This is a genomic window from Pseudarthrobacter sp. NPDC092439, assembly GCF_044754945.1.
In the GTDB taxonomy this organism is placed as follows: Bacteria; Actinomycetota; Actinomycetes; order Actinomycetales; family Micrococcaceae; genus Arthrobacter.
Genome location: NZ_JBIVQB010000007.1, coordinates 1 through 57,368, shown reverse-complemented (window position 1 = coordinate 57,368; position 57,368 = coordinate 1). Strand labels below are relative to the sequence as shown.

At 67.5% G+C, this 57,368-nt stretch carries 51 protein-coding genes, 1 tRNA gene and 2 riboswitches (1 of these 54 running past the window's edge); of the genes, 18 read left to right on the top strand and 34 right to left on the bottom strand.

The genetic code is table 11. The features are described 5' to 3' along the window. Both ACIQCM_RS13985 and ACIQCM_RS13980 read right to left on the bottom strand, forming a co-directional pair. A protein-coding gene (locus ACIQCM_RS13985) for an ABC transporter ATP-binding protein (protein WP_400608175.1) crosses the window boundary here: on the bottom strand, positions 1-262 show its beginning. 1,652 nt of this gene lie to the left of the window's left edge; only the first 262 of its 1,914 coding nucleotides appear in the window; the start codon lies at positions 260-262; the stop codon falls past the left edge of the window. Continuing rightward, positions 259-1,902, bottom strand: coding sequence for an ABC-F family ATP-binding cassette domain-containing protein (locus tag ACIQCM_RS13980; RefSeq protein WP_400608177.1), 1,644 nt, complete (start codon positions 1,900-1,902; stop codon positions 259-261). The genes ACIQCM_RS13985 and ACIQCM_RS13980 overlap by 4 nt, the downstream gene beginning before the upstream one ends. A gap of 243 nt (positions 1,903-2,145) precedes the next feature. On the opposite strand from ACIQCM_RS13980, the gene ACIQCM_RS13975 reads away from it, so the two are divergent. Further along, positions 2,146-2,895 (top strand): hypothetical protein, encoded by a 750-nt coding sequence (locus tag ACIQCM_RS13975; RefSeq protein ID WP_400608179.1) that lies wholly within the window; start codon positions 2,146-2,148, stop codon positions 2,893-2,895. Then, positions 2,892-3,626 (top strand): hypothetical protein, encoded by a 735-nt coding sequence (locus tag ACIQCM_RS13970; protein ID WP_400608181.1) that lies wholly within the window; start codon positions 2,892-2,894, stop codon positions 3,624-3,626. Before ACIQCM_RS13975 ends, ACIQCM_RS13970 begins: the two co-directional genes overlap by 4 nt. Before the next feature lie 227 nt (positions 3,627-3,853). On the opposite strand, the gene ACIQCM_RS13965 is transcribed toward ACIQCM_RS13970, so the two are convergent. The 10 genes from ACIQCM_RS13965 to ACIQCM_RS13920 form a co-directional block, all read right to left on the bottom strand. After that, positions 3,854-6,970, bottom strand: a complete 3,117-nt coding sequence (locus tag ACIQCM_RS13965) for an alpha-mannosidase (protein ID WP_400608183.1) — start codon at positions 6,968-6,970, stop codon at positions 3,854-3,856. Positions 6,971-7,087: 117 nt separating this feature from the next. Next, complete coding sequence (gene fdhD / locus ACIQCM_RS13960; protein ID WP_400608184.1) at positions 7,088-7,966, bottom strand: formate dehydrogenase accessory sulfurtransferase FdhD; 879 nt, start codon at positions 7,964-7,966, stop codon at positions 7,088-7,090. A gap of 63 nt (positions 7,967-8,029) precedes the next feature. After that, complete coding sequence (locus ACIQCM_RS13955) at positions 8,030-9,400, bottom strand: molybdopterin molybdotransferase MoeA (RefSeq protein ID WP_400608186.1); 1,371 nt, start codon at positions 9,398-9,400, stop codon at positions 8,030-8,032. Further along, entirely contained in the window at positions 9,397-9,690 is a 294-nt protein-coding gene (locus tag ACIQCM_RS13950; RefSeq protein WP_400608188.1) for a DUF6457 domain-containing protein, read from the bottom strand. The genes ACIQCM_RS13955 and ACIQCM_RS13950 overlap by 4 nt, the downstream gene beginning before the upstream one ends. Then, positions 9,687-10,343 (bottom strand): molybdenum cofactor guanylyltransferase, encoded by a 657-nt coding sequence (locus ACIQCM_RS13945; RefSeq protein ID WP_400608190.1) that lies wholly within the window; start codon positions 10,341-10,343, stop codon positions 9,687-9,689. Before ACIQCM_RS13945 ends, ACIQCM_RS13950 begins: the two co-directional genes overlap by 4 nt. Positions 10,344-10,386: 43 nt before the next feature. Continuing rightward, positions 10,387-10,887 (bottom strand): HNH endonuclease, encoded by a 501-nt coding sequence (locus ACIQCM_RS13940; RefSeq protein ID WP_400608192.1) that lies wholly within the window; start codon positions 10,885-10,887, stop codon positions 10,387-10,389. Between the two features lie 248 nt (positions 10,888-11,135). Beyond that, positions 11,136-11,897, bottom strand: a complete 762-nt coding sequence (locus ACIQCM_RS13935; RefSeq protein ID WP_400608194.1) for an NlpC/P60 family protein — start codon at positions 11,895-11,897, stop codon at positions 11,136-11,138. Between the two features lie 152 nt (positions 11,898-12,049). Then, a complete protein-coding gene (locus ACIQCM_RS13930; RefSeq protein ID WP_400608289.1) occupies positions 12,050-12,673 on the bottom strand; it encodes a C40 family peptidase in 624 nt (207 codons plus the stop codon). 104 nt (positions 12,674-12,777) lie between these two features. Further along, positions 12,778-12,976, bottom strand: a riboswitch (cyclic di-AMP (ydaO/yuaA leader). 114 nt (positions 12,977-13,090) lie between these two features. Continuing rightward, on the bottom strand, positions 13,091-13,912 hold the full coding sequence (locus ACIQCM_RS13925; RefSeq protein WP_400608291.1) for a M23 family metallopeptidase: 822 nt from the start codon (positions 13,910-13,912) through the stop codon (positions 13,091-13,093). Between the two features lie 12 nt (positions 13,913-13,924). Continuing rightward, positions 13,925-14,163: riboswitch (cyclic di-AMP (ydaO/yuaA leader) on the bottom strand. A 119-nt stretch (positions 14,164-14,282) separates the two neighbouring features. Then, complete coding sequence (locus ACIQCM_RS13920; RefSeq protein WP_400608196.1) at positions 14,283-14,996, bottom strand: metal-dependent transcriptional regulator; 714 nt, start codon at positions 14,994-14,996, stop codon at positions 14,283-14,285. 273 nt (positions 14,997-15,269) lie between these two features. On the opposite strand from ACIQCM_RS13920, the gene serC reads away from it, so the two are divergent. Further along, on the top strand, positions 15,270-16,400 hold the full coding sequence (gene serC, locus ACIQCM_RS13915; RefSeq protein ID WP_400608198.1) for a phosphoserine transaminase: 1,131 nt from the start codon (positions 15,270-15,272) through the stop codon (positions 16,398-16,400). 114 nt (positions 16,401-16,514) lie between these two features. On the opposite strand, the gene ACIQCM_RS13910 is transcribed toward serC, so the two are convergent. Next, on the bottom strand, positions 16,515-17,048 hold the full coding sequence (locus ACIQCM_RS13910) for a DUF3027 domain-containing protein (RefSeq protein WP_400608200.1): 534 nt from the start codon (positions 17,046-17,048) through the stop codon (positions 16,515-16,517). A gap of 6 nt (positions 17,049-17,054) precedes the next feature. Next, entirely contained in the window at positions 17,055-17,438 is a 384-nt protein-coding gene (locus tag ACIQCM_RS13905; RefSeq protein WP_377214973.1) for a cold-shock protein, read from the bottom strand. A 207-nt stretch (positions 17,439-17,645) separates the two neighbouring features. Between ACIQCM_RS13905 and ACIQCM_RS13900 the strand changes: the two genes are divergently transcribed. The 6 genes from ACIQCM_RS13900 to ACIQCM_RS13875 all read left to right on the top strand — a co-directional run bounded on the left by ACIQCM_RS13900 (position 17,646) and on the right by ACIQCM_RS13875 (position 24,657). After that, positions 17,646-17,879, top strand: coding sequence for a hypothetical protein (locus ACIQCM_RS13900; protein ID WP_400608202.1), 234 nt, complete (start codon positions 17,646-17,648; stop codon positions 17,877-17,879). Positions 17,880-17,889: 10 nt separating this feature from the next. Beyond that, a complete protein-coding gene (locus ACIQCM_RS13895; protein WP_400608204.1) occupies positions 17,890-20,388 on the top strand; it encodes a helicase-associated domain-containing protein in 2,499 nt (832 codons plus the stop codon). A gap of 13 nt (positions 20,389-20,401) precedes the next feature. Continuing rightward, the gene (locus ACIQCM_RS13890; protein ID WP_400608206.1) at positions 20,402-22,048 is read left to right on the top strand and encodes a DNA repair helicase XPB; all 1,647 of its coding nucleotides are present in this window, start codon (positions 20,402-20,404) and stop codon (positions 22,046-22,048) included. A 53-nt stretch (positions 22,049-22,101) separates the two neighbouring features. Continuing rightward, positions 22,102-22,812, top strand: coding sequence for a response regulator transcription factor (locus ACIQCM_RS13885; protein WP_400608208.1), 711 nt, complete (start codon positions 22,102-22,104; stop codon positions 22,810-22,812). Positions 22,813-22,814: 2 nt separating this feature from the next. Then, on the top strand, positions 22,815-24,257 hold the full coding sequence (locus ACIQCM_RS13880; protein WP_400608210.1) for a sensor histidine kinase: 1,443 nt from the start codon (positions 22,815-22,817) through the stop codon (positions 24,255-24,257). A gap of 112 nt (positions 24,258-24,369) precedes the next feature. Continuing rightward, on the top strand, positions 24,370-24,657 hold the full coding sequence (locus tag ACIQCM_RS13875; protein ID WP_400608212.1) for a WXG100 family type VII secretion target: 288 nt from the start codon (positions 24,370-24,372) through the stop codon (positions 24,655-24,657). Positions 24,658-24,670: 13 nt separating this feature from the next. Here ACIQCM_RS13875 and ACIQCM_RS13870 read toward each other — a convergent pair whose 3' ends face one another. From ACIQCM_RS13870 to ACIQCM_RS13845, 6 genes are all read right to left on the bottom strand, one after another. Next, positions 24,671-25,663 carry an RNase H family protein gene (locus ACIQCM_RS13870; protein WP_400608214.1) on the bottom strand — a complete coding sequence of 331 codons (993 nt, stop codon included), beginning with the start codon at positions 25,661-25,663 and terminating at the stop codon, positions 24,671-24,673. Between the two features lie 131 nt (positions 25,664-25,794). After that, complete coding sequence (gene groL / locus ACIQCM_RS13865) at positions 25,795-27,423, bottom strand: chaperonin GroEL (protein ID WP_400608216.1); 1,629 nt, start codon at positions 27,421-27,423, stop codon at positions 25,795-25,797. A 281-nt stretch (positions 27,424-27,704) separates the two neighbouring features. Next, positions 27,705-28,940 carry an ABC transporter substrate-binding protein gene (locus ACIQCM_RS13860; RefSeq protein WP_400608218.1) on the bottom strand — a complete coding sequence of 412 codons (1,236 nt, stop codon included), beginning with the start codon at positions 28,938-28,940 and terminating at the stop codon, positions 27,705-27,707. Continuing rightward, a complete protein-coding gene (locus tag ACIQCM_RS13855; RefSeq protein ID WP_400608220.1) occupies positions 28,937-29,152 on the bottom strand; it encodes a cold-shock protein in 216 nt (71 codons plus the stop codon). Before ACIQCM_RS13855 ends, ACIQCM_RS13860 begins: the two co-directional genes overlap by 4 nt. 98 nt (positions 29,153-29,250) lie before the next feature. Beyond that, positions 29,251-29,880, bottom strand: a complete 630-nt coding sequence (locus ACIQCM_RS13850; RefSeq protein ID WP_400608222.1) for a LytR C-terminal domain-containing protein — start codon at positions 29,878-29,880, stop codon at positions 29,251-29,253. A 47-nt stretch (positions 29,881-29,927) separates the two neighbouring features. Next, positions 29,928-30,257, bottom strand: a complete 330-nt coding sequence (locus ACIQCM_RS13845) for a DUF3263 domain-containing protein (protein ID WP_400608224.1) — start codon at positions 30,255-30,257, stop codon at positions 29,928-29,930. 155 nt (positions 30,258-30,412) lie between these two features. Here ACIQCM_RS13845 and ACIQCM_RS13840 point away from each other — a divergent pair, with 155 nt between their 5' ends. Together ACIQCM_RS13840 and ACIQCM_RS13835 are read left to right on the top strand one after the other, a co-directional pair. Beyond that, complete coding sequence (locus ACIQCM_RS13840) at positions 30,413-31,183, top strand: uracil-DNA glycosylase (RefSeq protein ID WP_400608226.1); 771 nt, start codon at positions 30,413-30,415, stop codon at positions 31,181-31,183. A 27-nt stretch (positions 31,184-31,210) separates the two neighbouring features. Continuing rightward, on the top strand, positions 31,211-32,050 hold the full coding sequence (locus tag ACIQCM_RS13835) for a siderophore-interacting protein (protein WP_400608228.1): 840 nt from the start codon (positions 31,211-31,213) through the stop codon (positions 32,048-32,050). Positions 32,051-32,066: 16 nt separating this feature from the next. On the opposite strand, the gene ACIQCM_RS13830 is transcribed toward ACIQCM_RS13835, so the two are convergent. The 9 genes from ACIQCM_RS13830 to ACIQCM_RS13790 form a co-directional block, all read right to left on the bottom strand. Beyond that, positions 32,067-33,632, bottom strand: a complete 1,566-nt coding sequence (locus tag ACIQCM_RS13830) for a threonine/serine exporter ThrE family protein (protein WP_400608230.1) — start codon at positions 33,630-33,632, stop codon at positions 32,067-32,069. Positions 33,633-33,682: 50 nt separating this feature from the next. Beyond that, positions 33,683-34,996: a peptidoglycan bridge formation glycyltransferase FemA/FemB family protein gene (locus ACIQCM_RS13825; protein ID WP_400608232.1), complete on the bottom strand. Its 1,314-nt coding sequence runs from the start codon at positions 34,994-34,996 to the stop codon at positions 33,683-33,685. 90 nt (positions 34,997-35,086) lie between these two features. Then, a complete protein-coding gene (locus ACIQCM_RS13820) occupies positions 35,087-36,157 on the bottom strand; it encodes a lipid II:glycine glycyltransferase FemX (protein ID WP_400608234.1) in 1,071 nt (356 codons plus the stop codon). A gap of 176 nt (positions 36,158-36,333) precedes the next feature. After that, positions 36,334-36,813, bottom strand: a complete 480-nt coding sequence (locus tag ACIQCM_RS13815; RefSeq protein WP_400608235.1) for a Dps family protein — start codon at positions 36,811-36,813, stop codon at positions 36,334-36,336. 186 nt (positions 36,814-36,999) lie between these two features. Next, positions 37,000-37,548 carry a hypothetical protein gene (locus ACIQCM_RS13810; protein WP_400608237.1) on the bottom strand — a complete coding sequence of 183 codons (549 nt, stop codon included), beginning with the start codon at positions 37,546-37,548 and terminating at the stop codon, positions 37,000-37,002. Positions 37,549-37,778: 230 nt separating this feature from the next. Further along, positions 37,779-38,081: a DUF4193 domain-containing protein gene (locus ACIQCM_RS13805; RefSeq protein WP_400608238.1), complete on the bottom strand. Its 303-nt coding sequence runs from the start codon at positions 38,079-38,081 to the stop codon at positions 37,779-37,781. Positions 38,082-38,202: 121 nt separating this feature from the next. Beyond that, complete coding sequence (locus ACIQCM_RS13800) at positions 38,203-39,471, bottom strand: MFS transporter (protein WP_400608240.1); 1,269 nt, start codon at positions 39,469-39,471, stop codon at positions 38,203-38,205. Positions 39,472-39,478: 7 nt separating this feature from the next. Further along, complete coding sequence (locus ACIQCM_RS13795) at positions 39,479-41,581, bottom strand: elongation factor G-like protein EF-G2 (RefSeq protein ID WP_400608242.1); 2,103 nt, start codon at positions 41,579-41,581, stop codon at positions 39,479-39,481. Positions 41,582-41,712: 131 nt separating this feature from the next. Next, positions 41,713-43,512, bottom strand: a complete 1,800-nt coding sequence (locus ACIQCM_RS13790) for an L-lactate permease (protein WP_400608244.1) — start codon at positions 43,510-43,512, stop codon at positions 41,713-41,715. 221 nt (positions 43,513-43,733) lie between these two features. Between ACIQCM_RS13790 and ACIQCM_RS13785 the strand changes: the two genes are divergently transcribed. Together ACIQCM_RS13785 and ACIQCM_RS13780 are read left to right on the top strand one after the other, a co-directional pair. Continuing rightward, positions 43,734-45,914, top strand: coding sequence for a malate synthase G (locus tag ACIQCM_RS13785; RefSeq protein WP_400608246.1), 2,181 nt, complete (start codon positions 43,734-43,736; stop codon positions 45,912-45,914). Beyond that, positions 45,911-46,339 (top strand): heme-binding protein, encoded by a 429-nt coding sequence (locus tag ACIQCM_RS13780; RefSeq protein ID WP_400608248.1) that lies wholly within the window; start codon positions 45,911-45,913, stop codon positions 46,337-46,339. Before ACIQCM_RS13785 ends, ACIQCM_RS13780 begins: the two co-directional genes overlap by 4 nt. A gap of 7 nt (positions 46,340-46,346) precedes the next feature. Here the strand turns inward: ACIQCM_RS13780 and ACIQCM_RS13775 are convergent, their stop codons facing one another. Beyond that, positions 46,347-47,102: an IclR family transcriptional regulator gene (locus tag ACIQCM_RS13775; protein ID WP_400608250.1), complete on the bottom strand. Its 756-nt coding sequence runs from the start codon at positions 47,100-47,102 to the stop codon at positions 46,347-46,349. 235 nt (positions 47,103-47,337) lie between these two features. Here ACIQCM_RS13775 and ACIQCM_RS13770 point away from each other — a divergent pair, with 235 nt between their 5' ends. Further along, complete coding sequence (locus ACIQCM_RS13770) at positions 47,338-48,708, top strand: FAD-binding oxidoreductase (protein ID WP_400608252.1); 1,371 nt, start codon at positions 47,338-47,340, stop codon at positions 48,706-48,708. A gap of 21 nt (positions 48,709-48,729) precedes the next feature. Here ACIQCM_RS13770 and ACIQCM_RS13765 read toward each other — a convergent pair. After that, a tRNA-Thr gene (locus ACIQCM_RS13765) sits at positions 48,730-48,806 on the bottom strand. 135 nt (positions 48,807-48,941) lie between these two features. After that, positions 48,942-49,832, bottom strand: a complete 891-nt coding sequence (locus ACIQCM_RS13760) for a DsbA family protein (protein WP_400608254.1) — start codon at positions 49,830-49,832, stop codon at positions 48,942-48,944. A 179-nt stretch (positions 49,833-50,011) separates the two neighbouring features. Here ACIQCM_RS13760 and ACIQCM_RS13755 point away from each other — a divergent pair, with 179 nt between their 5' ends. From ACIQCM_RS13755 to ACIQCM_RS13740, 4 genes are all read left to right on the top strand, one after another. Continuing rightward, positions 50,012-51,514, top strand: a complete 1,503-nt coding sequence (locus tag ACIQCM_RS13755; protein WP_400608256.1) for a trehalose-6-phosphate synthase — start codon at positions 50,012-50,014, stop codon at positions 51,512-51,514. After that, the gene (otsB, locus tag ACIQCM_RS13750; protein ID WP_400608258.1) at positions 51,504-52,334 is read left to right on the top strand and encodes a trehalose-phosphatase; all 831 of its coding nucleotides are present in this window, start codon (positions 51,504-51,506) and stop codon (positions 52,332-52,334) included. Before ACIQCM_RS13755 ends, otsB begins: the two co-directional genes overlap by 11 nt. Positions 52,335-52,559: 225 nt before the next feature. Further along, positions 52,560-53,642, top strand: coding sequence for an ABC transporter ATP-binding protein (locus tag ACIQCM_RS13745; protein WP_400608261.1), 1,083 nt, complete (start codon positions 52,560-52,562; stop codon positions 53,640-53,642). A gap of 179 nt (positions 53,643-53,821) precedes the next feature. After that, a complete protein-coding gene (locus tag ACIQCM_RS13740) occupies positions 53,822-55,240 on the top strand; it encodes a DUF4032 domain-containing protein (RefSeq protein ID WP_400608263.1) in 1,419 nt (472 codons plus the stop codon). 32 nt (positions 55,241-55,272) lie between these two features. Here ACIQCM_RS13740 and ACIQCM_RS13735 read toward each other — a convergent pair whose 3' ends face one another. After that, complete coding sequence (locus ACIQCM_RS13735; protein WP_400608265.1) at positions 55,273-56,691, bottom strand: FAD-binding oxidoreductase; 1,419 nt, start codon at positions 56,689-56,691, stop codon at positions 55,273-55,275. Continuing rightward, a complete protein-coding gene (locus ACIQCM_RS13730; protein WP_400608267.1) occupies positions 56,646-57,134 on the bottom strand; it encodes a hypothetical protein in 489 nt (162 codons plus the stop codon). Before ACIQCM_RS13730 ends, ACIQCM_RS13735 begins: the two co-directional genes overlap by 46 nt. Positions 57,135-57,368 lie beyond the last annotated feature (234 nt).

Here is a 57,368-nt window from a genome sequence, read left to right as displayed (position 1 = left end):
CGATCAGCACGGCCAGTCGGACCACTTCGCCGGCCGGGGCATTGGCCACGATCGCGTCCACCACCTGACCGGCGAGGACCGGGGTGGCCACGGCCAGAAACGCCATGACCACGGACAGCACCACGAAGGCGGTCAGCTTGCCGCGGTGCGGCCGGGCGAAGCCGAGGACTCGCTTGAGGGTTTCTTTCGAGAATGGCCGGGAGCCGCTCTTGGCCCGGGTGATGTTGTACAGGGAGTGCCAGGCGACGCGGTCCATGCTCATTGCTGCTGCTCCGTTACTTGTCCGTTGTCCACTGCCCAACGTACATCCAGGCGGACGTTCTCCAGCAGGCGCCGGTCGTGCGTCACCAGCAGGAGCGCACCGTCGTAGCTTTCCAGCGCCTCCTCGAGCTGTTCAATGGCCGGCAGGTCGAGGTGGTTGGTGGGTTCGTCCAGGACCAGCAGGTTAACCCCGCGGGCCTGGAGCAGGGCCAGTGCCGCCCGGGTCCGCTCGCCCGGCGAGAGCGAGTCCACCCGGCGTTCCGTGTGGGCTGCCTTGAGCCCGAATTTGGCCAGCAGCGTGCGGACTTCAGCGGGTGCCAGGTCCACCAGGACATTCCCGACGGCGTCGGCCAGCCTTTCGTCTCCGGCCAGCAGGCTGCGCGCCTGGTCAATCTCCCCGACGGCCACCGACGCGCCCATTGCTGCGCTGCCGGAATCGGGCGCGGTCAAACCCAGAAGCAGCCGGAGCAGGGTGGACTTGCCGGCCCCGTTGGGACCGGTGATGCCGACCCGTTCACCGGCGTTGAGCTGCAGGTTGACCGGGCCCAACGTGAAACCGCCCTGCCGCACCACGGCATCGCGGAGGGTTGCCACGACCGAGCTGGACCGGGCCGCCTTGCCAATGGAGAACTGCAGCTGCCATTCCTTCCGCGGCTCTTCCACCGCGTCCAGCCGGGCGATCCGGGACTCCATCTGCCGGACCTTCTGGGCCTGCTTTTCGGAGGACTCCGTGCTGGCGGCCCGGCGGATCTTGTCATTGTCCGGGTTCTTCTTCATGGCGTTACGGACGCCCTGGGAACTCCATTCCCGCTGTGTCCTGGCTCGCGCGACCAGGTCCGCCTTGGTGGCCGCGAACTCCTCATACTTTTCGCGTGCGTGCCGGCGCGCCACGGCGCGTTCTTCCAGGAAGGCGTCGTAGCCGCCGTCGTAAATTCCCACGGCGTCCTGGGCAAGGTCGAGCTCCACCACGGTGGTGACGCAGCGGGCCAGGAACTCGCGGTCGTGGCTGACCAGCACCACGCCACCGCGGAGTCCCTTGACGAAGTCCTCCAGCTTGGCCAGCCCGGCAAGGTCAAGGTCGTTGGTGGGCTCGTCGAGCAGCACCACGTCAAACCGGCTGAGCAGGAGGGCCGCGAGCGCCACCCGCGCGGCCTGCCCGCCCGAAAGCCCCGTCATTTCGGCGTCGGCGCCGGTGTCCAGTCCAAGTTCCGCCAGGACGGCGGGGATCCGTTCCTCCAGGTCGGCGGCGCCGGACGCCATCCAGCGGTCGAACGCGCGGGAGTACGCATCGTCCGCGCCGGGAGCGCCGCTGCCCAAAGCTTCGGCGGTGGTTTCCATCTCCAGCGTGGCCTGCGCGCAGCCGGTGCGCCGGGCAATGTAGCCGGCCACGGTTTCGCCGGCGGCGCGTTCGTGTTCCTGCGGCAGCCAGCCCACAAAGGCGTCCGTGGGCGCCAGGCTCACGGTGCCGCCCTGCGGCTGGTCCACGCCGGCCAGGATCCGCAGCAACGTCGACTTGCCGGCGCCGTTGGCCCCGACGACGCCCACGACGTCGCCCGGGGCGACTGTGAGCGAGAGGCTGGAAAAGAGCTGCCGGTGGTCGTGGCCGCCGGCAATGTCCTTGGCAACGAGGGTTGCGGTCATGGGTCGGTTCTTTCGCTGGTTTGTCCGGCCGGGTCCGTGGAACAGCGCCGGGCGGGGGTACCCGCAGCGGGGATCGGACGTCCGGGCCGCAGGACGTGAAAGAGCCCGCCGGTCCGGACTTGGGGGGTGTACGGACCAACGGGCTCAGCAATCAAGAATAGCCGAAACACCCGTGGGGGTAAAATCGTTGAAGCCGCGCCGCGGTAAAATCTTCGCATCCGCCAGTCGTCCAGAAAGCCTTCAATGCCCGTACCCGCCAAGGCGTTCCAGCGCTGGATGCAAGGCATCGCACCCGATGCCAGCACGGCGGACATCTGCCGGGTTTCCGGGATCAAACGGACCACCCTCGCCCAGCAGCTGGTGCGCGGCAAGGTGGGCGAGGCAACCGTGGTGGCCATCAGCCGCGCCTACGGCGTGAATCCCGTGGCAGCGCTGGCCGGGTTTGACGCCTATCGCAGCCTGGCCGGGCCGTGGCAGGCGCCAACGCACGGTGAGCTGGTTAGCCTGGTCTCCACCCCCGACCTCCTCCGCGCGGTCCTCGCCCGCACCGCAGAGGACTCGGCGGAAGCAGCGGGGCCGCACGGCCCGGGCGGGCCGCCGTCGCTCACGCCCGCCCCGCACTCCACCTCGGTGCGGAACTGGGTGGATGCCATTGACGACGGCGAGTTGCGGCATAGGGTCTCCGCGGCAACAGGAGTTGCTCCGCAGAACTTTTCCGCGCAGCTCACCGCCAACCGGCTGGCGCCGGAACTGGCCGTCGCCACCTCGCTGGCAGCGGGGGTGGGCCCTGCCGGCGGGCTGGTGGCCACCGGACTGGTCACGGAGGCCGAGGCGGGCTGGCCGCCGGATGCCCGGCAGGCCGCCCTGGATGCAATGTCCGACGGCGACCTGACCGCCCTCGCCGGGGAGAGGCTGCAGGCCCTCGGCAAGGTCCTGCGCCGGCAGGAACATGACACCGCGCAAACAGAGCAGATTTGGGAGAACCTCGGATGATCGAAGTCATTCAGTGGGCAACACTGGCCACGTGCGGCCTGATTGCCGCCGCCCGCGTGCCGAGTGCGCTCCGCGGGGAGAACCGTTCGCTGTTCTACATCTTCTTCCTCATGACCCTGGCCACGCTGCTGAGCATTCATGATCCGTATGTGGCCATCGACCAGGCGCTGGGCGGCATGAACTACAGCAACCTGATGCTGCGGTTCATCATCTTTGCGGCCATCTACTTCGTGGGGATCCGGGTCACCAGGGGTTTCGGGGCCCAGGATGCCTACCGGCTGATCACCGGGCGCGTGGGCACGATGGTTCTCCTGGCGGTATCGCTGGTGCTGGTGGCCGTGTTCCTGCTGATGGACACCGCGGGCTCCTCCGCAGGGATGGTGGCGCAGGCCCACAAGGATCCGCGCAACGCGGCCCTGGTCGAGTACTACGGCGCTGCCGGCCGGGCCTACCCTGCCTACGTGTCCCTGGTGCTGCTGCCTGCCATGGTGCGCGCCGTCCGAAGCCGCCTGCCCGTCCTGGTGCGGATCGCCGCGTTCCTGCTGGGCAGCGGTGGTGTGGCCATCGCACTGACGCTGTTGTTCCCGGTGGTGCCGCCGGAGTTCGGGCCGCTCAAGTACGTGGTCAATTACACGGCGGTGCTTTGCTACGTGGTGGGGCTGGCCCTGATCTGGGTGGCAAGGATCAGGAATACCCGCAGGACAGCGGCCAGGACATCTACCGAAAAGTAACCCGAGACGCTTTCACAAAATCATTAGAATGTGATTCAATCATGAATGTGTGAAGGCGGGGCAAGTGGCGTCTTGCGAACGGGGAGAAATTCTTGGACGCCGGGGTGGCCCCGCGTGCTTTCGCACTATTGGGGGGATGAGTGGTGGCGGCCGTTGGGGACCGCCCCCACTCAGCCTTTTAACGCCGCTGCCGGGTCTCTGTGGAGACCGGGCTTGACCGGCCCCGGTCATCGGGCGAAACGGAGAGTTACCAGCTGGAACGGCCGCACCGACAGTTCCGCCGCCACACCTCCGCCACTGCCGCTCCCGGCAGCACCGGCATCTTCGAGCGCTTCCACGCCGGGTACCGGGGCCTCCCGCTCCAGCAGGTCCACCGCCCGGACGCCGCGGGCCGGAAAGTTGGCCGTGACCGTTACCCGGGCGCGCCCGCCCAAGGACTCGTAGAGCCGGACGATGACGTCGCCGGATCCGTCTTCTGCCAGCTTGACTGCTTCCACCACCAGCGCCGGGCTGGATACCGTGACGAGCGGTTCCACCGGAGCGGCGCCCCGGACCAGCCGCGGCGCCAGGTTGGTCCGGTAGCCTTCCTGGACCGCATCGGCGATCCCGGCCCCCGGACGGATCGTGACAGTGAGTTCGTGCTGTCCGCGGTCGGCTCCCGGGTCCGGGAACTTGGGCGCACGCAACAGTGAGAGGCGCACGGTGGTGGTGGTGCCGCCGTCGTACTCCCTGATGGTCCGGGTGACGTCGTGGCCGTAGGTGGAGGCGTTCGAGATGGCCACGCCATAACCCGGCTCTCCCACATGGATCCAGCGGTGGGCACAGATTTCGAACTTCGCCGCCTCCCACGAGGTATTCGTGTGCGTTGGCCGGAGCACGTGGCCGAACTGCGTTTCCGCTGCGGAGCGGTCCGCCCGGACGTCCAGCGGAAAGCCGAGTTTCAGCAGCTTTTCGCGTTCCTGCCAGTCCACCGCCGTGGTGATGGTGAGGGACGGGCTGCCCGGTGCTAGCGTGATCCGCTGGGTGATGGCGGAAGCCCCCACAGTGCGGAGCACCACCACCGAGGCCCCATCCTCCGCGGAACCGGATTCCGGCACACCAGCAGACCCTGCCGGACCACCAGGCTCCGCCGGACCAACAGACTCTGCGGCCACCAGCGCGGTGACGTTGCGCCGGTAGAACTCGTCGATGTCCCAGGCGTCCCATTCGTTGGGAGTGTCCCGGTGCAGTTCCAGGAGGTTGCCGCGTGCCCCCGGCGCGATTGCTTCACGGCCGCTGGCATAGTCCGTCAGGGACACCAGCAGCCCGTCCGCATCGATCACCGCCCGGATCACGCCATTGTCCAGGACATAGCCGCCCTGCTGCGGGCCGCTGGCGGCGGTGACGGTGGCCGGCGCGGGCGCGGCGGCAGGCTCGGCGGCAGCCAGCGCGGGGACGCCGTCCCGGGCATGCGGGGCCGCATTCAGCAGGAAGGCCGTGTCGCCGGCACCCAGCACGGCGCGGGCCGCCTGGCCGATCAGGGCCTCGAGGTCCGCTGCAATGGCCTCGTGGTTGCGTTCGGCGTCGCGGTGCACCCAGGCGATGGAACTGCCCGGGAGGATGTCGTGGAACTGGTGCAGCAGGACCAGCCGCCAGAGCCGCTTCAGCTCGGCTGCCGGGTAGGGGAACCCGGACCGGACGGCAGCGGTGGCACACCAGAGTTCGGCCTCGCGCAGCAGGTGCTCACCGCGGCGGTTGCCCTGTTTGGTGCGGGCCTGGCTGGTGTAGGTGCCGCGGTGCAGCTCCAGGTACATCTCGCCTACCCAGACGGGAAGGGCCCGGTAGTCCTCCTCCGCCTGGCGGAAGAAGCTCTCGGCCGACCCGATGCGGACCTTCGGGGAGCCTTCAAGGTCAGCGGTGCGCCGCGCGGCGGCGAGCATTTCGCGCGTGGGTCCGCCTCCGCCGTCGCCATACCCGAACGGCACCAGCGAGACGCTGCCGTGGCCGTGGTCCCGGTAATTGCGCTCGGCGTGCGCCAGCTCGCGGGCGCTCAGCTCGGCGTTGTACGTGTCCACGGGCGGGAAGTGGGTGAAGAGCCGCGTGCCGTCGATGCCTTCCCAGTTGAAGGTGTGGTGCGGCATGCGGTTGGTCTGGTTCCACGAGATCTTCTGCGTGAGGAACCAGCGGCCGCCGGCGGATTTCACGATCTGCGGCAATGCCCCGGAGTAGCCGAAGGAGTCCGGGAGCCAGGCCTCACGGCACTCGACGCCGAATTCGGAAAGGAAGAAGCCCTTGCCCTCCACGAACTGGCGTGCCATGGCCTCACCGCCGGGCATGTTGGTGTCCGATTCAACCCACATGCCGCCCACGGGCACGAACTGGCCGGAGCGGACCTTCTCCCGGATCCGGGTGAACAGCTCCGGGTAGTACTCCTTGATCCACGCGAACTGCTGGGCCGAAGAGCAGGAGAACACAAAGCCGGGGTCCTCGTCCATCAGCGCCACCACGTTGGAGAACGTCCGGGCGCACTTGCGGATGGTTTCGCGGACCGGCCAGAGCCAGGCCGAGTCGATGTGCGCGTGCCCGGTGGCCACCAGCTGGTGCGCGGACGCGTAGGCCGGGCTGGCCAGGACATCCGCCAATGCCTCCCGGCCGGCGGCAGCGGTTCCGGCGACATCGTCGGGGTCCATGATGTCCATCATTCGTTCCAGGGCACGGAGGATCTGGTGCCGCCGGGGCAGCTCCAGCGGCAGCTGCTTCATCAGTCCCGCGAGGGTCCACACATCCTGCTGGAGTTCCCATACATTCTTGTCCAGCTCGGCTATGCCGATCCTGCCGAGCCGGTACTGCGGCGCGGTCCCGGCCGTTGCCTTGTCTCCGTAGGGGGTTGCCGCGAAAGTCCAGCCTCCGGCCACGTCCGGGTTTGCGGCCGCCTCCACGTAAAAGTCCACGGCCATCCCGGTGCCCAGCAGCTTCAGGGGAATGTACTGGTTCCGCGGCGAGATCGCCTTGATAATGGTGCCGTCCGCCCGCCAGGCGATGCCTTCACACTGGAACCCCGGCGCTTCGAGCGTGAAGCCGAGGTCCACCACCACCTCAACGGCACTTTCCGCCCGGCTGCCCCAGGATTCGGGCACCTCGCCCTGCAGCCGCAGCCACGTGGTGCTCCATGGCCTGCCCCACGCGGCGCCATGCTCCTGCGGGCGGAATTCCTGCCGCATCGCCTCCATCGCGGGAACAGGCTCCCCGGGGGCCTCCCAGCTGCTGAGTTCCAGCGGCACCATCCGCGTGTAGACGGCGGGGTTGATCCGTTCGCGGACGAACCGCTCCAGCCGGACTTCCGTGATCCGTCGGTCGTCATGCAATAGGGGCCTCTTAGCGTTGGAGTGTGACCGCGATGTCCATTCGATGGAAAAATCTACCGGCTGGCCGGAGGATAACCAAGCCCCTCCCCGCCGGGTCGCGGGTCCCGGAGCCAGTCATTACGACGGCGGCGCACCGGCGGCTGCCAGCCGCACCCGGGCATCCCCGGAGTAGACATTGAAGCTGGTGCCCCGGCTGAAGCCTGCCAGTGTCAGGCCGCTGGCCTCGGCCAGTTCCACCGCCAGGCTGGAAGGGGCGCTGACCGCGGAGAGGACCGGGATCCCGGCAAGGGCAGCCTTCTGGACGAGCTCAAAGGACGCCCGCCCGGAAACCTGCAGCACCGTCCCGCGCAGCGGGAGCAACCCCTCCCGGAGCGCCCAGCCCACCACCTTGTCCACCGCGTTGTGGCGCCCCACGTCCTCACGCAGGCACAAAAGCTGTGCGCCGCCGTCGTCAGTTATCCGGAACAGCCCGGCAGCATGCACTCCCCCGGTGGTGTCGAAGAGGCGCTGGGATTGGCGGAGCAGTGCGGGGAGGGATGCCAGGACGTCCGCGTCGACAGTGAGCGGGTCCGCTTCGGGGCTGTAGTGCGAGGATTTCCGGACCGCGTCCACGGAGTCCGTGCCGCAAATGCCACAGGCACTGGAGGTGTAGACGTTCCGCCCGGTGGCCGGCCGCGGCACGTCCGGCCGGAGTTGGGCTTCGACCACGTTGAAGGTCTGCACCCCGTCTTCGTCTTCTCCGGCGCAGAACCGGAGGGAGATGAGCTGCTCCGGCTCCCAGATGATGCCCTCGGCCACCAGGAAGCCGGCCACCAGGTCGAAGTCGTCGCCCGGGGTGCGCATGGTCACGGAGTAGGAGAGGCTGTCCAGGCGCATCTCGAGCGGTTCCTCCACGGCCAGCACGTCTTCGCGGTGCCGGACCGGGAACTCCAACGCCTTGGGGCTGCCGTCCAGGACATATTTGTGCACCTTGCGGCGCTGCGTCACGCGTCCCATAGCCGGCCTCTTCCGTTCATGCCTCCATCATGGCAACGGGAGGGCCCGTGGTCCAAGCGCGGGTCAGCCAAGGAGGGCGCTCCAGTCAACGGGGCCGGCGGGTTCCGCGGCCTTGGCGGTGCCGGTCTTTGCCGGCCTGGCAGTCCTGGTTTTCGGTTTGGCGGCCGGGTCCGGGGCGGCCGGGATGGGTGGGCCCCAGGGCAGCGCGAAAGCCGGCACCATCTCGCCCAGCTGCACCCCGTGCGGGGGCACCACCATTACGCCGTCCGCCGCGGCCAGGCCGCGCATCATCCCCGGCCCGGTGTGCTGGGCCGGGGACGCCATGCCGTAGAGCAGGCGGAACGGCATCAGCCGGGTCCGGCCCGGTTCAGGCTCGAGCAGGGTGCCGCACGGAACTTCCTGCACCTCCGGCAGCGTGCCGTGGCCCAGGGCGGCCAGCAGCGGCGCACCCACGGTGGACAGCGCCATCATGGCTGCCAGGGGGTTGCCGGGCAGGCCCAGAACGAACCGGCCATCCTGCAGTTCCGCCAGGACCGCCGGGTGTCCCGGCCGCATGGCCACGCCGTCGATCACAAGGCGTCCGCCCAACTCGGCGACGGCCCGGCGCAGGTGGTCGGTTCCGGAGCGTCCCGTGCCGCCGGTGGTGATGACGACGTCGGCCGGCAGTCCGGGCGCGCCAGGCGCCTCGGGGACCACGTCCTCCAGGGCGGCCAGCCATTCCCCGTAGGAGTCGCCGATCCGCTGCTGGCCGCCCGGGATGCCGCCGAGCATCTCCACGACAGCAGGCAGCTGGGGACCGAAGGTATCCCGGACCTTCCCCGGTTCCGGCACGCCGCGTTCCACAACCTCTGAACCGGTGAGGATGAGCCGGACCACGGGCTTGCCCTGGACCTGCAGTTCGTCATAGCCGGCCAGTGCGGCCAAGGCCAGGTGGGCCGGGTTCAGGATCACGCCGGCTTTTACCAGGACGTCCCCTTCCTGGGCTTCTTCTCCCGCCTTGCGGACGTGCTGTCCGGTCCGCGGCTCCCCCGGCCGGGCGGTGCCGCCGGTGGTGAGGATGGGCAGGCCGTCCTCGTCCTTGGCAAGGACGGCGCTTTCAGTGCGGAGCACCGCCTTGGCCCCGGGCGGGATGAGCCCGCCCGTGGCTATGGGACTGGCCTGGTGCGGAGCCAGCCGCGTTCCCGGCTCCGTGGTGATCCACGGTCCGGTGCCGTTGACAGCCCACCCGTCCATGGCGGAGGACGCATAGTGCGGCATGTCCTGCAGCGCCACGATGTCCTGGTCGAGCCGCCGGCCCAGCGCCAGTTCGAGCGCGACGGGTCCTGCGGGAATCGGCCCGGCCGCGTCGAATGCGGCCTGCCGCGCTTCAGCCCATGTGTGCGCCGCGTGGTGGTGTCCGTGGTCCGCCGGTTCCCCCTGGGTTTCCCCGGTCATTCTCCGGGAGCCTCCGGCGCTTCAGCATCGTAGGCGGCTGCCAGTGACTTGGCTACGGAGAGGGCAGACTCCATCGCAGCGGCATCCACCGCGCGGGCCCCGCCTGTGGCCAGACCGGCGGCCAGCCCGGCGATGAACGTCGTGAGGGGAGCTGCCGGCCGCACCACCGAGTGGGCGGCAACTCCGGCAAGGCCCAGGATGGCGTTGATGTCCACCTGGACATCCTCCAGCCCGTAGGCCTGGAGCAGGGACCTGCACCATTCCTCGAGGGTTTCTTCCTGGCTTTTCACGGACTGCCTCCCAAGTTCTCTGCTGCCGCGCCGGTCCCGGTCTGTAGCCCGGGTCCGGCGGCAATTCCTAGTGCGGCGGCATCATCCCAGGTATCCACGTCAGCAGTGGACCCGGCGGGGACGGTGACAAGCTGCAGGTCCAGACTAGCAAGGAGGGAACGAACCGAGGCGTTGATCAATGTGCCCCTGCCCGCCAGTTCGTCCACCGCTTTTTGTAGCGCAGCTGTGCGGTAAAAACCCGCCAAGGACTGCATCCTGCCCTCAGCACTGCACGCAACCACGCCATCGGGGACCGGACCGGCAGCGCGCAACTCCGCAAGGAGGCGTACCACGGCGGCTTCCGCCCGCGGCATGTCGCAGGCCAGGACCAGGGTAAAGCCGGCGGGGCGGCCGGCCAGGGCCGCCAGTCCGGCAGCGATGGCAGCGGCAGGCCCGGCAAAGGGCGGATCTTCGCGGCACGACACGACTCCGGGCGGCAGAGTTCCCGGGTCCGGGCCAACCACTGCCCTGCGGGATGCGCCCGTCGCCGCCTGCAGCGCTCGCTCAAGCAGGGTGCCGCCGTCGTAAACCAACGCTTGCTTGGGTGTTCCCCCCAACCGCGAGGAGCGGCCCCCGGCCAGAATCAGGGCATCGAAGGCGTACTGGTTGTCCACGCCACCAGCCTAGCCAACGGCCGCGGAACGGCGCAGAACGGTCTCAGGCCGCGCGTTCCGGAAGGAGGAAGGGGTCCCAGTCGGGCGCAGGCTTTTCGAGTTCCTTGATTTGCCAGATGGTGCCGTGCGGCGGCCCGGGCACGAACCGAAGTTTCCAGCCCATCTCCCCAGGGGTGTGGTCCCCCTTGGCATTGTTGCAGCGCAGGCACGCGGCCACCAGGTTTTCCCAGGAGTCGGCGCCGCCGCGTGACTTCGGGTGGACGTGGTCAATGGTGTGTGCAGCCTTGCCGCAGTACGCGCAGCGGTGCCCGTCCCGGCGGAGCACTCCGCGCCGGCTGACAGCGGTGGACTGGTTATACCGGGGGCGGATGTAACGGTTGAGGAGGATCACGGACGGGCGGCCCAGGATCTCCTGCGGCCCCACAACGGGGTCGTCCCCTTCGGCCACCACGCTTGCCTTGCCCGTGAGCACAAGCACCAGCGCCCGGCGGAAAGTTATTACCGCCAGCGGTTCATATCCAGCATTCAGAACGAGAGTGCGCATGCACGTACCTCTTCACGGCCGCACCCGTCAGGGGCACGAGGGCCGGCTGCCCTCGGCATGTCCGGGCTATGGATCGACACCACCAGAGTAAACAAAGAATTGCGCCATCAGCTAATCCGGCGCGGGAATGCGGGCACGCAAAAGCCCTCCCCGCCGGAGTCTTTGTCCGCTTAGCCACCCCAAAGGGGGGGTTATAAGCGCTCTAAGAGGACAAAGCTCCCGGAGTGGGGAGGGCTTGCGAAGGCGTGTCAGTCGACGCGGATGAAGACCGGGCCGGAGCCCACGTTCGCGCTGAAGACCACCGTCTGGTTGCCGTTATAGCCACCGTGCACGGCCTGGCCGTTGCCGGCGTAGACAGCGATGTGCGCTACGCCCGCGCCGCCGTCCGCGTAGTAGATGAGGTCGCCGGGCTGGGCTTCAGCTGCGCTGACCGTGCGGCCAAGGGAGAGGTAGCCGGCGGGCCAGTCATGGAAGTTGATGCCAACGGCGGCCAAGGAGTTGGTCACCAGCATGGTGCAGTCCTGGGACACACCCAGCTGGGCGTAGGCGGCCGACAGGATGGCTGCACCCTTACCGCTGGCGGAAGCCTTGGTGGCCGTCGGTGCGGATGCCGTCACCGTGGCCGCGGTGGCCGGTGCTGCCGTTTCGGGTTCCGGAGCCGGCTCGGCCTCCTTCACCTCAACAACGGGCTCTTCCTCGACAACGGGAGCGGCCTCGGTGGAGACGGCCGGCTTCTCGAAGCTGATGGAGATGGTGGAGGCAGCCGAGATGGGCGCATCCACGGCGGACTCGACCGACAGGGCAGAAGCCGGGGCTGAATCGCGCTGGACGTTGGAGTCTGCAGCGTTGGCGGCAACACCGCTGGTCAGGACAAGGCCGGAAGCGGCAGCGATGACTGCGGCCTGGCGGCCCATGCCGCCGGCGTTGTCGCCCACGGCCTTGGCAATGACAGCAAGCGAGTTGGTCTTGGTGACCTCGGCGCGGTGCCGTGCGATAGCACGAGTAGTCATGTTCTCTCTTTCGATTTCCTCAAGACCGCTGTGAACAGCCCAGGGCTATTGACGTGCCGGGATCTTGGGGGTACCCCGGCACGTCCCAAACGGGGATGTGGTGATTGGCGAAATACGCGTTTGAACCGGGCCCGCGGGCGGGCCGTCTTGAACTACGGGTTGAGCGTGTAATACACCGAGGAACCGGTGGCGGCCACGGCATGCAGCAGGGTGCCCTGGCTGGGGTTCAGCGCGCTGACCATCATGCCGTTGCCGACATAGATGCCCACGTGGGCACCGCCGTTCTGGACCACCAGGTCGCCCGGCTTGGGGGCAGCGGTGGCGGTCATGATGGACCATGCGTTGACGCGGGGAATGCTGATGCCGGCCTGCGCATAGACCCACTGCGTGAAGCCGGAGCAGTCCCAGCCGTTGGGAGAGGTGCCGCCCCAGACGTACGGGCGGCCAATGCCTGTGTAGGCAATACCGGCAATGCCGGAGGTGGAAGCGCCGGCAACTGCAGACAGTGCAGTGTCGGCGGCGGAGTCCGTGGTGGACTCTTCTTCCTCGGAGGTGGACTGTACCTCGACCGGCTCGATCTCCGGAGCTGCGGTGGTCTTAACCACCGGGCGCTCGAAGGAAACCGTGGCGGTGGGGGCTGCCATTACGGCGGCATTCGGGGCTCCAGACTCGGTGGAGGCCGAAATGCCCGCGGTGGTGTCCGCTGCGGTGGCCGGCAGGCCCATGGTCAGAATGAGGCCCGAAGCTGCTGCTGCGACTGCGGCCTGGCGACCCATGGTCCCCGCATTGGCGCTGACGGCCTTGGATACGGAGCCCAAAGGGTTGGTGCGCACCGTTTGTGCACGGTGGCGCGCAGAATTACGACGTGAAGACACGAAAGGTAGCCTCTCCCAATGCCTGCGAGGTGAGCTGTCGGATTCGGATGGGAGTCACCCGGCCGCGCGCTTCCAAGGAAGCTTTTACGGCTTAACCCCAAGGCCTTCCCACAAACAGAAGGCCGAAATTGGTTCCCCCGCCCCTGCCAGACGATGAAATGCGAACGGACCTTGAGCGGTGGCAGAGTTAGGCAATCCACTCAAGAGCGTCAACTTCGGAAAAGTTGACGCGTGTACGACGTTACAGGAATTAATAACCAATGTCACATTAAGGTCACGGGGCCTAAAAGTGTTGCGAGAGCAAACCCTCAGTTTTGACTAGAGCCAGCCGGTGGGGTCGACGACCTCGCCGTTGACCTGGACCTCGAAGTGGAGGTGGCAGCCCGTGGACGCCCCTGTGGTTCCGCTATATGCCACTACGTCGCCGCGGCCCACAGTCTCGCCCTCCCGGACGTTGAAGCCGGAGAGGTGGTTGTACGTTGTCTCCAGGCCATTTCCGTGGTCGATGACCACCCGGTTGCCGCCGCCGAAATCATGCCAGCCCACGAAGGTCACGGTGCCGGTGGCCGCCGCGAGCACGGAGGTGCCGCACTGGGCCGCGAAGTCCTCGCCACGGTGGAAGTCGCCGTAGCCGCCCGTGATGGGACTCACCCGGTAGCCGAACGGGGACACCATAGTCAGGTTGGCCAGGGGCGCACCAAGGCTGCCCACCGAAGCGGCGCGCGAGATTGCGCTGGCGGACTGGGCACTCAGGAGCTGCTTCAGCTTGCCGTCCGGGTCCGCCTTGGTGACCACTGCGGAGCGGCTGAAATCAATACGGGCCCCGGCCTCAGCGGAGATTTCAGGCTGCTGTGCGGGCTGCACGGCAACCGCGGGAACAACGTCCGAGGCCTCAGTGGCCATTACCGGGCTGGTGGAGGGGACCGTCACGGTGAGGACGAGCCCGGTGGCTGCCAGGGCAATTCCGGCCTTCTGGCCGATACCGCTCGCTGAGGCGAACTCCGTCATCTGCCGGAAGGGGCCGCGCCGGCGGCGGGCTTCCCGGTGGAAATCGCGGGGGCGCTCCGCGGCGATGACTTCCACAACCCGGGGGGTCGGTGAGGGGCCCGCAGCGCGGCGCCGGCCCCTGGAGGTCTGCATGCTCAAAAGAAGGTTTCCTCTCTGGAAAGCCTGCGAAGTTAGCTGTCGGATTCGGGTCAGAGAGTTCAAAGACCCGGTCCGCCGTAAGCAAACTTCTGCACAGAGCTATCCCGGGAGGAATTTGCTGGAGAGGCTTGCTGCTGACGGACTTCACCCCAAGGCAGCCCCCGCTGCCGGTTGTGGTTCCCCCGCCTCTGCCAGTAAATGACTCGTGCACCTGATCCGCTGGCAGAGCTCGGCTCCGGATCAGGTAACGCTTGTGTATCAACGCTTGGGTTTAACTATACGGGCTTAAGCCCGGCAGTAACAATTCCGTTATAACCGTGTGGGAACGGGCACACCGGGGTAAGGGGCGAAGGCCCTGAGCGCCCTAAACGACGGTAACGAAGACGTGCGCGGCCACTTCCGGCGGCAGCTCGAGTGCGCCTTCGATCCCCGGCACCCGCACCGAAATGTAGTCCCCCACCCGCTCAAGCGACACCTTGGCGCCGGGGCGGATTCCACCCTCGTCGAGCTGCAGGAGAAGTTCCGGCTCCACCTGAATGGGCTCGGCCAGCCGACTGACCACCACCGCGGAAGCAGGCTGGTAGGCCTTCATCGCTTCGAGCAGGCTCACAGCACTATCGGCAGCCGGCGCAGCGCCACCGCCGGCCTGCACCGGCTGGCCGCCCAGGGCGTCGAGCCCGGGAATGGGGTTGCCGTAAGGGGACTCCGTGGGATGGTCGAGGAGCTCGTAGATGCGCCGCTCCACCCGCTCGCTCATGACATGTTCCCAACGGCAGGCTTCATCGTGTACGTATGCCCAGTCCAGGCCGATGACGTCCGCGAGGAGCCGTTCGGCCAGCCGATGCTTGCGCATGACTTCGGTGGCCCGTTTGCGCCCGGTCTCGGTGAGTTCAAGGTGCCTGTCTCCGGAGACCACCACCAGGCCATCGCGTTCCATCCGGCCGATGGTCTGGGACACCGTGGGGCCCGAGTGGCGCAGCCGCTCCGCAATCCGGGCGCGCAGGGCAACGATGTTCTCCTCCTCAAGCTCCAGAATCGTGCGAAGGTACATCTCCGTAGTGTCGATCAGATCCGTCATCCAGCTCAGCTCCTCGAGCGCAGTACCTTGCGTTGTCCCACCGTAACGCCTTCGGCCGGGCGTAGTCCGGTGAAAAGCTTAGCCTGTTTTGAATTTGTCCGAATAGTCGCCGAAGGCAGCATCGCGCCTTGTCTCAATTGCTGGACTATGACGCATCCGGTTCCTGCGGGAACACCCGTTCAGGCAGAATAAGGAGGGCCTGAGCCACCGCAGCCGGCCGCAGGCCAACCATCCGCCCGGACCATGCGCGTCCATGCCGAAACTGGAGCACCTGTGAGCGACAACAGCATCACTATTCCCGCCGACCTCCTGCCCGCGGACGGACGGTTCGGCGCCGGCCCCTCGAAGGTCCGCCAGGAACAGATCGATGCATTGTCCGCGGCCTCGAAGTCCATCCTGGGCACGTCGCACCGCCAGGCCCCCGTCAAAAACCTGGTGGGTTCCGTCCGCGAAGGCCTGAGCACATTCTTCCGCGCCCCGGAAGGGTACGAAGTGGTCCTCGGCGTCGGCGGTTCCACGGCTTTCTGGGATGTTGCCGCGTTCGGCCTGGTGGAGAAGAAGGCCCAGCACCTGTCCTTCGGCGAGTTCGGCTCCAAGTTTGCCGCCGCCACCAACAAGGCGCCGTTCCTCGATGCGTCCTCCATCATCAAGTCCGAACCCGGCACCCGCCCCTCTCCGCAGGCGGAAGCGGGCGTGGATGCGTACGCCTGGCCGCAGAACGAGACCTCCACCGGTGTCTACGCTCCGGTCAAGCGTGTTGCCGGTGCTGACGAGGGCGCCCTGGTGCTGGTGGACGCCACGTCAGCCGCAGGCGGCCTGGACGTGGACGTGGCCGAAAGCGATGTCTACTACTTCGCGCCCCAAAAGAACTTCGCCTCCGACGGCGGCCTCTGGCTGGGCCTCTTCTCCCCCGCCGCCCTGGAACGCGCCGCCCGCGTGAAGGCAAGCGGCCGCTGGATTCCTGACTTCCTGGACCTCCAGACCGCCATCGACAACTCGCGCCTGAACCAGACGTACAACACCCCGTCGCTGTCCACCCTGGTGACGCTGGACGCGCAGGTGCAGTGGCTCAACGGGAACGGCGGCCTGGACTTCGCCGCCTCGCGCACCGCTGATTCCGCGGGCCGGATCTACACCTGGGCCGAGGCCTCGGACTTCGCCACGCCGTTCGTCACCAACCCGGACGAGCGTTCCAATGTCATCGCGACGATCGACTTCGACGACTCCGTGGACGCCGCCCAGGTGGCGAAGGTCCTGCGCGCCAACGGCGTGGTGGACACCGAGCCGTACCGCAAGCTGGGCCGCAACCAGCTGCGGATCGCCACGTTCGTGGCCATCGAACCGGCGGACGTGACCGCACTGCTGGCCAGCATCGATTACGTCGTGGAACGCCTCCGCAAGTAGCAGCCGGGGTTCGGTCCGGATTAAGTACGACGGCGGCGCCCGGGTTTATCCCTGGCGCCGCCTTTCTCCCCGTGGAGCTTTCGCCCTGTCCTTCGGGCACTGGGGGTGCGCCCGCTAAGGCGCGGCGTCCCCGCCGTCCGTGCCGTCGTCGTCCGCCGTGTCCCCGCCGTCGTCGTCCGCCGCCTCATCGGTGACCGGGGCGGCAGGTGCCTCCGCCGCCTCCGCCACAGGTTCCCGCGCGTCCGCTTGCTGCGCTTCCTGCGCGTCCTCAGGACGCACGCGCTCGGCCCACGGCACCCACTCCGGGGCGAGGATGGAGTCCTCGGACGGCAGCAGGCCAAGCTCGTTCACGGTGACGGCCTTTGAGCGCGAATTGCGGGTGAGCACGGCGTACCACTGCCAGCCGGCGTAACCGGCGAGCTTCGACTCGAACAGGTGGGTCACCAGCCGGTCGCCCTCGCTCTTGGCGGCCAGGTGCGCGCCGATGGTCCTGGCGTCCGTGATGCCTTCGATGGCGCTCCGGGCGGTGTCCACGGCAGCGGCCAGGAAGGCGTCCGGCCTCCCGGTACGCCACACGGGAACACCGGCGCGGCGCTTGGCAGCTGCCTTGGCCGGCGCCGCCTGGGGCTGATCAGCTTCCGGGTTCATCTGCGCCTAGACGTCCAGCTCGTCGGCAACCTTACGCAGGGCGGCAGCGATGGCCTTGCCCTTGTTGCCTTCCGGGTACTTGCCCTTGGAGAGGGTGCCGGAAAGGTTGTCCAGCACGGACACCAGGTCCTGGACCAGGGGTGCGAGGTCCCGTGCGCTGGGCCGCTTGGCCTTGGCGATGGACGGCGTCTTGTCCAGCACGCGCAGGCCCAGCGCCTGGGCGCCCTTGCGGCCGTCCGCCACGCCGAACTCCACCCGGGTGCCGGCCTTCAGCTCGGTGACACCCTCGGGGAGCGACGATTTGGGCAGGAAGACTTCCTGGCCGTCTTCGCCGGCGAGGAAGCCGAAGCCCTTTTCCTTGTCATACCACTTGACCTTGCCGGTAGGCACGTAATCAACCTTCTTCGTTCTGACGTTCTTGGGACACGGCCGGCCGTCACCGCATCCGCAGTGTTGTGCGGGTTTAAGGTATGGCAGCTGCGGACCGTGTTGGTCTGTATCCTCCAAGGTTATCCTGCCCGGTGCCCTATTTCCGCTTTCCCCGGCGGCGCGGAGGGCATTCACCGCCGCCGCTCCCTCCGCTGTAGCGTTACCTGCATGACACCCTCGCGCTACCGGCGTCCGTTGATGATCCTTGCCGGCGTTATTGCCGTGCTGTCCCTTGCTGCCGTGGCCGCCGTCATGGCCTTCGCCTTCGCCGGCTCCGCCTCGCCCGCCTGGATCACCTACACGGCCCTGTACGGATTGCCGGCCGCGTTCCTGGTGATGCTGTTCCTGGTTCTGGACAGTGTGGCCGGCCGCCGCCGGGCGGGAAAGTCCGGGCAGCGGTAACGTTGGACTGATGTCCCTCATTCGCGCGCTCAGCAAGGAACTGGCGGGCCGCAGCGACGATGCGCTGCGGGCCCTGTTCACCGCGCGGCCGGACCTTATTTCCCCTCCCGTTCCGGACTTCGCCGCCCTCGCGGCCCGGGCAAGCGCGCGTGTGAGCGTGCAGCGCGCCCTGGAGCGGCTCACCCGGCCGCAGATGCAGGTGCTGGAAACGCTGCACCTGTGCACCAACACCGATACCGGTCACAGCGCGTCCGCCGCGGGACTGCGGAAACTGATCGCCGGGTCCACGGTGGCAGTGGTGGAGCAGATCCTGGCCTCGCTGCAGGACCTGGCGCTGGTGCACCGGGCAGAACCGCCGCACGGCGCCCCGGCCTCCGCGGCGCGGCAGCGGTTCTATCTTCCGGTGGGCAGCCTCAAGGACGTGGTGGGCATCTACCCGGCCGGTCTGGGACGCAGCTACACGGAGCTGGTCCGGCTTCAGCCCGCCTTCGCGCAGCGCGCCGTACAGCTGGTCTCGGAGCTTCACCGCAGCGGCGTGGCCATCCAGGAAGCCACCACGCCCATGGACGCAGCGCTCGCGCTGCAGCACTGGACGTCCTCGCCGGCGGCCCTCCAGGACATCCTCGCCGCCGCGCCGGAACGCACGACGGCGTTGCTTGCCAGGTTCCGCAACTGGGCCATGGGTGCCGTCCCCCAGGCGCAGCGGAAAGCGTCCGTACTGGCCGAAGCGCCCGACGTCGGGCCCATTGATTGGCTGCTGGCGCGGGGGCTGCTGGTGCCGCTGGACGCCGCGCACGTGGAGTTGCCGCACAGCGTCGGGGTGTCGCTGCGCGGCGGGGCCATCATCGACGACTTCACCCTCTCGCCCCCGGTCCCGGAGCTCGGTTCCACCACCCCGGCACTGCGCCGCAATGCCGCCCTGGGCGCCATAGCGGAGACCCTGCGGCTGGCGGCAGAACTCCTCCAGACAGTGCGGGACCAGCCCCTGGCCACGCTGCGCAGCGGCGGGGTGGGGGTCCGCGAACTGCGGCGCCTGGCCGAGCAGCTCCGGGTGGACCAGCCGCGCGCGGGCGTGCTGCTGGAGCTCTGCGGGCTGGCCGGGCTGATCCGGCTGGACGTGGACTCCTCGACCTGGGTCCAGCCTCCGGAGCTGGAATGGCTGGCCCTCCCGCGGCAGGAACAATGGCTGTGGCTGGTCAATGCGTGGCTGGCCAGCGAGCGTGTCCCGTCGCTGGTGGGCCAGCCCATCAGCGGACCGGGCGCCGCCCAGCGGACCGCGTCCGGCAGCAGCATCGTGCCCCTGTCCGCCGAGGCGCAACGGCCGGACGCCCCCCTGGTCCGCAAGCGCATCCTGGAGATCCTCCACGAGCTCACCGCCGAGGCCGCAGGGTCTGAGCCGGGCGCGGACGACGGACCCGCGCCGGTACTGGACGCCGCGGCCGTGCTGCAGCGGGCAGAGTGGTCCCAGCCCCGGATGGCGCGCCGGTTCAGTTCGCTGATCCGCGGTGTCCTGGCGGAGGCCGAGCTGCTGGGACTGGTGGGCTCAGGTGCCCTGAGCCAGCTGGGCAGCGCGCTGGCGCAGGACGATCCGGACGCAGCCCTGGCCATCCTGGGCGAGCACCTCCCGGCGGAACTCAACCACGTGCTCCTGCAGGCGGACCTCACCGCGGTGGCACCGGGCTACCTCTCCCCCGCGCTGGCCGGCAAGCTCCAGGCCATGGCCGACGCCGAGGGGCAGGGCCCCGCCACCATCTACCGGTTCTCAGCGGATTCCATCCGGCGGGCGCTGGATTCCGGCTACGACGCGGCCGGGCTGCTGGACTTCCTGCGCGAGCACTCCGCCACGGCCGTCCCGCAGCCGCTGCAGTACCTGGTGGAAGACACTGCCGCACGCCATGGCCGGATACGCGTGGGACAGGCCGCCAGCTTCATCCAAAGCGAGGACGAGGCCGCGCTCCTGGAGCTGCTGGCCGGGCCCAAGGCGGCCGCGCTCGGCCTGGTCCGGCTCGCGCCCACCGTCCTGCTGTCCTCGGCCTCACCCCGCGATACTGCCCACGAACTGCGGAGCCTCGGGCTCTCCCCCACGGTGGACGGCCTGGCTGATCCAACACTGCGGTTGCGCCGGGCAACCGCTCAGCCCCGCAGCGGCCGCCCGGTCTATACAGCCCCCGGACTGGCGCCCCCGGCTGAGGAGGTGGACGCCCAGCTTGCCGTGCTGCGCCAGGCCCATGCCGCCGTCGTGGGCCCTTCCGCAAACGGCGGGACGCCGGCCGGTGGTGAAGCCGCCACCCAACTGGGGCTGGAGACGCTGCACCGCGCCATCCGGCTGAAGCAGCGGATCAGCATGAACGTGGTGGACAGCCTGGGGAATGCCAGCCTTGAAATTGTTGTTCCGCTATCACTGAGCGGCGGGCGTGTCCGGGTGTTCGATCCTGCCAAGGAGACCGAACGCGTGCTGTCCATCCACCGGATCATCGATGTTGAAGCCGCAGGGGAACTGCGGCAGTGAAGGACCTGCCCGCGTGAACGACGGACCCCTGATCGTCCAGAGCGACAAAACCATTCTGCTGGAAGTGGACCACGAACTGGCCACCGAAGCCCGGCACGCCATCGCGCCCTTCGCTGAACTGGAGCGCGCCCCCGAACACATGCACAGCTACCGGCTCACGCCCTTGGGCCTGTGGAACGCCCGGGCGGCCGGACTGGACGCCGAAAAAGTGCTGGACACCCTGCTGAAGTATTCCCGATTCCCGGTGCCGCATTCGCTGCTGGTGGACGTCGCCGAAACGATGTCCCGCTACGGGCGGCTGCGGCTGGAAAAGGATCCACAGCACGGCCTGGTGATGCGCACCGATGATTATCCGGTGCTGGAGGAAGTGGTCCGGGCCAAGAAGATCCAGCCGCTGCTGGGGCCCCGGATCGACGGCGAGACCGTGGTGGTGCACGCATCACAGCGCGGCCAACTCAAGCAGCTCCTGCTCAAGATCGGCTGGCCGGCTGAGGACCTGGCGGGATATGTGGACGGCACTCCGCATCTGATCTCCCTGACCGAAGAGGGCTGGACCCTGCGCCCGTACCAACGGCTGGCCAGCGAAAACTTCTGGTCGGGTGGCAGCGGCGTTGTGGTTCTGCCGTGCGGTGCCGGAAAGACCCTGGTGGGCGCGGCAGCCATGGCCACCGGATGCACCACCACGCTGATCCTGGTCACCAACACCGTAGCTGCACGGCAGTGGAAGGACGAACTGCTCAAGCGCACAACCCTCACCGAAGACGAGATCGGCGAGTATTCCGGCGCCGTGAAGGAAGTCCGGCCGGTCACCATCGCCACCTACCAGGTGCTCACCACCCGGCGCGGCGGCGTGTACCCGCACCTGGAACTGGTGGACGGGCATGACTGGGGCCTGATCATCTACGACGAGGTGCACCTCCTGCCCGCCCCGATTTTCCGGATGACGGCGGACCTGCAGGCGCGGCGCCGGCTGGGCCTGACCGCCACCCTGGTCCGGGAAGACGGACGGGAGGGTGAGGTCTTCAGCCTGATCGGGCCCAAGCGCTACGACGCGCCGTGGAAGGACATCGAGTCCCAGGGCTACATCGCGCCGGCGGACTGCGTCGAGGTCCGGGTGGACCTGCCGCGGGACGAACGGGTTGCCTACGCCATGGCGGACGACGCCGACAAGTACCGGCTGTGCTCTACCTCCGAATCCAAGACCACCGTGGTGGAGCAGCTGGTTGCCCGGCACGCAGGCGAACAGCTGCTGGTCATCGGGCAGTACATCGACCAGCTGGACGAGCTCGGCGAGCGCCTGGGCGCACCCGTGATCAAGGGCGACACTCCGGTCAAGGTACGGCAGAAGCTCTTCGATGCCTTCCGCGCCGGGGAAGTGCAGACCCTGGTGGTGTCCAAGGTGGCCAACTTCTCGATCGACCTGCCGGAGGCTTCCGTGGCCATCCAGGTTTCCGGTTCCTTCGGATCCCGCCAGGAGGAGGCCCAGCGGCTGGGACGGCTGCTGCGGCCCAAGAAGGACGGCCGCGCCGCCCGCTTCTACTCGCTGGTGGCCCGGGACACGCTGGACCAGGAGTTCGCGGCCAAGCGCCAGCGGTTCCTGGCTGAGCAGGGCTACGCGTACCGGATCCTGGACGCAAAGGACGTGGAGCTGCCTGGATAGTTCTCCCATGAAGCATCCAGAAAACTCCCAGAGTCTGGGCGCATGATGGGAACATGAACAAGAACGGGCCCGAGGCGAAGCTCCTCGTTGTTGATGACGAACCCAACATCCGTGAGCTGCTGTCCACGTCCCTGCGCTTCGCGGGTTTCGAGGTGGTCTCCGCTGCAAACGGCCGGGACGCCCTGACCGCCGCCGAAACGCACACCCCTGACCTGGCCGTGCTGGACGTGATGCTGCCGGACATGGACGGGTTCACGGTCACCCGCCGGCTCCGTGCGGCCGGGAAGCACTTCCCGGTCCTGTTCCTGACGGCCAAGGACGATACCGAGGACAAGGTTACCGGCCTCACTGTGGGTGGAGACGACTACGTCACCAAACCCTTCAGCCTGGACGAGGTAGTCGCCCGGATCCGGGCAGTACTCCGCCGCACCCAGCCCCGGCTCGAGGACGACGCCGTCATCCGGGTGGACGACCTGGAACTCGACGACGACGCCCACGAGGTGCGCCGCGGCGGCACCGTGATCGAGCTGTCCCCCACCGAGTTCAAGCTCCTGCGCTACCTGATGCTGAACCCCAACCGGGTGCTCTCCAAGTCCCAGATCCTGGACCACGTCTGGGAGTACAACTTCAACGGGGACGCCTCCATTGTGGAGTCCTACATCTCCTACCTGCGGCGGAAGGTGGACATCGACCCCGCCGCTCCCGCCCTGATCCAGACCAAGCGCGGCGTGGGCTACGTCCTGCGGACGGCAGAGAAGCGCTGACGTTGCTGGAACGCTGGAAGTCCGCCTCGCTGCGGACGCAGCTGGTGGCCATGACCATGGCCCTGCTCATTGTCGCCCTGACCGGAACCGGGGCGGGCACACTTGCCCTGCTGCACAGCTACCTCCAGGCGCAGGTGGATGAAAAGCTGTACGCAGCCGTGGACCTGGCCCGGAAGCAGCGCTCCTTTACGCCGCTGCAGACGCCCAACCCGATGGTGCCCACGGATTACTCCCTCATCCTTTTCGCACCCGGCGAGGAACCGTACCCGTTCGGCGGCGACGAGGACAGCCGCCCGGATATCGACTCCATCACGGTGGCACAGGCGCAGGACCGGGGGGCCGTCCCCTACCAGGTCCGCGGCACTGACGGCCAGAACTGGCGCGTTGTCGCCGTCCCGGTGCAGAACGGGCAGACCACGGCCGTGGTGGCCATCGGCCTGCCGCTGCGGAGCGTCGACGACGTCCTGAAACACGCCACCCTGGTGGTCATGGGCGTCGGGCTGGTGACGCTGCTGCTGGCATCCCTGATTGCCAGCTGGACCGTGACCCGCGCGTTCCGGCCGCTGGCCAGGGTGGAAAAGACGGCCGCCGCCATTGCCGCCGGCGATCTCTCCCGGCGCGTGGACGTGGAAAACCCCGGGACCGAGCTGGGGCGGTTGAGCAGTTCCCTGAATGCGATGCTGGCGCACATCGAAACCGCCTTCGCCGCCCGGACCGCTTCAGAGGCAAGGATGCGCCGTTTTGCCGCGGACGCCTCCCACGAACTGCGCACTCCGCTGGTGACCATACGCGGCTTCTCCGAGCTGTACAGGCACGGGGCGCTGGCCACCGAAGAGGACGTTGCCACCGCCATGGGCCGGATCGAGAGCGAGGCCAAGCGCATGGGGTCCATGGTGGAGGACCTCCTCCTGCTGGCCCGCCTGGACGAGCAGCGTCCGCTGCAGGAGAAACCTGTCGACCTGCAGCTCCTGGCCCACGACGCCGTGGTGGACACCCAGGCCAGCGACCGGACGCGCAGCATCTCCCTGGCCGGGCTCGACGGCGGCCCTGCGGCTCCCGCGCCTGTGCTGGGCGACGAGGCCAAACTCCGTCAGGTAGTGGGCAACCTGATAGGCAACGCACTGCGCTACACGCCCGAGGGCAGCCCGGTGGAGCTGGCGGTCGGGGTGCGCGAAGAACCGGACGGCGGGAAGCGCTCCGTCATCGAGGTGCGCGATCACGGACCGGGCATCTCCGGAGAGGACGCAGCACGCGTCTTTGAACGGTTTTACCGGGCGGACACCTCCCGCACCCGGGAGACGGGCGGCAGCGGACTGGGCCTGGCCATCGTAGCCGCAATCGTGGGGTCCCACGCCGGCACGGTGCGCGTGGAGGAGACGCCGGGCGGGGGCGCCACCCTGGTGGTCAGCCTGCCGTACAGCGAGGCCGAGGTTGTCCACATATAGGTTTTCGCCCTGGTGTGCCGCTGCGCCGGCTTCCTAGGCTCGTTGCAGCGGCCCGGAACCACTCCGTGCCCTGCAGCGCAGGCTGCACCGTACAGCGAAAGGGAAACGAGCCATGAGCATCATTTCGGTGGACACCGAACTTCTCCAGCTGAAATCCGCCAACGTGCAGGCCACGGTGGACAGGATCAGCGCCGATGTCCAGGCCATGAAGTACGGCCTGGATGAGCTCCAGGGCTCGTGGCGCGGGTCAGCGGCCACCAACTTCCAGGCCCTCGTCACGGAGTGGACCATCACCCAGGGCCGCGTCGAGGCGTCCCTGGCATCGATCAACGCCGCGCTGGTATCCGCAGCCAGCACCTACGCGCAGGCCGAGCAGGGCAACACTCAGCGCTTCAGCTGAGCCGCCGCTCCAGCTATGCCTCCGGCGTCCCCTGGTGGAAGCGCAGCCGCCAGCGGTCGCCGTCCAGCACCCAGAGGGAGCTTCGCAGGGTTGTGCCTGACCGGGCAAAGCTTCGGTAGGTCAGCAGGACGGCGCCGGTGCCGATGCGGTCCGCCGCGAGCACTTCGATCTCCGTCCGCTCCCCCGGATCGTCCTCCAGTGCCATCATCATGGCATCGCGGGTCCATACCCGGCCCGAACTGCCGATTTCCATGAAGTCCGGGTGCAGCAGTACCGCCGTGCGGCCCATGTCGCCCCGCACCAGCGGGCCGAGGAGTTCACGTTCCAGTTCCTCCACCAGGGCCTCGGGGGCCGCGTGGGCAGGCCGGGCGGCGTCGGCTCCCAGTTCGTCATCCGCGAGCTGGCTGAAGAGATCGGGGACGCCGTAGTCCGCAACACCCCGGGCCGCCGGCGCGGCTGGGGCGGACGCCGGCCGTGCCGGCTCCGGCTCCGCCTGCTGAGCCCGTACCATCGCCGGCGCCTTGGCGGCATGCGCGTGGGAGGCCGGGAAGCCCGGGCCCGAACGGGCGGCCACGCCCTGCTGGTACGCGGTGGCGGCCGCCCGGGCCCGCTCGTCGGCAGCTTCGTTGAGATCATGCCCGGCGTGGCCCTTGACCCATTCGAACGTGTATTTCCTGCCTGCCAGCTCCCGGTCCAGCTCCTTGAGCAGCTCGACGTTGAGGACGGGCTTGCCGTCCGCCTTCCGCCAGCCCTTGCGCTTCCAGCCCGGCATCCACTTGGTGATCGAATTGATGACGTACTGGCTGTCACAGAGAATCCGCAGGTCCTCCTCGGGAACATGCGCCGTGGCCCGGAGCAGGTCCAGGACGGCCATCAGCTCGCCCTGGTTGTTCGTTCCATGCGGCCACCCGCCGGCCCGCCAGCAGTCGTCATTCACATACCAGGCCCATCCGGCCGGGCCGGGGTTTCCCAAGGCCGAACCGTCAGCCGCTGCAGTAATCGTCACTGCTCTATCCTGCCAGACGCCCCGCCCTCCCCCTTGAGTTTTGGCGAAACGCGAAATGCGGCCCCCTCCGGAGAGGGAACCGCATTTCGTGGTGCATCCGGGAGAAGACCCGGACGGGAAAGCAGGGAAGGCTAGAAGCCGCCCATGCCGCCCATCTCGTCGCCGCCGCCGACGGGGGCAGCGTTCTTCTCGGGCTTGTCGGCCACAACTGCCTCGGTGGTGAGGAAGAGGCCGGCAATGGAGGCTGCGTTCTGCAGGGCAGAGCGGGTCACCTTGACGGGGTCGTTCACGCCGGCAGCCAGCAGGTCGACGTATTCGCCGGTTGCTGCGTTCAGGCCGTGGCCTGCGGGCAGGCCGCGGACCTTGTCCACCACAACGCCCGGTTCCATGCCGGCGTTGAAGGCGATCTGCTTCAGCGGAGCGTCGATGGCAACGCGGACGATGTTGGCGCCCGTTGCTTCATCGCCGGAGAGCTGCAGGTTTGCGAAGGCCTTGGCGCCGGCCTGGATGAGGGCCACGCCGCCACCGGCGACGATGCCTTCTTCAACGGCAGCCTTGGCGTTGCGCACTGCGTCTTCGATGCGGTGCTTGCGCTCCTTCAGCTCAACCTCGGTGGCTGCGCCGGCCTTGATGACTGCAACGCCGCCGGCCAGCTTGGCCAGGCGCTCCTGCAGCTTCTCGCGGTCGTAGTCGGAGTCGGAGTTCTCGATCTCGGCGCGGATCTGGGACACGCGGCCGGCGATCTGGTCGGCGTCGCCGGCACCTTCAACGATGGTGGTCTCGTCCTTGGTGACAACAACCTTGCGTGCCTTGCCCAGGAGTTCCAGGCCGGCGTTCTCCAGCTTGAGGCCAACCTCTTCGGAGATGACCTGGCCGCCGGTGAGGACGGCAATGTCGGCCAGCTGCGCCTTGCGGCGGTCGCCGAAGCCCGGAGCCTTGACGGCGACGGACTTGAAGGTGCCGCGGATCTTGTTGACGATCAGCGTGGCCAGGGCCTCGCCCTCGATGTCCTCGGCGATGATCAGCAGCGGCTTGTTGGACTGCATGACCTTTTCCAGGACAGCAACCAGTTCCTTGACGTTGGAGATCTTGGAGTTGACGATCAGGATGTACGGGTCCTCAAGGACCGTTTCCTGGCGCTCCGCGTCGGTGACGAAGTAGGCGGAGATGTAGCCCTTGTCGAAGCGCATGCCTTCGGTGAGCTCGAGCTCCAGGCCGAAGGTGTTGGACTCCTCGACCGTGATGACGCCTTCCTTGCCCACCTTGTCCAGGGCTTCGGCGATCAGGGCGCCGATTTCGTCGTCACCGGCAGAGATGGAGGCCGTGGCCGCGATTTCTTCCTTGGTTTCGATTTCCTTGGCGGAGTTCAGCAGCTCGGCGGTAACGGCCTCAACAGCCTTTTCGATGCCGCGCTTGAGGGACAGCGGGTCGGCTCCGGCGGCAACGTTGCGCAGGCCTTCCTTGACCAGCGCCTGGGCCAGCACTGTGGCGGTGGTGGTACCGTCACCGGCGACGTCGTCCGTCTTCTTGGCAACTTCCTTGACCAGCTCGGCGCCGATCTTCTCGTAGGGATCGTCCAGCTCGATCTCCTTGGCGATGGAAACACCATCGTTGGTGATCGTGGGGGCGCCCCACTTCTTCTCGAGGACGACGTTGCGTCCACGCGGGCCGAGGGTGACCTTAACGGCGTCGGCGAGGGTGTTCAGGCCCCGCTCAAGGCCGCGGCGTGCCTCTTCATCAAATGCAATGATCTTGGCCATAACGGCAGTAGTCCTTTCGGGACAGTCGTTAAGAATGAACCTTCGCTGCAGTGCCCGCGACGGACGGTTCGCACCGGCGGCCTCTGTATGCCTCCGGAGGCGGACCTCACTCCAGTTAGGTGTTTCTCGCTCCTCGCCCGGTGCTGCGCCGCCGGGGGCCGGCATTGCTTTAGCAGTCGGTACGTCAGAGTGCTAAGTCAATAATTAGCACTCCCCCGGTGAGAGTGCAAGCGAAAGCGGACCCGGAGCGGGCCGCGTGGAGCGTTCTTTGCGGAGCGCGGTCAGCCGCCCGCCCTGCCTGCGGTCTCGCTTCCGGTGGGCGCCGGATTGTTGTCCGCCCCGTAGGTGAAGACCATGAAGGAAGCGGAGGTGATGTCTCCGTTGGCGTCGAAGGCAATCGGGCCGGATTCGCCGTCGTAATTGATCTCCCCGCCGCCGGACAGGCCGGCTAGGCATTCCTTGTACGCCGTGCACGCCGCCTCGGATCCGCCGGAGACGGCAATCAGGTTCGCGGCGATGGACCGGCCGGCGTCGTCCTGCGCATGCGCGGCTGCGAGCGCGGAAAGAGTGACGGCGTCATAGGTCTCCGCGGCGAAGGACATGTCATGCAGCCCCTTGTCCACCTCGAGGATGCGGCCCTGGAACCCTGCCGCTGCCAGCTTTCCGGGAACCACCGCACGCGCCCCGTCCAACGCTTTGGCCGCCAGGGCCCCGCCATACCGGGCGAAAGCGCCGTCGCTCAGGATGATCCTGGCGCCGTCCACCCCGGCGTTATTCAGCTCCGCCAGGGCACCCTGCGCCCCGTCGCGGGCAATCAGGATAACCGCACCGGAGCCCTCGCCTGCCTTGGCAGCCGCAGTCCCGGCGTCGCCGGGGCTGAAGGATGCGGTAGCCCCCACATCCAGTCCTGCCTCCTCGGCGGCGCGGACGACGGCGGCGGACACGTCACCGCCATAGGAACCTTCCTGGTGCATCACCGAGACACGGTTGGCACCTGCTTCCTTGGCCAGTTTCACGAGGACCGGAGCCTGCGCGATGTCCGCGGGGGCGGTGCGGAAGTAGTAGCCGCCGCTCTTGGCGCTGCTTAGGCCGGCGGCGGTGTTGGCGGGCGAGACCAGGGGCGTCCGGGCGCGGGAGAGGACGTCGATGACTGCCGGGGCGTTGCTCGAATCCGTGGGGCCGATGACCACGTCCGCCTTGAGCGTGACGAAGGTGTTGGCCTGGGCCGCGGGGTCCCCGCCCGGCGTGGCGGGGAGCAGTTCCACGGGCCGGCCCTTGTGCCCGCCGCCGGCGTTGATCTCCCGCACGGCCAGTTCGGCGGCTGCGAGTTGGGGTGCGTTCAGGAAGGCATTGCCGCCGGTGTTGTCCAGGAGGAGGCCGATGCGCAGGATGCCGTCGCCTGATGCCTCCGCGGCCTCGGTCCGGGCGTTGCCGGGCACCGCCGTACAGGCCGCCCCGGGCAGGGCAGTGCAGAGGACTGCGGCAAAGAGTGCGTTCCGCTTGAACCGGGCCTTCATTCGACTGGCCGGACGCTTTCGGCCTGCGGGCCCTTCTCACCCTCGCCGACTTCCAGCTCCACACGCTGCCCTTCGTCCAGGGCCCGGTAGCCTTCGCCTTCGATGGCGGACCAGTGGACAAAGATGTCATCGCCCGAGCCGTCAACGGTGATGAAGCCGTAGCCCTTTTCAGCGTTGAACCATTTGACGGTTCCCAATGCCATGATGACCATTCTTTCGGTTGAATCCGGCAGTCCACGCCGTTGTGTGCCGTCCGGCCCGGACCAGGGCCTGGAATGTACTGTAGCCAATGCCGGCCGGGGTGCGCGGCTTAGGCATACCCCGGTCCCAGGACCACCACCAGCGGGGCCTGGAATTCGGTGCTGCTTACCACCGTGGGGATGCCGAGCAGTGCAGCCAAGGCCTCGGCGTTGGCCCGCTGGGCCTCGCCGGCGTAGAAGATCACGGACGCCTGCTGCGGGGCGCCGGACCAGTTGGCCACCTCGCCCAGCGGCCAGCCGTCTGCCTGCACAGCGGTGCCAACCCGCCCGGCAAGGCCCGCGGTTCCGGCGGCGTTGTAGACGGCAACCGACTGGGTCTTATCCACGGGCACAGCCGTTTCAGTGGGTTCCGGCTCGGCGCTGGCGGTGGCCGACGGCTTTGCCGTGGCGGACGGGGTGGCGGATTCGCTGGCGGTTGCCGAGGGTGCCGCCGAAGCTGAGGGCGATGACCCGGTGTCCGCCAGGGGCGCCTCCACGCTGGAAGAGGCCTGCCCCAGCGGGCTGAATCCCAGCTTGGGGAGGATCAGGAAGGCCACGGCGCCAATGGCCAGCGCCACGGCGCCTGCCGCGAGAATGGGCCAGAGGCGGACGCGCGACGGCGGCGTGGCCGCCCGGTGGACGCCTTGCCGCGAAGCGGCCTCCGGGACCTTGTCGAATTCATCGCGGGCATATTTGGGCATGGAAGACAGTCCTTGTTGATTGCTGATGCGGGCTCAGCCTGAGCGAATTACGCGTCCGAACCCAGGCGCCGCGCGGTGCGGGCGCGCTGGCGTGACGTACGTAGTCTACGCAATCTCTTGACCAGCATGGGATCGTGCGCCAGCGCATCCTCGGTATCAATGAGGGCATTCAGCAACTGGTAATAGTGCGTGGCGGAGAGGTCGAAAAGCTCCCGGATCGCCTGTTCCTTGGCCCCTGCGTACTTCCACCATTGGCGTTCGAGGGCAAGCATCTGCTGGTCGCGCTCACTCAGGGGCGAATCCCGCAGGGTGAAGTCCGCCAGGAGTGCCTTCCGCGGTTCCTGCTCCGGCAGGTATTCGCGCGCTGGCTCCGCCACGGCATGCTCCTTCAATCGTTACGGTCGCTGCTTTTGCTTGCCGGTGCGGCAAATGTCCTGCCCCCATGCTACGGAGGAATAACAGCCTTGTCATTCGGCACGCGCCCCGTTCCCCGGCCGGCCTCCCCAGGCAGCGGCCCTGCGAGAATGGGAGCGTGTGGGATTCAGATGCGTTGTTCGACCTCGCCGCGGAGCCGGCGGACACCGAAACCTTTGCAGCCTTGGCGCAGAGGCCGCTCGAGGAGCTCGTGGCCCCGGACTGGGCGGAGGCACTGGCGGGCGTCGAGGACAGGCTGCGGAGCGTGCTCTCCTTCCTGGCCACGGAAGTGGCTGCCGGGCACCCGGTCCTGCCGCCGCCGTCGTGCGTGCTCCGGGCCTTCCGCCGGCCGCTTGCTGCCGTGAAGGTGCTGGTGGTGGGCCAGGACCCGTATCCCACGCCCGGGCATGCGGTGGGCCTGTCCTTCTCCGTGGACGGCCGCACCCGCCCCATTCCACGGAGCCTGGCAAACATCTACCGCGAACTGGAAGCTGACCTCGGAATTCCGCCGCGGACCCACGGGGACCTGTCAGCGTGGGCGGAGCAGGGGGTGCTGCTGCTGAACCGCGTGATGAGCGTGCGCGCGGGGGCAGCGGGCTCCCACCGGGGCAAGGGGTGGGAGGAAATCACGACGGCGGCAGTCGCCGCGCTGGCGGCCCGCCGGGGTCCGGACGGGGCCGGGTTGCCCCTGGTCGCCGTGCTCTGGGGCAAGGACGCGGAGGCCGTCCGGCCACTCCTGCCCGGTGTGCCGGCCGTGGCCAGCGCCCACCCCAGCCCGCTGTCCGCATCCCGGGGGTTCTTCGGCTCGCGGCCGTTCAGCAGGGTCAACGGGCTCCTGCAGGAACAGGGCGCGGCCGGCGTAACCTGGGAGCTTCCCCCTGTGCCGTGAGCCCTGCCTCTGGCTAGGCTGAATCCCATGAGTAGCCTTCCCGCCGCCACGAGCGCCACCAAGCAAAGCCGCCCGCAGATCAATCTCACGGTGCTGCGCCGGGAGCAGTTGTCTCCTCATATGGTGCGGATCGTCGCCGGCGGCGAGGGCTTCGCTGACTTCCTCAACAACGGATACGCGGACCGGTATGTGAAGATCGTTTTCCCGCAGCCCGGCGTGCGGTACCCGGAGCCGCTGGACCTGTGGCAGATCCGGGAGACGATGCCCAGGGAGCAATGGCCGTTTACCCGGACCTACACGATCCGGTGGGTGGACGAGGCCGCGCGTGAACTCGCCATCGACTTCGTGGTGCATGGCGATGAGGGGCTGGCCGGTCCGTGGGCTGCCCGTGCCGAGCCGGGTGATCCCTTGACCTTCACCGGCCCGGGCGGCGCCTACAACCCCTCGCCCGATGCGGACTGGTACCTCTTCGCCGGCGACGAGGCTGCGCTGCCGGCCATTGCCGCCGTCCTGGAGTCCCTGCCTGCCGGTGCCGCCGGGCTGGCCTTCCTGGAAGTGGATTCCGACGCCGACATCCAGCAGCTGCGCGCGCCCGCCGGGGTGCGCATCAGCTGGCTCACCCGCGACGGCTCACCGGCGGGCAGCGGCAGCCGCCTTGTGGACGCGGTGGCGGACGCCGACTGGCCCGACGGGCGCGTGGACGTCTTCGCCCACGGGGAACGGGGATACATGAAGGGGCTGCGCCAGGTCTTCTTCGAGCAGCGCGGGCTGGAACGCAGCCAGGTGTCGCTGTCCGGCTACTGGGCCAAGGGCCGGGTGGAGGACGTGTTCCAGGCCGAGAAGAAACTTCCGGTCGGGCAGATCTGAGGCTTCGTCCGGCGCTTCAGCGGCGGCGGGCGCGCCGGCGTTCGTTGCTCGCAAGGCTGCGCGTCAGCGGGCGGGCGAGGGTATCGCCCAGCACAATTCCGCCGGCGGTGCCCAGGACGATCGCGCCGGCGTTGAGCATCCCTCCGGCGCCCAGCAGGATCTCGGCCTCCTCGATGGTGAGCACGTACATCGAGCGGAAGATGGTGAGGCCCGGCAGCAGGATCAGCGCCGCGGGCACGGCCACCACCAGCTGCGGCGCGCCCATCCGCAGCGCCACCACGCGTCCGAGGAGGCCGATCACCACGGCGGCGATGGCAGGCGAGAAGCGGTCCCCGATGCCCAGCGAACCGCTCCCCAGCAGGACGAGGTAGCCCGCCACGCCCACGGCCGCGGTGGGAAGGAGGAGTTTCCAGGCGGTCTGTTCGGTGACTCCGATGGCCACCACCGCCACGGCAACGAAGAGGACGAGGACCCAGAGGTCGTAGGCCGGCGGATAGGTTTGCGTGACGTCGATGCGCTGCATCCCGGTCAGCTCGCCCACTACGAAGGCGACGGCGATGCCGGCTACGATGGCGCCGAAGGTCAGCAGGGTGGAGAGGAACCGGCCGGCCGCAGTGACAGGGAAGCCGTTGATGGCGTCCTGCACGGAGGAGACCAGCCGGCCCGTCGGAAGCAGCAGGAGAATGCCGCCCACCACCACGATGGCCGGGGAGTTGGTGAGCCCGAACTGCCACAGCACCAGCGCCAGCAGCGTGACCACGAAGGAGCAGCTGGCCGTGATGAAGAAGTCCGGCACCCGCCACCGGCCCAGCTGGCGGGCAAGCAGGCTGATGCCGATGTTCGCCGCGAAGGCCACGGCCGAGGAGACGGGTCCGCCGCCCAGAACGCCCACGAACACGGCAGCGAACACACCGAAGGCCACGGTGACCATCCACCGCGGGAACGGCTTGGGGCTGGTGATGGCCTCGTCCAGCCGGCGGATGGCCTCGTCGCGGCCCACTCCCCCGGCCACGATGTCCGTCACCAGCTGGTGGACCTTGGCCAGGCCGGCGTAGTTGTTGGTCCAGGACCGGACTACGCGCAGCAGCGAAATGGGGGTCTGGTCCTTGGGCGCGTAGTTGATGCCGACGGACTGGTTGGTGATGTCCACCTCGATGTTCTTCAGCCCCAGCGCGGCGGTGACGGCGATAATGCTCGTTTCCACTTCGAGGGCGCCGGCACCGTACCGGAACATGGTCTCGGCAAGGTGCAGCACGAAGTCCAGGGTTTTGCGGGCGGAGGTGTCCACGCCGCCCACTTGGATCATCGGGTTGGCGTACGGGCTGCCGGCCAGCCGGTCCACGATGCTCAGCGGAGCCGTGGGCGGGCTCTCGCCCTGCACCAGCCGGCGCAGCATCTTCTTGGCCGCCGCGTTCTGCCGGACCTGGGAGGGGCTCAGCGGCTCGGTCCGGGGCAGGCCGTCGGTGGGCGGCCGGCCGGAGCGGGGCTGCCCGGCTGGCGCCTGTTCAGGGCGCGCCTGTTCGGGGCGCGCCTGTTCAGGGTGCGTCTGCTCTGGGTGCGTCTGCTCTGGGCGGTCGGTCATGGGTCCCTCCTCCCGGTACTGCGGCTCCGGTGCTGCGGTATGTTCGGCTGTCAGGCGCGCTTCAGGGGCAGCTTACCCAGAACGGTCCGGGCAGCCCCGGCAGCGGCACGGGCCAGCCGATTGGCGTGGAATACGGCAGGACGGACCGGCAACACGAAGTCGCCCACCAACTGGACCACCTCGCCGCCGAAGCCCTTCTTGAACTCGTAGCCGCCGTGGCCTTCCTCGTTCTGTCCGGAAATGCCGAACGTGCCGTAGAAGTTGTACCGCGGATAGCCTTTTTCCAGCGCGTGCAGCATCATGCCCCAATACAGTGACGTGGCACCGTTGAAGTAGATGTAGTCCTGGACGGTGCCGCCGATGACACACACCACCTCGTCGCCGTAGCAGACGAAATGGATGGCGGCCACGGTGGCAGTACCCACCGAATCCGGGAACCGCTCAATGTCCTTGAGGCTGCGCTCATAGCTGTCCACCAGGTCCTGGACCACCTTGAGCCGGTTGGCCTTCTTTTTGCTGCCGGTCTCCTCCACCTCACGCCGCAGCTCTGCGGCCGTGGCGCTCTCGGCAGCCAGGCGCTCCGTGATCGATTTCCGGTACGCCGGAATGTCGATCTTGGCCATCATCAGCTTGGTGAACTCGGGAGAGGTGGTACGGAGCAGCTGTTCGTAGTATTCGCGTTCCCGGTAGGTGAAACCCTTCTCCTCGCCGGCGCGGCTCAGCGCGGAGTAGAAATCGTCGAGGGTTTCCAGGCTGGCCTGTTCCAGGAACACCCCGTTCTTTTCCGCCTTGCGGATGGCCTTGCGGGTGCGGTAACTGGTGCCCATGATCAGCTCTTCGGCGTCCTGGATCCCGGTAAGATCCTTGACGAACATCCAGTTGACGTTCACGAAGTCCATCTCAAGACCCTGGTGAGCGAAACCCAGCCCGGACAGCGCGGCCACCAGCGGCCGGTTGTCTTCCGCCTCAGGGTGCTCGGCGCCGTCGGCATCACGGGCGATGTACTTCACATTAGGTGAGATCCGCAGCTCGGCGGCCCTACGCTTGGCCGCGTGCGCGCGGAGGAGTCCGACGACGGCACCCACCAATGCGGGGTCCGTGAAGTCCATCAGCGGTCCCTTGGCGCAATCGCAGACCTTGTAGCCCAGGCGGGTGGTGGTGTAGTTCAGCTTTCCCGCTGCCACCAGCTCACCGGCGCGGCGCACGCCGAAGAGCTCCACTTCCTGTCCCCTGGCGCGCTGGAAGCGCGCGAAGTCCACGGACTGCAGGAAGCTGTTCCGGGGGTGCTTCACGGCGAACGCTTCGAAGTCGGCGTCGCTGAGAAGGACGAACTCAAGATCGGTTGCTGCGGTGGCTGGATTCACGGGTTTACCTTCTTCGGGACTCTGATGCTGCGGGAGCGCGGGCGAGGATGTCACGGGCACGAATGCCTGGGTCGGCAGGTGGGCAGCCCGTCAGTAGAACTGCTGGCCGGTGCGGGCCGTCTCGATCCGGCGGAACACCCGTTCCCCGCCTTTCACCCACAGCGTGTGCCGCACGGGCGAGAGGACGTAATCATGGCAGCCCACGAAATCGGTAACGGACTTGGTGAAGCTGGTCTTGAACATACCCATCCCGTACAGGTTGTGCGTCTTGTCCTTGATCCGGGCAGCCGGCGGCGTGCCGCAGAAGTCGTACTCGGTGCACCCCAGCTCCTGCATGTGCCGGATGGCTGTCCACTGGACCAGGTGGGAGTCACCGTACTGTTTGCGGTTCTGGGTGGAGCCACCGTCCTTGTACGTGGCCTTGGCGCCGTAATTGATCACGAAGGCGCCCACGCTGGGCTTGCCGTCCTCATAGGTGAAGAAGAAACTGCCCTGGCCCCGGCTGCAGAATTCCTCCCAGAATTCGGCGTAGTACGCGTAGCTGCGCAGCGGCATGGAGCCCTTGGCGCTGACGGTATCCGCCATGAGCCCGTACAGGGCACGGTAGGTTTCCGGCCCGGGCTCGCGCCGCACCACTTCGCATCCTTCGCGCCCGGCGCGGCGGATGGCATTCCGGGCGCGCGAGGAGATCGCCTTGAAGACTGCCTCTTCCGGACCGGAGATGTCCAGGATGGCAGTGGAATCGTTGGACTGGATGTTCGGCGCTTTGACCAGTCCGGCAGCGGCAAGGTGTGCATGCGCCTCGGCGGAGTCCACGATGTCGGGTTCAACCTTGATGGTGAAGACGTTCAGTTTCCGTTCCCGGACCAGCGCCGCGCACGCTTCGAGGGCCGGCTTCAGGTCGGCTACGGCAAGGTCCGGGCCCTTGATGAGGTACCAGAGCCGGCCGAGTACGGGGAAGCGCTTTTCCAGCACCAGGTTGTAGCTGGCCTGGCCGCCGCACTCCAGCACCAGGAAGCGGACCGTCCAGCCGCTGCCGTTCTTCACCGAAGCGTACGCGGCGGACTGGAGCATGTTGCCGCCGTTGGGATTGGCCGTGACGTGCTTGTCCCAGTTTTCTGTTTCCTCGTCAGTGGCAAAGCGTGCGGTGAATTCTCGCAAGGGGGCCGTGTCCAATCGGGGTTGTGCGCGGTGTGGTACTCATGCTGCGTGCGGACATGCAGCCTCAAGTCTAAAGCCTGCCCTGAAACCCGAAGCGCTGTTAAATCCCGCACCCCCGCCCCGGGGACTTCCGGGAGCAGGGGTGCGGACCGGTGGTACGGGGTGGAGGGACCCGGCTACTTCGAGTCGGGGGTAGTGACGCTGGCCGTGGCCTTCATGGTTTCGGCGTTGACCATCCAGGCGAACTGTTCCAGCCGGGCGATGAACTCGTGCAGCAGGTCAGCGGTGGTGGGGTCTTCCTCGTCCACCTCGTCATGGACCTTGCGCATGGTTCCCACTGCGGCTTCGAGGGCGGCAACGATCCGGTCGATGGCGTCCTTGGTGCTGATCAGGCCGTCGGGGAACGGGGGCAGGTTGGTGGAGCCGGACACGGTGGCGCTGCGGCCGTCCGGAAGGGCATGCAGTGCGCGCATCCGTTCTGCGGTGTCGTCGGCGAACTGGCGGGCTGCGTCAACAATCTCGTCCAGCTGCAGGTGGAGGTCACGGAAGTTGGTTCCCACGATATTCCAGTGGGCCTGCTTGCCCTGCAGGTGCAGCTCGATCAGGTCGGTAAGCACGGCCTGCATGTTATTGGTCAGTGTCGGTGAAGCTTTCATGAGTCCTCCTCGATTAGTCCAGCAAATCTGAACCTACCAGCCGGACGGGCCACGGCAACTGGGCGGGCGGAAATTTCTCAGTGAGCTTACTAATTAACGCCGAGTCCGCCGTCGTACTCCCGCAACGCAAGGGTGCCGCGCCCCCTCCCCTGGGGCACGGCACCTTGGTGTGCGCCAGCGCAGCGGTCACCAGAAGTGCGCCACGTCCACCACCACCCGGGACCCGGTACCGGGCCCGTTGAGGGTGAAGACCCGGAACGGCAGGCGGGCGCGGACGCCCAGGCCAAGGGTCGTGTAGCCCTCGAAGCTGCCGGCCCAGGCCACCTGGCGGAACGTCTGGTAGCCGGAAACGTTGGTCAGCTCAGCCTTGTTGGCAGGGTTGTACGTGGGCTTGCCGTAGGCGTCATACGACGGCGCGTTGACCGTGATCTGAATCCGCGCCCCGCCCCTGACCGGAACAGGGAGGCCGGAGCCGTCCTGGACGACCTGGGAGACGTACCGGACGTTGTAGCCGGAGGCCGGCCCGTTGAGGTCCACCACCAGCCGGTCGAAGCAGTAATGCTGCCCCGTCCGGACGTTGGTGACCTGCGCACGGCTCATGTCCGGATCCGCCTTGGCCAAGGATCCCCAGACGAGTCCGCAATACGATGTGGTTGCCGAGGCGGGCCCCGGAACCATGATGCCCAGCCCTACAGCCATGAGAATGGCGGTGAGCCAGATGGAGAGTTTTTTCATTGTGGTGCCACCCATGTGCGAAGCGATTGGATAGCTCAAGCGTAGGAGCGTCGCAGGCCGCAGGCGAGGGCTGTGGCCGCTTCGGCGCGCAACCGTTAGGGAAGCGCCGGGCGGGTCACACGGCCATAAATACAAGGGCCTGCGGGGGCGTTCCGTCACCCTTTTGGGTGCCGTTCCTGCACCCCGCCGTTATGCGGATAACGGCGGCGGCATAGGGCCGGGCCCGGCAGTTACCCTTCGCAGTCGCGGCAGTATTTCAGGCCGCCTTTTTCGCGCGCCACCTGGGAGCGGTGGCGGACCAGGAAGCATGAGGAACAGGTGAATTCGTCGTCCTGCTCGGGCACCACGATGACGGTCAGCTCCTCGTTGGAGAGGTCTGCGCCGGGGAGGTCGATGCCCTCTGCGGTGTCGTTTTCGTCGACGTCGATGACTGCCGTCTGCGCGTTGCCGCCGCGCGAGGCCTGGAGTGCCTCCAGCGAGTCAGCCGGGGTCTCTTCTTCCTGCTTGCGGGGAGCGTCGTAATCAGTAGCCATGGCTTGTTCACTTTCGTTGCTGCGGAAACGCCATTTCAGGCGCGTCAGTGATGCAGTTTAGGCCATGGTCCCGGCCACCGCGCAATAGCGCACCAAACCGTCATTTTCCGCGTTCTCCCAGCTAGACGCCGGATGCCGGTCCCCGCGCGGCGTCGCCGGACGCAGTGTCCGCCGGTGCTCGGCGGCGCCGGCTCAGGAAGATGAAGGGCGCCGCCATCAACTGGAGCATGCCGGCCACGGCCAGGGAGGCGGGGTAGCCGTAGAGATCAGCGGTCCGGCCCAGCAGCGGCTGTGCCGCCACTCCGCCGGCTGAGCCCATCAGCGAGTCGAAGCTGAGCACCGTGGCCCGCTGCCGGGACGCGACCATCCCGTTCAGGTAGGCCTTCCGGACCGGTGTGCCGGCCGCGGCCACTACGGCCCAGAGTGCCAGAAGCACCAGAGCAAGCCAGAATGCGGGGGTGGCCACCAGTGCCACCAGGAGCAGGGCGCTGGTGATGCTGCTGGCCAGCACCACCGTGGTGCGCTTCCGGGCCAGGCCGCGCAGCCGCGGGGCCAGCCATCCGCCCAGGATGTCCGCGCCGGCAACAAGCGCCGCTGCCAGGCCTGCGACCGAGTATGCCCGGGGGTCGCCGAAGAGCGCCAGCAGGTAGGGCTGGAGGGCATAGAAGACGTAGAACCCTGCCCCTACGGTGAACGGCGCGGCGAGCATGATGTACCGGACGGGCGGGTTCCGGAGGCCGTTGTCCACCGAGGCCGCCAGGACTGCCCGGGTGGCCTGCAGGGGGCGGGGCGAACGCTCAGGCGTGAACCCGACGTCGTGCATCAACCGGAACGCGGCCAGGAACATCGCGGCCAGTACGGCGGCGCGCACGAGGAACGGAACGCCCAGGTCCGTGGCCTGCGCAATGACGCCCCCGGCCACGGAACCGGCAAGCATCGCAATGCCGGAGACCATCTGTCCCCGGCCCAGCACGCTTTCCAGGGCACCGTGGTACCCGGAAAAGTCCAGCGCATCAACCAGCCAGGCTTCCACGGCGCCGGAGAAGAAAGTGAAACCGAGGCCCAGCAGGACGGACACCGCCGCCCACCACCAAAAGGACGCCGAGACCTGCCACAGCAGGTAGTACAGCAGCGTGGATCCCGCGAGCGTAAGGGTGCCCAGGAGGAACGATGCCCGCCGGCCCCACGAATCCGCCACCACGCCGGTGGGCACTTCGAAGATCACCATGCCGGCCATGAAGAACGCATTGGCCGCGAATGCTTCCAGGTTGGTCAGCCCGGCATCGAGCAGGAAGAGCGTGTTGATGCCCCAGATGAAGGACGTGGCCAAGGTGTTGCCCAGCGTCAGCGCGAGGTAGATGCGCTGGATCCTGCGGGCTGCGGGATTCACCGGAAGCTCAGGCCGGGTTAAAGTTCGGCGGGACGGGTTCGTGCCGCAGGTAGCGCCGGCGGAACCGGCCCGTGCCGGCGGTCAGCGCACGCAGTTCGACGGCGTAGCGCAGCAGTTCCTGGTCCGGGACCTCGGCGCTTATTTCGGTCAGCCCGCCGCCTCCCGAGGTGGTCCCCGTGAGCCGGCCGCGGCGGCCGGAAAGGTCGCTCATGACCGTGCCCACGTGCTCATCCGCCACGGTGATCGCCACAGCGGAGACTGGCTCGAGCAGCTGGATGCTGCCCGCGGCGGCCGCTTCCCGCAGGGCAAGCGCGCCTGCGGCCTGGAACGCGGCGTCGGATGAATCAACACTATGCGCCTTCCCGCCCCGCAGGGTCACCCGGATGTCCACCACGGGGAAGCCCGCGGCGACGCCCTTCTCCATCTGCGCCCGGACGCCCTTCTCCACGGACGGGATGAAGCTGTTCGGGATGACGCCGCCCACGGTCTTGTCCACGAACTCGAAGCCGGTGCCGCGTTCCAGCGGCTCCACCTCGATGTCGCACACCGCGTACTGCCCGTGCCCGCCCGACTGCTTGACGTGCCGGCCGCGGCCCGCGGCGGGGGCTGAAAACGTTTCCCGCAGCGGGGTGACGACGTCCACGGTGTGCAGCTTCACGCCCTGGTCCCGCAGCCGGTCCAGGAGAACCTCCGCGTGGGTCTCGCCCATGCACCACAGCACCAGTTGGTGCGTCTCTGCGTTGCGTTCCACCCGCAGGGTCGGGTCCCCGGCGGCGATCTTGCCCAGGCTGCGGGCCAGCGCGTCCTCATCGCTGCGCGAGTCAGCTTCCACCGCCACGGGCAGCAGCGGTTCCGGCATATCCCACGTGGCCAGCAGCAGCGGGGTGTCCCTGGCGGAGATGGTGTCCCCGGTTTCGGCAGCACCCAGTTTCGCCACCGCGCACAGGTCCCCGGCGATGCAGAACGGAACCGGGCGCAGCGCAGCGCCAAGCGGGGAATAAAGGTGCGTGAGCCTGTCCTCGTAATCGTGGTCCTGGTGGCCGCGGTCCGCCAGGCCGTGCCCGCCCACGTGGACCGGGGCATCTTCGCGCAGCGTGCCGGAAAAGACGCGCACCAGGCAGATGCGGCCAAGGAAGGCGTCGCTGGATGTCCGCACCACCTCCGCGGCCAGCGGTCCGTCAGGGTCGCAGCCGGCCAGCTCCACGGGCTCCCCCGACAGCCCGGCGGCTTCCGGGAGGCGCCGCCCCGCCGGCGGCGGGAACGCCCGGACCAGCAGGTCCAGCAGTTCTTCCATTCCCAGCCCGGTCACCGCCGAGGTGGGCAGGATGGGAAAGAAGGAACCGCGGCCGACGGCGGTCTCCAGGTCGGCTGCCAGGGCTTCGGGATCGAGGTCCCCGCCTTCCAGGTAGCGGTCCATGAGCGTCTCGTCCTCGCTTTCGGCGATGATCGCCTCGATCAGCTCACCCCGGGCGGCTTCGTCTGCGCCGTCCCCGGCCAACAGGTCGGCCACCCCGGTGACCTCGCCGCCTGTCCGCACCGGGACGAAGAGCGGGAGGACGCCCTCGCCGAACGCCGCGCGGCAGGCGGCCAGGGCGCCGTCGTAATCTGCCCGCGGGTGGTCCAGGCGGGTGATGGCCACGGCGCGCGGCAGGCCCATGTGCGCGCATTCGTCCCAGAGCGCCGTGGTGGTGGCATCGATGCCGTCCACCGCGGACACGGCGAACAGGGCGGCATCGACGGCGCGCAGCCCTGCCCGGAGTTCGCCGATGAAATCCGGGTAGCCCGGCGTGTCGACGAGGTTGACCTTAACACCGTCGACGGACAGCGGCACCAGGGAGAGTGTGACCGAGCGCTGCTGGTGCACGGCTGCGGGATCCGAGTCGCCCACGGTGGTGCCGTCGGCAATCGAACCCTTGCGCGTGATCATGCCCCGGGCGGCAAGCATCGCCTCCACCAGCATGGTCTTGCCCGAACCCGAGTGGCCTACCAGCGCCACGTTCCGGATATCCGCCGGATCAGTGGCGGCCAGCCCGGCCGCATCCGCCCGGCGGGCGTCGGTGCCGCCCCGGCCCTGCGTTCTTGCCGCTTCCCTGGCGCCTTTAACGGACATGGGGACCTCCTGGGCTCTGCGGGCTCACCGGGCTGAAAGCTGTCTACTGATTCGACACCTTTGGCGGCGGAACGGCAAGGCCTGGAAGGTCCCCGAATCCGTGCAGGAATAGGCGGGTGTGCCCGCTCTGGCTAGGGTCGGCGGCTGTCGTCGACGAGCTCCCGGGCCATGGCCGGCTGCCTCCTCAGCATCCAGCGTGCCACCAGAGCCAAAGCCGCTACCAGGAGCACCAGCTGCACGGTCCCCAGGTTAAACCCGAGGCCGTGGATGAAGATGAACGCGACCGCGCCCGCCGCAAGGCAGTAATAGGTGGTCACGATGATGGTCTTCCGCAACAGGTCGCCTTCGCGGCCCAGGAGTCCCACGGTTGCCGCTGCGGCGACGATGTTGTGGATGGCGATCGGGTTGCCGCCGGCACCGCCTACGGCTTGAGCAGCCACGATCCCCTCCGGCGGCACGCCGAGCTCCGCTCCGGTGGAGAACTGGAACTGTGCAAAGGTCAGGTTGGAGACGGTGTTGGATCCGGCCACGAAGGCGCCGAGCGCGCCGATCCACGGGGCGATCAACGGCCACGAATCCCCGGCAACGGCTGCGGTGCCCTCGGCCAGCGTGACCGGCATGCTGGAGAGGCCGGAGGCGTTGAAGTCCGGTCCTGAGTTGATGAGGACCCGCACCAGCGGGACCGCGAAGAGCAGCGCCACGGCGGTTCCGCCCAGCTGGCGGCCGGAGATCTTCAGGGTGCGGAGAACCTGCCCGCGGTTCATCCGGTGCAGCAGGTAGGCGAACACCGCGGCAATGATCATCAGGAAGGCCGGAGAGTAGAACGGCTGGACGGAGGTGCTGATTCCGGTGCCCAGGATGTTCTGGAACGGGATGGCGAGGCCGGAAAGATAGGCCTTCAGCGGAGCGATGACGCGCGTTGCCACCAGCAGCACCGCCATCAGGATGTACGGCGACCAGGCACGCACCAGGCTCATGCGGGACGAGATTTCCGTGGCGGCTTCGGGCTCGATCGAACCCATCCACCGGTCCGACCAGGTGGCGCGGGGCCCGAACTGGAAGGAGTCCTTGGGCATGAGGAAGCCCTTGCTGGACGTGTACATCACCAGCATCAGGCCGATCAGTCCGCCGAAGAGGGAAGGGAATTCCGGACCCAGGAACCGGGCCACCAGCACATATGGGACGGTCATGGCCAGCGAGGAATACAGGGCGAACGGCCACACAGCCAGGCCGTCGCGGAAGCGGCGGTCGGGGCCGAAGAAACCGGTCAGCATGCAGACCAGGATCAGCGGGATGAGCAGGCCGACGATGGCATGGATTGCAGCTACCTGGAAACCAATCGAGGCGACGAACTCAGGCATGGTCAGGCCCAGCACCGAAATCCGCTCCGCGACGGCCGGGTCGCCGCCAAGCCCCTTGCCCACGCCGACCAGGATGGGCGTTCCCACGGCACCGAAGCTCACCGGCGTGCTTTGGATGATCAGTCCCACCATGACCGCGGCCATGGCGGGGAAACCCATCGCCAGCAGCAGGGGCGCCACCACAGCCGCGGGGGTGCCGAATCCGGATGCACCCTCAATGAAGGAGCCGAAAAGCCAGCCGATGATGATGGCCTGGACCCGGCGGTCCGAGGAGATGTTGTTGAAGCCGGCGCGGATGCTCGCCATGGCACCGCCCACCGTGAGTGTGGAGAGCAGCAGGAGCGCACCGAACACGATGTAAAGGAGCGTGCCTGCCGTGATGAGGCCCTCAAGAGACGCAGCCAGGACGCTGCCGAAGTCCATCCGCCAGACGAGCAGCGCCACCAGCACCACGAGCAGATAGCCCACGGGCATCGCATACTTGGCGGGCCATCGGAATCCGGCCAGCAGGACACCGACGATAAGGATGGGCGCAAGTGCCAGCAGGCAAAGCATAAAAAGGTTGTCCACGGGCGGTCCTCTCTGACCATTTCATAATGTGGAAAATGCTTTCCAGAAATCTGGGTCGAGTCTAGGAGCAGCATTCCCCGGCGTCAATGGCTTGCGCGCAGGCTCCAAGCGTTGGGCTTCCCCGCCGGGCAGGCATTGACACCCCTTCGCAAAAGCCGCTACCTTGCATATATTGAAATATTGTTTCCGCTTTGCGGAATAGTTGGGAACGGAAGCAAACAATGACGAACCGAGTGGAAACCCACGGCCTGAGCGTCGCCGAAGAGCTGTACGCGTTCGTGGGTGACGAGGCCCTGCCCGGAACCGGGATAGAAGAAGAGCTGTTCTGGAGGGGAGCGGCTGCTCTGATCGGCGAATTCTCACCGAAGGTGCGTGGGCTCCTGGCAACCCGCGACCGGCTTCAGGGGCAGATCGACGACTTCCACCGGGCCAACGGGCCGGGCGATCCGGACGCCTACGAGGAATTCCTGCGCTCTATCGGCTATCTGGTGGATGAGCCCGCGGATTTCACCATCGCTACCGGCCGCGTGGACCCGGAAATTGCCACGATCTCCGGCCCGCAACTGGTGGTTCCATTGCTCAACGCCCGCTTCGCCGTCAATGCCGCCAATGCCCGCTGGGGCTCGCTGTATGACGCACTGTACGGCACCGACGCCATCGACGAATCCGAGGGGCGGGAGCGCGGCGGGGCCTACAACCCCGCGCGGGGTGCCGCCGTGGTGGCCCGCGGCCGGCAGTTCCTGGACCAGCACGCTCCCCTGGCATCCGGCTCGCACAGCGACGTTACGGCCTACCGCATCGAAGGATCCGCCCTCGTGGCGGAGACCCCAGCAGGTCCCACGGCGCTGGCCGGCCCGGACCAGCTGCGCGGGTACCGGGGTGCGCCGGACTCCCCCGAGGCAGTGCTCCTGGTCCACCACGGCCTCCACGCCGAGATCCAGATCGACGCCGGCCACCCCATCGGCGCCACCGATCCGGCCGGCGTCAAGGACATTGTCCTGGAGTCCGCCCTCACCACCATCATGGACCTGGAGGACTCGGTGGCCGCCGTGGATGCAGCGGACAAGGTGGACGGCTACCGGAACTGGCTGCAGCTGATGCAGGGCACACTGACTGCCGAAGTCGCCAAGGGCGGAAGTTCCTATACGCGCCGGCTCAATGCTGACCGGACCTTCACGGCACCGGACGGCTCCGATCTGGTCCTCCCGGGCCGGTCGCTGCTCCTTATCCGGCAAGTGGGCCACCTCATGACCAGCGACGCCGTCCTGGACGCGGACGGAAACCCGGTGCCGGAGGAAATCCTGGATGCCCTGTTCACCGGCCTGGGTTCCGTGCACGACCTGCGTGGCCCTGACGCGGGCAGGAACTCCCGGGCCGGCTCCGTGTACATCGTCAAGCCGAAGATGCACGGCCCGGAGGAAGTGGCAGTCGCCTGCGCCCTGCTGGCCGGTGCGGAGTCCGTCCTTGGCCTCGAGCCGCTGACGCTCAAGATCGGCATCATGGATGAGGAGCGCCGCACCTCGGCAAACCTCAAAGCCTGCATCTACGAGGCCCGCGAGCGCGTGGTGTTCATCAACACCGGCTTCCTGGACCGCACCGGCGACGAAATCCACACCTCGATGGCCGCCGGCCCCATGGTCCGCAAGGCAGATATGCGCAACTCCAGCTGGATCAAGGCCTATGAGGACGCCAACGTGGACATCGGACTGGCCAGCGGCTTCCGTGGCCGGGCGCAGGTAGGCAAGGGCATGTGGGCCGCACCGGACAACATGGCGGAGATGCTGGCCCAAAAGTCCGCCCATCCCCTGTCAGGGGCCAACTGCGCCTGGGTCCCCTCCCCTACCGCCGCCACCCTGCATGCCCTCCACTACCACCAGGTGGACGTGGATGCCCGGCAGGCGGAGCTGGGCGGAAAGCGCCGGTCAACCCTGCGGGAACTGCTGACCATTCCGGTCGGAGACCCCTCCGACTGGGACGCCGACGCCCGCCGCAGCGAGCTGGACAACAACATCCAAAGCATCCTGGGTTACGTGGTCCGCTGGGTCAACGCCGGCGTGGGATGCTCCAAGGTCCCCGACATCCACGGTGTTGCCCTCATGGAGGACCGCGCCACCTGCCGCATCAGCTCCCAGCATGTCGCCAACTGGCTGCACCATGGCATCGTCAGCACCGACGAAGTGGAGGAAACCCTCCGCCGGATGGCAGTGGTGGTGGACGGGCAGAACGCCGCCGACCCTGACTACCTGCCCATGGCGCCGGCCTTCGACGGCGAGGCTTTCCTGGCCGCACGCGAGCTGGTGCTCGACGGCGCCGCACAGCCGTCCGGGTACACCGAACCGGTCCTGCACCGCCGGCGCGCGGCGCAGAAGCATGCAGGCAACCTTGCGAGGAGCGCATCATGAACTTTGGACTGGAAACCGCGCAGGCGATCGTAGCCAAGGCGCTGGAGACGGGGCAGCAGGAAGGCTTCAAGCCGCTAACCGTCGTCGTGCTCGACGCCGGCGGCCACGTCATCGCCGCCGCCCGGCAGGACGGCGCCTCGAACAACCGCTTCGACATCGCCCACGGCAAGGCCTACGGGGCGCTGGCGATGGGGGTCGGCTCGCGGGCGCTCATGGAGCGGGCCGAGCAGCAGGCGTACTTCATCTCCGCTGCGGCGGCATCGCTGGGCGGCCGCCTGATACCGGTGCCTGGCGGGGTCCTTGTGCGCGACGGCGACGGCGGCCTCCTTGGCGCCGTGGGCATCACCGGAGACACCTCGGATAACGACGAGACCGCCGCCCTTAAGGCGATCGCGTCAGCCGGGCTGACGGCCCAACCCGCCTGACTGGCGGCTATTTGCGGTTGAGTTCGGCGGAAATCGCGTGGACCGCTTCGCGCAGCACCGGGATGGCCCGGTCGCCAAAGGAGCGGTCCACGCGGGAGACAGGGCCGGACACGGAGATGGCGGAAGGCGTGGGCGCATTGGGCACCGCCATGGCGAAACAGCGCACGCCCAGCTCCTGCTCTTCCTCGTCGATGGCGTAGCCGCGTTTGCGGATCCGCTCGAGTTCCTTCAGGAGGGTGTCCACGTCGCCGATGCTCTTGGCGGTGGGCGTGGGCATACCTGCCCGGGCCACAACGCCCCGGACCGTCTCGTCGTCCAGCTGGGCGAGGATTGCCTTGCCCACCCCCGTATCGTGGGCGTGGGCGCGCCGGCCGACCTCCGTGAACATCCGCATGGAATGCAGGGATGGGACCTGTGCCACGTAAACCACCATGTCCGAATCGAACACCGCCATGTTGGATGTCTCGCCCAGCTGGTCCACCAGGGACTTCAGCTGTGGCCGGGCAACGGCTCCAAGCTGTTTGTTGGCACCCTCGCCGAGCCGGATCAGGCGGGGCCCCAGGGCATAGCGGCGGCTGGGCAGCTGGCGGACGTAGCCCAGGGTGACCAGGGTGCGCAGCAGGCGGTGGATGGTGGGCAAGGGAAGATCGGTCGAGGCCGAGAGTTCGCTGAGGGTCACGTCCCCGCCGGCGTTGGTGATAAGTTCCAACAGCTCAAACGCGCGCTCAACGGACTGTACGCCTCCGCTTGCTTTCCCGGCCATGGGGCAATCTCCTGTGGGTTCAGATTCCGACAACTCTTATCCGCATCGTGAAAAGATTTGCGCTCAGGCTCCCAAGATACCCCACATGCCGGCTAGGAATAGGCCCGACCACCCCACGGCCAGGCCATTGACCGCCGCCTGCGGCTGATCCTAGAGTTATCCAAATAGCAGAATTAAGTTTTCGCTCTACGGAAACTATGTTTCCGGCTGATCCAATGCAGAACAAAGGGGTTTCGTGGATACGTCAGTTTCAACCCGTCCGACGGCGGCAGTCCTGGAGGGTGCCCCCGGCGCCTCCGTGGCGGAGCAGGACCGCCTCGCAGCGAGCACGGACCGTTCGGGGTACGTATCGCCGTCGCTCCCCGACGGTGTGGTTTTCGCGGAGTCAGCGGACGACGTCGTCACCGCGGTGAAACTGGCGGCCGCTCACCGGGCACCGCTGGTTCCCCGGGGCGCGGGAACCGGCCTTGCCGCCGGGGCGGCGGCCAAGGCAGGGGAAGTTGTCCTGGATGTTTCGCGGATGGACCGTATCCTGCGCATTGATCCGCTGGAGCAGCTCGCCGTGGTCCAGCCCGGGGTCTTGAACGCCGACCTGAATGCCGCCGCGGCGGAGCACGGGCTGTTCTATGCGCCGGACCCGGCCAGCACCGCCATTTGCTCGATCGGCGGCAATGTCGCCACCAACGCCGGCGGCATGCGGTGCGCCAAGTACGGGGTGACCCGCGAGGCGGTGCTCGCACTGCAGGTGGTGCTTGCGGACGGCAGGCTCCTGCGGACAGGCCGCGAGACCATTAAGGGGGTCACCGGCTACGACCTCAATGCGCTGATCACCGGGTCGGAAGGAACCCTCGGCGTGGTGGTCGAGGCGACACTCCGGCTGCGGCCCATGCCGGTGGCAACCGCCACCGTGGCGGCGTTCTTCCCCGATTTCGCCACCGCAGCCGCTGCCGCCTCCGCCGTCATTGCGGCCCGCATCCAGCCCTCGCTGCTCGAACTGATCGACGGCCAGACCCTTGAGGCCATCGACATGGCAATGGGGACGGACTACCGGTCAAAGGGCGGGGCCTTCATGCTGGCCCAGACGGACGGTTACGGCGCCTACCTGGAACAGGACGTCCTGATCGACGCGATCCGGCCGTACGCCTCTTCCTTTGAGAAGGCCACTGATGCCGAACACGCCAACGAACTCATCACCGCCCGGCGCGAGGCCATCCCGTCCCTGGAGAAACTGGGCAGGGTGTCCATCGGGGACATCGGCGTTCCCCGATCGAAGCTCGCTGAGGTGGCCGTGGGGCTGGATGAAATCTCTGCTGCCACCGGTGTGCGGATCTTCTCCGTGGTGCACGCCTCGGACGGCAACCTGCACCCCATGCTGGTCCTGGACCCGGAGGACTCCGTCACGGAAGGCCCGGCCAAGCAGGCACTCGGGGACATGTTCCACCTGGCTAAGCGGCTGGGAGGCACGCTGACCGGGGAGCACGGAGTGGGAATCCTGAAGCGGGACTGGCTGCTGCCGGAGCTTGGCGAGGTCTCGCTGGATGTGCAGCGGACCATCAAGAACGCGCTGGATCCGGACGGGATCCTGAACCCCGGCAAGGGAATCTGAGCTGGCCGCGAGACTGGTTTGTGGAGCCCCCTGTCGGATTCGAACCGACGACCCCCGCTTTACAAGAGCGGTGCTCTGGCCAACTGAGCTAAGGAGGCGTGCCCGGAAACCGGGCGTGCGCCCAACGAGCGCTAGATAAGGTTAGCCCAAGTCCTGCCCGCGGGTAAAAACAGCAGGGCCGGCCCCGAAACGAATCCGGGGCCGGCCCTTTCTGCCGAAAACGGTGCAGTCGCTTATGCCTTGGCGTCGATGGCTGCCTGCAGGAACTCCGGGAACGGCGTCTGCGCGCTGTCGCCCTTGCCCCACTGCTTGCCATCAACCAGGACGGTGGGTGTGCCGCTGACGCCGATTGACGACGCGAGCTTCGTGGAGTACTTCACGTACGGGCGGTATGTCTTCTCCTCCACGCAGGAATCGATGCTGGCGGCGCCCACCTCAGTGGCCATCTTCTTCAGGTCGTCGTCCGAAATACCGGCGGTGCCCTCGGCAGGCTGGTCAGCGAACAGGGCGTTGATGAAGTCTGCGTACTTCTCCGGGGATTCGTTCACCACGCAGGCGGCAGCATTGGCGGCACGGGAGGAGTAGTTGGTGCTCGAGCGGTTGTCCAGGAAGCCCAGCGGGCGGTATTCGACGCTGATCTTGCCTTCGTTGCGCAGGGAGGTCAACTGCCCGTTGAACTGCTCCTCAAAGTTCTTGCAGATAGGGCAGATGAAGTCGATGTAGATGACCACCTTCACCGGCTTGCCCGCCTCGGCTTCGGCACCGGGAGCAGCGATCTCCGCCGGCGGGGTCTTCGGGGGCTCGGGAACGCTCGCGGCATCCACGGTGCCCGCTTCGGTGGGTGCCACGTCCGTGTTGGCCAGCAATGTTACGCCGCCGTTGACGTTGGCGTTGGCGGGGACGGGCCCCTGGTCCGCAACCTGAGTGTTGTTCCGGATGTTGCTGGTAACCACCAGTGCCACGACCGCAAGGATGGCCACCACAGCCACCACGATGCCCCAACCGATCAGATGCTTGTTGCGCTTGTCCTTCTTAAGCTGCGCTTCCCGGATCTGGCGGGCTTTCTCGCGCGCCTCAGCAGTCCGTTCAGCCTTGGACTTACGGTTTTCGTTTGCAGGGCTCATGTGTTCCTTGGGTCGGTCGACGTGGGGGGACCACTAAGTGGCAACCCGCCCAGTTTAGGGGACAAAGCCGGAAGCTTGGGCCTTCAAGCATCCCGCCCATTGACTAACGGACGAATAGCACCGATCATTCCGTCCCGTTAGGGTGGGCTGAGAGGCACAAGCAACCCCAGGGGGCCGCAATGCAATCACCCGTCCAGGAAAAACCCGCCGGAACGGCAGCTCCAGCTGCCGCCGCTGCACGCCCCGGCGCTCACACCAAATACGACTTCATGGTGGTCTCGAACAGGCTGCCCGTTGACCGCTGCGGTCCGGGAGAAAGCGGCGGCGACGGCTCCGGCTGGCGCCGCTCCCCCGGCGGGCTGGTCACCGCGCTGGCGCCGATGATGACCAAGACGGACGGCGCCTGGGTGGGCTGGCACGGCGCCCCGGATGAGACGGTCAGGCCCTTCAGCCACGGCGGCATGGACCTGGTGCCCGTCCAGTTGAGCACCGACGACGTCGAGCTGTACTACGAGGGCTTTTCGAACGCCACCCTGTGGCCGCTCTACCACGACGTCATCGCCCCGCCGGAATTTCACCGGACCTGGTGGGACGCCTACCGCAAGGTCAACCGCAGGTTCGCCGACGCCGTCGTACGCCATGCCGACGAAGGGGCCACAGTGTGGGTCCAGGACTACCAGCTCCAGCTGGTCCCGCGGATGCTGCGCGAGGCGCGGCCCGATCTCCGCATTGGGTTCTTCAACCACATCCCGTTCCCGCCGCCGGAGATCTTTGCGCAGCTGCCGTGGCGGCAGGCAATCATTGACGGGCTGCTCGGCGCGGACCTGGTGGGTTTCCAGCGCACCAGCGACGCCGGGAACTTCATGCGCTCGGCCCGACGGTTCCTGGGCGCCAGCGTCAAGCAGCAGCAGGTGCATGTCAAGGGCCAGGACGGCGCCATCACGCACATCGCCCGTGCCCAGGCGTTCCCGATTTCGATCGACGTCCAGCAGATCACGGCGCTGGCCGAGCGGCCGGACATCGTGGAACGTTCCCGCCAGATCCGCCAGGACCTGGGCAACCCAAAAACCATCCTCCTCGGCGTGGACCGGCTCGACTACACCAAGGGCATCCGGCACCGGCTCAAGGCCTTCGAAGAGCTGCTGGCTGACGGGAAGCTTTCCGTCGGGGATGCCACGCTCATCCAGGTGGCCAGCCCCAGCCGCGAGCGCGTGGAACAGTACCGGCTGCTGCGCGAGGAAGTGGAGGGGACCGTCGGCCACATCAACGGCACCTATGACACCCTCGAGAACACCGCCGTCCGGTACCTCCACCACAGCTACCCCGTGGAGGAGATGGTGGCCCTGTACCTGGCGGCGGACGTCATGCTGGTCACCGCGCTGCGCGACGGCATGAACCTGGTGGCCAAGGAATACGTCACGTCGCGGACCAACAACGACGGCGCCCTCGTCCTGAGCGAATTCGCCGGAGCCGCAGACCAGCTCAAGCAGGCCCTGCTGATGAATCCGCACGACATCGACGGACTCAAAGACTCCATCATGCGGGCTGTCGAGCTGTCCCCAAAAGAAGCCTCCCGCCGGATGCGCGCCATGCGCAAACAGATCCTGGAGCACGACGTGGACCACTGGTCCGCCGACTTCCTCACCGCGCTCAACGAGAAGGTGGTCCGCGATGACTCCTGAGGCCCGCCGGCCGGCGCTCAGCCTCACGCCCGAACTGCGCTCCGCGATCCGCCGCATCGCGCAGACCGAACATCTCCTGGTGGCCATGGACTTCGATGGCACCATGTCGCCCATCGTGGGACGGGCCGACGAAGCACGCCCCCTTCCACGGGCGGCCGCGGCTTTCGCTGGCCTCGCCGTCCTTCCACGCACGACGACGGCGCTCATCTCCGGGCGCGCCCTCGCCAGCCTGCGGGCAGTGGCCTCGCCCCCGGTGGATTCGCTGCTGATCGGCAGCCATGGGGCGGAAGCGTGGCTGGGACCCGGATCCACCCAACTGACGCTGGATGCGGATCAGCAGGACCGGCTGGCGGAAGTGCGGGCAGTTCTGGCCGGGATAGTGGAGGAAGCGCCCGGGACCCTGCTCGAGGACAAGCCCGCCGGCGTCGTTCTGCACACCCGGCTGGCAGCCGATGACGTGGCCGAGGATGCTGTGGCGGCCGCCCGCTCGCTGCTGCAGGACCGTAAAGGCGTGTTCCTCAAGGAAGGCAAGCGCGTCCTGGAAACCTCTGTCGTCCACGCCTCCAAAGGCGAGGCCGTCACGTTCCTGCGGCAGATCAGCGGAGCCACCGCCGTGTTCTTCGCCGGGGACGACACCACCGACGAGGACGCTCTGGCCCGCCTGGAACCGGGCGATGTAGGCGTTAAGGTCGGCCTCGACTTTACCTGCGCCGAGTTCCGGGTCGAAGCGCCGGATTACGTTTCCGAGCTCCTGGAGGCCCTCCTGCAGGCGCGCAGCCTCGCCGTGGCCGAGGAGGATCCGCAGGCCGCCTCCGGATAGAGACCCAGGGATGGCCAAGCTCACATGTGACCCCAGTAACATTTTCGACAATAAGGTCACGGCCTGACATACTCTTGGTTGTGATGTGGCGCACAGTAACCGTGCGGCGTCACACGATGCCTCCGGCTCCGCCTGCAGTGCATCATGCATGACAAAACTGAACAAACATGAACCATTCACAACGGATCGTCCGGCACGTACCTGCCGGTGAAGGGATTGATAACTGTGGCTACAGTTACTTTTGACAACGCTACGCGTCTGTACCCGGGCACAGATAAGCCCGCCGTCGACAAGCTCAACATCGACATCGCCGATGGCGAATTCCTGGTCCTCGTTGGACCCTCCGGTTGCGGTAAGTCCACGTCGCTGCGCATGCTTGCAGGCCTCGAGGACGTCAACGCCGGCCGCATCCTGATCGGTGACCGCGACGTCACCGATGTTCCGCCGAAGGACCGCGACATCGCGATGGTGTTCCAGAACTACGCGCTGTACCCGCACATGACTGTGGCCGACAACATGGGCTTCGCCCTCAAGATCGCCGGCGTCTCCAAGGAAGAGCGCGCCGAGCGCGTTCGCGAAGCAGCCAAGCTCCTCGACCTCGAGCAGTACCTGGACCGCAAGCCGAAGGCACTCTCCGGCGGTCAGCGCCAGCGTGTTGCCATGGGCCGCGCGATCGTGCGTAACCCGCAGGTCTTCCTCATGGACGAGCCGCTCTCCAACCTGGACGCCAAGCTGCGTGTCCAGACCCGTACGCAGATTGCGTCCCTGACCCGGCGCCTGGGCGTCACCACGGTCTACGTGACCCACGACCAGGTCGAGGCCATGACCATGGGTGACCGCGTGGCTGTGCTCAAGGACGGCCTGCTGCAGCAGGTTGACACCCCGCGCAACCTCTACGACCGTCCCAAGAATGTCTTCGTTGCCGGCTTCATCGGCTCCCCCGCCATGAACCTGCTGGAACTTCCCGTGGTCGACGGCGGCGTCCAGTTCGGCGGCACCGTCTACCCCGTGCCGCGGAACGTCCTCGAAGAGGCCCACGGCACCACGGTGACCCTGGGCACCCGGCCCGAGGACCTCGAGACCGCACCCCAGGGTGAAGGCCTGAAGGTCGAAGTTGACGTGGTTGAGGAACTCGGCGCTGACGCTTACGTCTACGGCCACACCACCCTGGACGGCAAGGACCACGACATCGTGGCACGTGTCGACGGCCGCCGCCCCCCGATGAAGGGCGAGTCCATCTACGTCCGTCCGCAGTCGGGCCACGTGCACCTGTTCGACACCAAGACCGGCCTGCGCCTGGGCGACTGATCTCCCCACCTGCACCCTAACCCCGTACCGCTTCGGCCAGGGAACCCGGCCGGCGTGGGCCCACTCCACGCAATTGACGGCGGCCCGCACCCTCTCGCGATGGTGCGGGCCGCCGTCGGCCTTTAACCGCGGCTGCCGGGTATTTAGCCGCCCGCCGCCAAGTACGGAAGAATTGACGCATGACCGAGGAAAACAGCGCCAAGTGGCACGATGAACCCACCGACTACGGGCAGATCGGCAAGCTGCCGCGCTTCGTCGCCGCCAGCGCGGACGACGGCAAGGCCGCGGCCGCCGCAAGCTCACTGAACATCACCGCGGCGGCTGCCGATCCTGAACTCCTGGACCTGCCCTGGCATATCGCCCTGGAGGACTGGCCCGCCGAGTACCTCGCGGCGCTCCCCCGCGGCATCTCCCGGCACATCGTGCGCTTCGCGCATCTTGGCGGGTCCGTGATCGCCATCAAGGAAACCTCGGAGCACGTGGCCAGGCACGAATACCACATGCTGCGGAAACTGGCCCGGCTGGATGTTCCCTGCGTGGAGCCGGTCGCCGTCATCACGGGACGCACCACCGCGGACGGGCGCCCGCTGAACCCTGTCCTGGTAACCCGGCACCTGAAGTTCTCCATGCCGTACCGCGCCCTGTTCTCCCAGATGCTGCGCAAGGACACCCTGACCCGCCTCATCGACGCGCAGGCGCTGCTGCTGGTCCGCCTTCACCTCATCGGGTTCTACTGGGGCGACGTGTCCCTGTCCAACACCCTGTTCCGCCGGGACGCCGGTGCGTTCGCTGCCTACCTGGTGGATGCCGAGACCGGTGAGCTGTACCCGGACCTCTCCACAGGCCAGCGCGAATACGACCTTGAAATCGCTCGCGTGAACATCGCCGGCGAGCTGATGGACCTGTTGGACGGCGGCCTGATCGAGGAGAAGGTGGACCCCGTGGCCACCAGCGAACTGATCATGGACAGCTACCGGCGGCTGTGGGCGGAGCTGACGGAGAAGGAATCCTTCGAACTCGGGGAACGTTGGCGCGTGGGGGCCCGCATCCGGCGGCTGAACGAACTTGGCTTCGACGTTGAGGAATACGCCATCAAGACCACCCAGAACGGATCCACCATCCAGCTGCAGCCCAAGGTCGTGGATGCCGGGCACCACCAGCGCCGCCTCCTGCGCCTGACCGGCCTGGACGCCCAGGAGAACCAGGCCCGCCGCCTGCTGAACGACATGGACTCCTTCCGGGCGGACAACAACCCGGACATGGACGAGGAGTACAGTGCGCACCTGTGGGTCAGCCAGATCTTCGAACCGATCGTCCGGTCCATTCCGCGGGACCTCTCCGGCAAACTGGAACCGGCAGAGGCCGTCCACGAGGTCCTGGAGCACCGCTGGTACATGTCGGAGAAGCAGGAACGCCACATTCCGCTGGCCGAGGCCGTGCAAAGCTACATCGATTCCATCCTGCGCCACCGCCGGGACGAAGCGGCCATCATGCTCAACCCGGACACTGAGCTCCTCAAGATCCTAGAAGTGGAAACCGAGGAATCGCGTTACGGGGCCGACGAATCCATCGACGAGTACCCGGACGCCGACGACTAGGCCCCTGCTTCCTGAAGCCGGGGCGGCCGGGCCTAGATCGCCTTCCCGGGATTCAGGATTCCAGCCGGGTCGAACAGTTCCTTGATCCGGCGCTGCAGGTTGCGTACCGGCTCCGGCTGTTCCTGCCCGAGCCAGCGCAGTTTGTACTGCCCTACCCCGTGCTCGCCGGTGATGGTGCCGCCCATGTCCAGGGCAACGGTAATGGACTCGTCCAGGGCGCGCTGGAGGCCCGCCATGGCTTCCCGGTCCACCCCGTCCGCAGCACGTTCAATCCAGAACGTGGGGTGCAGGTTGCCGTCGCCCGCATGGGCCACTACTTTGAGGTTCACCCGGTGCCTGGCTGCCATGGCCTCCAGTTTGGCGATGTAGTCCACAAGGCGGGAACGGGGTACGGCGACGTCCTCCCCTACCCGGTACTGGTCGTCCACCTCCACGCCCCTGCTGTGCCGCCGGAGTTCCACCAGCCGCTCGGCTTCGCTGCTGGCCTCCGCAGTAACAGTGGCACCGCCTCTGCGCAGCACGGCACGCACCTCTTCGGCTTCCGCAGCAGCGCCGAAACCATCGGTCTGGATGAGGAGCAGCGAGCGGCCACGGGCGCTGAGGTCCGATCCGTGGATGTCGTCCAGTTGGGCCAGGGTGCCGCCGTCGAGCAATTCCATGATGGCCGGCTGGACGCGGGCACGGCCCACGGCCAGCACGCCGGCGGCAGCCATCCGGAAGTCCGGATAAAAGGCTGCGACGGTATGGACTTCACGGGGCAGGTACTTCAGCCGAACGGTGATTCCGACGACGATCCCCAGCGTTCCTTCGGACCCCACGAACAGTCCGGTCAGATCGTAGCCGGCCACGCCCTTGAAGGTCTGGTGGCCGGTGTGGATCAGGGAACCGTCCGCCAGCACCACGTCCAGCGCGAGCACCGAATCCCGTGTCACTCCGTATTTCGCACAGCGGAGGCCTCCGGCGTTGGTGGCCACGTTCCCGCCGATGGTTGAGCTTCGGAAGCTGGCCGGGTCCGGGGCGTACATCAGTCCGTGGACGGCGGCGGCTTCGTTGAGAACGGCGTTCACGACGCCGGGTTCGACGACGGCGGTCTCATCGTCCGGGTTAAGGTCCAGGATGCGGTCCATGCGCTCCAGGGACATCACGATGCAGTTCCGCACCGCGTGCGCCCCGCCTGAGACGCCGGTACCGGCACCCCGGGCGACCACCGCCACCCCGGCGGCGGCGCACGCGCGGACTACTGTCTGGACGTCACCCAGGGACTCCGGGAAAGCCACCGCGAGGGGCAGATGGAAGTCGATGACCGGAGCCTGGTCCACGGCGTAGCGCCTAAGCTCAACTTCGGAGGTTTCCAGCTGGTTGGGACGGAGGAGAGCCCGCAGTTCCACCACGACGGACGCCAACGCTACGCTCCCATGAAACGCGCGTAGCGGGCAAGGATACCGGGCCATGCCTCCGCGTAGTGCGCACGCGTGCCGGCAGGATCTTCGGCGCCTTCCCAGCCGTTGTGGAAGACCCGTACTTCGGTACCGTCTTCTACGGGCCTGAAAGCGACGAGCAACTCTGTGGACCAGAGGGCAGTGCTGCCAGGGTGCCACGTGGCGTGAAAGGAGAACGGCGGGTGCCAGTCGTCCAGGGTGCCCCAGATGCTGGTACGGCCGTCGTCCGCGGTTTCCAGGATGAGGTTCTCTTCGAACTCCACGTAGGACCCTTCGCCGTAGACGCCATGGTCCCCCAGCGGCCACCACAAATGGGTGTGGTCCGTGAAGCCGGCGAAAGCGTGGGCTACGCCGCCCGGTACCACCACGGTGTTCACAACGGGTTCCAGCCCGTCCTGCGCGTCGCGGCCCTGGCCATCCCGGGGCCCGGGAGCATGGCTGAAGAGGTTGTCCATGCTGCCCAACTCTACCGGCCGGATGTGAGAGAGCGTTGCCCGGTTGGGTGCCGGATGTGGGAGAGCGTTGCCCGGTTGGGTGCCGGATGTGAGAGAGCGTTGCCCGGTTCGGTGCCGGGTGTGGGAGAGCGTTGCCCGGGGGGTGTGGGTGTTTAAATGTGGGAGGCCCCGAACCTGGTGGTTCGGGGCCTCGACCAATGTGTGTCCGGCGGTGACCTACTCTCCCACACCCTC

Bases quoted from the DNA above. Each gene is read 5' to 3' on its own strand.
- ACIQCM_RS13980 (WP_400608177.1), bottom strand. From the start codon at position 1,902: ATGACCGCAACCCTCGTTGCCAAGGACATTGCCGGCGGCCACGACCAC.
- ACIQCM_RS13975 (WP_400608179.1), top strand. From the start codon at position 2,146: ATGCCCGTACCCGCCAAGGCGTTCCAGCGCTGGATGCAAGGCATCGCA.
- ACIQCM_RS13970 (WP_400608181.1), top strand. From the start codon at position 2,892: ATGATCGAAGTCATTCAGTGGGCAACACTGGCCACGTGCGGCCTGATT.
- fdhD (WP_400608184.1), bottom strand. From the start codon at position 7,966: ATGGGACGCGTGACGCAGCGCCGCAAGGTGCACAAATATGTCCTGGAC.
- ACIQCM_RS13955 (WP_400608186.1), bottom strand. From the start codon at position 9,400: ATGACCGGGGAAACCCAGGGGGAACCGGCGGACCACGGACACCACCAC.
- ACIQCM_RS13940 (WP_400608192.1), bottom strand. From the start codon at position 10,887: ATGCGCACTCTCGTTCTGAATGCTGGATATGAACCGCTGGCGGTAATA.
- ACIQCM_RS13935 (WP_400608194.1), bottom strand. From the start codon at position 11,897: ATGACTACTCGTGCTATCGCACGGCACCGCGCCGAGGTCACCAAGACC.
- ACIQCM_RS13930 (WP_400608289.1), bottom strand. From the start codon at position 12,673: ATGGGTCGCCAGGCCGCAGTCGCAGCAGCAGCTTCGGGCCTCATTCTG.
- ACIQCM_RS13925 (WP_400608291.1), bottom strand. From the start codon at position 13,912: ATGCAGACCTCCAGGGGCCGGCGCCGCGCTGCGGGCCCCTCACCGACC.
- ACIQCM_RS13920 (WP_400608196.1), bottom strand. From the start codon at position 14,996: ATGACGGATCTGATCGACACTACGGAGATGTACCTTCGCACGATTCTG.
- ACIQCM_RS13910 (WP_400608200.1), bottom strand. From the start codon at position 17,048: ATGAACCCGGAAGCTGATCAGCCCCAGGCGGCGCCGGCCAAGGCAGCT.
- ACIQCM_RS13900 (WP_400608202.1), top strand. From the start codon at position 17,646: ATGACACCCTCGCGCTACCGGCGTCCGTTGATGATCCTTGCCGGCGTT.
- ACIQCM_RS13895 (WP_400608204.1), top strand. From the start codon at position 17,890: ATGTCCCTCATTCGCGCGCTCAGCAAGGAACTGGCGGGCCGCAGCGAC.
- ACIQCM_RS13885 (WP_400608208.1), top strand. From the start codon at position 22,102: ATGAACAAGAACGGGCCCGAGGCGAAGCTCCTCGTTGTTGATGACGAA.
- ACIQCM_RS13875 (WP_400608212.1), top strand. From the start codon at position 24,370: ATGAGCATCATTTCGGTGGACACCGAACTTCTCCAGCTGAAATCCGCC.
- groL (WP_400608216.1), bottom strand. From the start codon at position 27,423: ATGGCCAAGATCATTGCATTTGATGAAGAGGCACGCCGCGGCCTTGAG.
- ACIQCM_RS13860 (WP_400608218.1), bottom strand. From the start codon at position 28,940: ATGAAGGCCCGGTTCAAGCGGAACGCACTCTTTGCCGCAGTCCTCTGC.
- ACIQCM_RS13855 (WP_400608220.1), bottom strand. From the start codon at position 29,152: ATGGTCATCATGGCATTGGGAACCGTCAAATGGTTCAACGCTGAAAAG.
- ACIQCM_RS13850 (WP_400608222.1), bottom strand. From the start codon at position 29,880: ATGCCCAAATATGCCCGCGATGAATTCGACAAGGTCCCGGAGGCCGCT.
- ACIQCM_RS13835 (WP_400608228.1), top strand. From the start codon at position 31,211: ATGAGTAGCCTTCCCGCCGCCACGAGCGCCACCAAGCAAAGCCGCCCG.
- ACIQCM_RS13830 (WP_400608230.1), bottom strand. From the start codon at position 33,632: ATGACCGACCGCCCAGAGCAGACGCACCCAGAGCAGACGCACCCTGAA.
- ACIQCM_RS13815 (WP_400608235.1), bottom strand. From the start codon at position 36,813: ATGAAAGCTTCACCGACACTGACCAATAACATGCAGGCCGTGCTTACC.
- ACIQCM_RS13810 (WP_400608237.1), bottom strand. From the start codon at position 37,548: ATGAAAAAACTCTCCATCTGGCTCACCGCCATTCTCATGGCTGTAGGG.
- ACIQCM_RS13805 (WP_400608238.1), bottom strand. From the start codon at position 38,081: ATGGCTACTGATTACGACGCTCCCCGCAAGCAGGAAGAAGAGACCCCG.
- ACIQCM_RS13795 (WP_400608242.1), bottom strand. From the start codon at position 41,581: ATGTCCGTTAAAGGCGCCAGGGAAGCGGCAAGAACGCAGGGCCGGGGC.
- ACIQCM_RS13785 (WP_400608246.1), top strand. From the start codon at position 43,734: ATGACGAACCGAGTGGAAACCCACGGCCTGAGCGTCGCCGAAGAGCTG.
- ACIQCM_RS13780 (WP_400608248.1), top strand. From the start codon at position 45,911: ATGAACTTTGGACTGGAAACCGCGCAGGCGATCGTAGCCAAGGCGCTG.
- ACIQCM_RS13775 (WP_400608250.1), bottom strand. From the start codon at position 47,102: ATGGCCGGGAAAGCAAGCGGAGGCGTACAGTCCGTTGAGCGCGCGTTT.
- ACIQCM_RS13760 (WP_400608254.1), bottom strand. From the start codon at position 49,832: ATGAGCCCTGCAAACGAAAACCGTAAGTCCAAGGCTGAACGGACTGCT.
- ACIQCM_RS13755 (WP_400608256.1), top strand. From the start codon at position 50,012: ATGCAATCACCCGTCCAGGAAAAACCCGCCGGAACGGCAGCTCCAGCT.
- otsB (WP_400608258.1), top strand. From the start codon at position 51,504: ATGACTCCTGAGGCCCGCCGGCCGGCGCTCAGCCTCACGCCCGAACTG.
- ACIQCM_RS13740 (WP_400608263.1), top strand. From the start codon at position 53,822: ATGACCGAGGAAAACAGCGCCAAGTGGCACGATGAACCCACCGACTAC.
- ACIQCM_RS13735 (WP_400608265.1), bottom strand. From the start codon at position 56,691: ATGGCCCGGTATCCTTGCCCGCTACGCGCGTTTCATGGGAGCGTAGCG.
- ACIQCM_RS13730 (WP_400608267.1), bottom strand. From the start codon at position 57,134: ATGGACAACCTCTTCAGCCATGCTCCCGGGCCCCGGGATGGCCAGGGC.